This is a genomic window from Halodurantibacterium flavum (genome assembly GCF_042681825.1).
Taxonomy (GTDB): Bacteria; Pseudomonadota; Alphaproteobacteria; order Rhodobacterales; family Rhodobacteraceae; genus Halodurantibacterium; species Halodurantibacterium flavum.
The window spans coordinates 1-55,797 of record NZ_JBHUGH010000006.1 but is presented as its reverse complement, the minus strand read 5'-3'; the positions used below and the strand labels follow the sequence as shown (position 1 = coordinate 55,797).

The 55,797-nt window shown below is 65.1% G+C and carries 52 protein-coding genes and 1 tRNA gene (1 of these 53 only partly in view); 26 read left to right on the top strand and 27 right to left on the bottom strand.

Annotated features, from left to right (window positions below):
* Window positions 1-107, top strand: the 3' end of a protein-coding gene (locus tag ACFSGJ_RS08815) for a GNAT family N-acetyltransferase (protein WP_390260855.1). 439 nt of this gene lie to the left of the window's left edge; 107 of the gene's 546 nt are visible here — the last part of the coding sequence; the start codon falls outside the window, past its left edge; it ends in the stop codon at window positions 105-107.
* Here the strand turns inward: ACFSGJ_RS08815 and ACFSGJ_RS08810 are convergent.
* Window positions 70-909, bottom strand: a complete 840-nt coding sequence (locus tag ACFSGJ_RS08810; protein ID WP_390260854.1) for a hypothetical protein — start codon at window positions 907-909, stop codon at window positions 70-72. The two genes, ACFSGJ_RS08815 and ACFSGJ_RS08810, sit on opposite strands and share 38 nt — an antisense overlap.
* Window positions 910-1,043: 134 nt before the next feature.
* Here ACFSGJ_RS08810 and ACFSGJ_RS08805 point away from each other — a divergent pair, with 134 nt between their 5' ends.
* The 6 genes from ACFSGJ_RS08805 to lexA all read left to right on the top strand — a co-directional run bounded on the left by ACFSGJ_RS08805 (window position 1,044) and on the right by lexA (window position 5,861).
* Window positions 1,044-1,625 (top strand): anthranilate synthase component II, encoded by a 582-nt coding sequence (locus tag ACFSGJ_RS08805; RefSeq protein WP_390260852.1) that lies wholly within the window; start codon window positions 1,044-1,046, stop codon window positions 1,623-1,625.
* A complete protein-coding gene (gene trpD, locus ACFSGJ_RS08800) occupies window positions 1,622-2,647 on the top strand; it encodes an anthranilate phosphoribosyltransferase (RefSeq protein WP_390260851.1) in 1,026 nt (341 codons plus the stop codon). Before ACFSGJ_RS08805 ends, trpD begins: the two co-directional genes overlap by 4 nt.
* Window positions 2,644-3,453, top strand: a complete 810-nt coding sequence (trpC, locus tag ACFSGJ_RS08795) for an indole-3-glycerol phosphate synthase TrpC (protein WP_390260849.1) — start codon at window positions 2,644-2,646, stop codon at window positions 3,451-3,453. The genes trpD and trpC overlap by 4 nt, the downstream gene beginning before the upstream one ends.
* Entirely contained in the window at window positions 3,453-3,929 is a 477-nt protein-coding gene (moaC, locus tag ACFSGJ_RS08790) for a cyclic pyranopterin monophosphate synthase MoaC (protein ID WP_390260848.1), read from the top strand. Before trpC ends, moaC begins: the two co-directional genes overlap by 1 nt.
* Window positions 3,926-5,095 (top strand): molybdopterin molybdotransferase MoeA, encoded by a 1,170-nt coding sequence (locus ACFSGJ_RS08785; protein ID WP_390260846.1) that lies wholly within the window; start codon window positions 3,926-3,928, stop codon window positions 5,093-5,095. The genes moaC and ACFSGJ_RS08785 overlap by 4 nt, the downstream gene beginning before the upstream one ends.
* A 64-nt stretch (window positions 5,096-5,159) precedes the next feature.
* Complete coding sequence (gene lexA, locus ACFSGJ_RS08780; RefSeq protein WP_390260845.1) at window positions 5,160-5,861, top strand: transcriptional repressor LexA; 702 nt, start codon at window positions 5,160-5,162, stop codon at window positions 5,859-5,861.
* Here lexA and ACFSGJ_RS08775 read toward each other — a convergent pair.
* The gene (locus tag ACFSGJ_RS08775) at window positions 5,855-7,939 is read right to left on the bottom strand and encodes a ComEC/Rec2 family competence protein (protein WP_390260843.1); all 2,085 of its coding nucleotides are present in this window, start codon (window positions 7,937-7,939) and stop codon (window positions 5,855-5,857) included. The genes lexA and ACFSGJ_RS08775 overlap by 7 nt on opposite strands.
* A gap of 77 nt (window positions 7,940-8,016) precedes the next feature.
* Here ACFSGJ_RS08775 and gltX point away from each other — a divergent pair, with 77 nt between their 5' ends.
* From gltX to ACFSGJ_RS08760, 3 genes are all read left to right on the top strand, one after another.
* Entirely contained in the window at window positions 8,017-9,417 is a 1,401-nt protein-coding gene (gene gltX / locus ACFSGJ_RS08770; RefSeq protein ID WP_390260841.1) for a glutamate--tRNA ligase, read from the top strand.
* A gap of 62 nt (window positions 9,418-9,479) precedes the next feature.
* Window positions 9,480-10,772, top strand: coding sequence for a citrate synthase (gene gltA / locus ACFSGJ_RS08765; RefSeq protein WP_390260839.1), 1,293 nt, complete (start codon window positions 9,480-9,482; stop codon window positions 10,770-10,772).
* Window positions 10,773-11,681: a DUF817 domain-containing protein gene (locus ACFSGJ_RS08760; RefSeq protein WP_390260837.1), complete on the top strand. Its 909-nt coding sequence runs from the start codon at window positions 10,773-10,775 to the stop codon at window positions 11,679-11,681. It abuts the gene before it with no gap.
* Here the strand turns inward: ACFSGJ_RS08760 and ACFSGJ_RS08755 are convergent.
* The 10 genes from ACFSGJ_RS08755 to ACFSGJ_RS08710 form a co-directional block, all read right to left on the bottom strand.
* On the bottom strand, window positions 11,609-12,382 hold the full coding sequence (locus ACFSGJ_RS08755) for an enoyl-CoA hydratase-related protein (protein WP_390260835.1): 774 nt from the start codon (window positions 12,380-12,382) through the stop codon (window positions 11,609-11,611). The two genes, ACFSGJ_RS08760 and ACFSGJ_RS08755, sit on opposite strands and share 73 nt — an antisense overlap.
* Window positions 12,383-12,444: 62 nt before the next feature.
* The gene (locus tag ACFSGJ_RS08750; RefSeq protein ID WP_390261188.1) at window positions 12,445-12,891 is read right to left on the bottom strand and encodes a cytochrome c-type biogenesis protein; all 447 of its coding nucleotides are present in this window, start codon (window positions 12,889-12,891) and stop codon (window positions 12,445-12,447) included.
* Window positions 12,891-14,864, bottom strand: a complete 1,974-nt coding sequence (locus ACFSGJ_RS08745) for a heme lyase CcmF/NrfE family subunit (protein ID WP_390260833.1) — start codon at window positions 14,862-14,864, stop codon at window positions 12,891-12,893. The genes ACFSGJ_RS08750 and ACFSGJ_RS08745 overlap by 1 nt, the downstream gene beginning before the upstream one ends.
* Before the next feature lie 95 nt (window positions 14,865-14,959).
* Complete coding sequence (locus tag ACFSGJ_RS08740; protein ID WP_390260831.1) at window positions 14,960-15,469, bottom strand: holin family protein; 510 nt, start codon at window positions 15,467-15,469, stop codon at window positions 14,960-14,962.
* The gene (locus ACFSGJ_RS08735) at window positions 15,460-16,071 is read right to left on the bottom strand and encodes a holin-associated N-acetylmuramidase (protein ID WP_390260829.1); all 612 of its coding nucleotides are present in this window, start codon (window positions 16,069-16,071) and stop codon (window positions 15,460-15,462) included. Before ACFSGJ_RS08735 ends, ACFSGJ_RS08740 begins: the two co-directional genes overlap by 10 nt.
* A 90-nt stretch (window positions 16,072-16,161) precedes the next feature.
* Window positions 16,162-16,602: a cytochrome c maturation protein CcmE gene (gene ccmE / locus ACFSGJ_RS08730; RefSeq protein WP_390260828.1), complete on the bottom strand. Its 441-nt coding sequence runs from the start codon at window positions 16,600-16,602 to the stop codon at window positions 16,162-16,164.
* Between the two features lie 6 nt (window positions 16,603-16,608).
* On the bottom strand, window positions 16,609-17,637 hold the full coding sequence (gene argC, locus ACFSGJ_RS08725; RefSeq protein WP_390260826.1) for an N-acetyl-gamma-glutamyl-phosphate reductase: 1,029 nt from the start codon (window positions 17,635-17,637) through the stop codon (window positions 16,609-16,611).
* A gap of 42 nt (window positions 17,638-17,679) precedes the next feature.
* Window positions 17,680-18,492 carry a glutamate racemase gene (locus ACFSGJ_RS08720; RefSeq protein ID WP_390260824.1) on the bottom strand — a complete coding sequence of 271 codons (813 nt, stop codon included), beginning with the start codon at window positions 18,490-18,492 and terminating at the stop codon, window positions 17,680-17,682.
* Window positions 18,493-18,498: 6 nt separating this feature from the next.
* Window positions 18,499-19,371, bottom strand: a complete 873-nt coding sequence (locus ACFSGJ_RS08715) for a lysophospholipid acyltransferase family protein (RefSeq protein ID WP_390260822.1) — start codon at window positions 19,369-19,371, stop codon at window positions 18,499-18,501.
* Window positions 19,372-19,435: 64 nt separating this feature from the next.
* Entirely contained in the window at window positions 19,436-22,837 is a 3,402-nt protein-coding gene (locus tag ACFSGJ_RS08710; RefSeq protein ID WP_390260821.1) for an indolepyruvate ferredoxin oxidoreductase family protein, read from the bottom strand.
* A 161-nt stretch (window positions 22,838-22,998) separates the two neighbouring features.
* On the opposite strand from ACFSGJ_RS08710, the gene ACFSGJ_RS08705 reads away from it, so the two are divergent.
* The 4 genes from ACFSGJ_RS08705 to grxD all read left to right on the top strand — a co-directional run bounded on the left by ACFSGJ_RS08705 (window position 22,999) and on the right by grxD (window position 27,140).
* Window positions 22,999-23,904 (top strand): LysR family transcriptional regulator, encoded by a 906-nt coding sequence (locus ACFSGJ_RS08705; RefSeq protein ID WP_390260819.1) that lies wholly within the window; start codon window positions 22,999-23,001, stop codon window positions 23,902-23,904.
* Window positions 23,905-24,288: 384 nt separating this feature from the next.
* Window positions 24,289-26,451 (top strand): phosphoribosylformylglycinamidine synthase subunit PurL, encoded by a 2,163-nt coding sequence (purL, locus tag ACFSGJ_RS08700; protein WP_390260817.1) that lies wholly within the window; start codon window positions 24,289-24,291, stop codon window positions 26,449-26,451.
* Between the two features lie 79 nt (window positions 26,452-26,530).
* A complete protein-coding gene (locus ACFSGJ_RS08695) occupies window positions 26,531-26,773 on the top strand; it encodes a BolA family protein (RefSeq protein WP_390260815.1) in 243 nt (80 codons plus the stop codon).
* Window positions 26,774-26,777: 4 nt separating this feature from the next.
* Window positions 26,778-27,140, top strand: a complete 363-nt coding sequence (gene grxD, locus ACFSGJ_RS08690; protein ID WP_390260814.1) for a Grx4 family monothiol glutaredoxin — start codon at window positions 26,778-26,780, stop codon at window positions 27,138-27,140.
* Window positions 27,141-27,272: 132 nt separating this feature from the next.
* On the opposite strand, the gene ACFSGJ_RS08685 is transcribed toward grxD, so the two are convergent.
* Both ACFSGJ_RS08685 and ACFSGJ_RS08680 read right to left on the bottom strand, forming a co-directional pair.
* Window positions 27,273-27,677 carry a cell division protein ZapA gene (locus ACFSGJ_RS08685; RefSeq protein ID WP_390260812.1) on the bottom strand — a complete coding sequence of 135 codons (405 nt, stop codon included), beginning with the start codon at window positions 27,675-27,677 and terminating at the stop codon, window positions 27,273-27,275.
* A gap of 2 nt (window positions 27,678-27,679) precedes the next feature.
* Window positions 27,680-28,135: a hypothetical protein gene (locus ACFSGJ_RS08680; protein WP_390260810.1), complete on the bottom strand. Its 456-nt coding sequence runs from the start codon at window positions 28,133-28,135 to the stop codon at window positions 27,680-27,682.
* A gap of 203 nt (window positions 28,136-28,338) precedes the next feature.
* Between ACFSGJ_RS08680 and tkt the strand changes: the two genes are divergently transcribed.
* From tkt to ACFSGJ_RS08650, 6 genes are all read left to right on the top strand, one after another.
* Window positions 28,339-30,363 (top strand): transketolase, encoded by a 2,025-nt coding sequence (tkt, locus tag ACFSGJ_RS08675; protein WP_390260809.1) that lies wholly within the window; start codon window positions 28,339-28,341, stop codon window positions 30,361-30,363.
* 264 nt (window positions 30,364-30,627) lie between these two features.
* Window positions 30,628-31,632 carry a type I glyceraldehyde-3-phosphate dehydrogenase gene (gene gap / locus ACFSGJ_RS08670; protein WP_390260808.1) on the top strand — a complete coding sequence of 335 codons (1,005 nt, stop codon included), beginning with the start codon at window positions 30,628-30,630 and terminating at the stop codon, window positions 31,630-31,632.
* A gap of 32 nt (window positions 31,633-31,664) precedes the next feature.
* Complete coding sequence (locus ACFSGJ_RS08665; protein WP_390260806.1) at window positions 31,665-31,805, top strand: hypothetical protein; 141 nt, start codon at window positions 31,665-31,667, stop codon at window positions 31,803-31,805.
* A 104-nt stretch (window positions 31,806-31,909) separates the two neighbouring features.
* A complete protein-coding gene (gap, locus tag ACFSGJ_RS08660; RefSeq protein ID WP_390260804.1) occupies window positions 31,910-32,911 on the top strand; it encodes a type I glyceraldehyde-3-phosphate dehydrogenase in 1,002 nt (333 codons plus the stop codon).
* Window positions 32,912-33,060: 149 nt separating this feature from the next.
* Window positions 33,061-33,510: a Cu(I)-responsive transcriptional regulator gene (cueR, locus tag ACFSGJ_RS08655; protein ID WP_390260802.1), complete on the top strand. Its 450-nt coding sequence runs from the start codon at window positions 33,061-33,063 to the stop codon at window positions 33,508-33,510.
* A gap of 70 nt (window positions 33,511-33,580) precedes the next feature.
* Window positions 33,581-34,342 (top strand): MauE/DoxX family redox-associated membrane protein, encoded by a 762-nt coding sequence (locus tag ACFSGJ_RS08650; RefSeq protein WP_390260800.1) that lies wholly within the window; start codon window positions 33,581-33,583, stop codon window positions 34,340-34,342.
* Between the two features lie 217 nt (window positions 34,343-34,559).
* Here the strand turns inward: ACFSGJ_RS08650 and ACFSGJ_RS08645 are convergent, their stop codons facing one another.
* The gene (locus ACFSGJ_RS08645) at window positions 34,560-35,447 is read right to left on the bottom strand and encodes a LysR family transcriptional regulator (protein WP_390260798.1); all 888 of its coding nucleotides are present in this window, start codon (window positions 35,445-35,447) and stop codon (window positions 34,560-34,562) included.
* Between the two features lie 88 nt (window positions 35,448-35,535).
* On the opposite strand from ACFSGJ_RS08645, the gene ACFSGJ_RS08640 reads away from it, so the two are divergent.
* Together ACFSGJ_RS08640 and ACFSGJ_RS08635 are read left to right on the top strand one after the other, a co-directional pair.
* The gene (locus tag ACFSGJ_RS08640) at window positions 35,536-36,102 is read left to right on the top strand and encodes an NAD(P)H-dependent oxidoreductase (protein WP_390260797.1); all 567 of its coding nucleotides are present in this window, start codon (window positions 35,536-35,538) and stop codon (window positions 36,100-36,102) included.
* A 3-nt stretch (window positions 36,103-36,105) separates the two neighbouring features.
* Complete coding sequence (locus ACFSGJ_RS08635; RefSeq protein WP_390260795.1) at window positions 36,106-36,513, top strand: DUF6220 domain-containing protein; 408 nt, start codon at window positions 36,106-36,108, stop codon at window positions 36,511-36,513.
* Window positions 36,514-36,673: 160 nt separating this feature from the next.
* On the opposite strand, the gene ACFSGJ_RS08630 is transcribed toward ACFSGJ_RS08635, so the two are convergent.
* The 5 genes from ACFSGJ_RS08630 to ACFSGJ_RS08610 form a co-directional block, all read right to left on the bottom strand.
* Window positions 36,674-40,009, bottom strand: a complete 3,336-nt coding sequence (locus ACFSGJ_RS08630; protein WP_390260793.1) for an error-prone DNA polymerase — start codon at window positions 40,007-40,009, stop codon at window positions 36,674-36,676.
* Complete coding sequence (locus ACFSGJ_RS08625) at window positions 40,006-41,490, bottom strand: Y-family DNA polymerase (protein ID WP_390260791.1); 1,485 nt, start codon at window positions 41,488-41,490, stop codon at window positions 40,006-40,008. Before ACFSGJ_RS08625 ends, ACFSGJ_RS08630 begins: the two co-directional genes overlap by 4 nt.
* Window positions 41,417-41,911, bottom strand: coding sequence for a hypothetical protein (locus ACFSGJ_RS08620; protein ID WP_390260789.1), 495 nt, complete (start codon window positions 41,909-41,911; stop codon window positions 41,417-41,419). The genes ACFSGJ_RS08625 and ACFSGJ_RS08620 overlap by 74 nt, the downstream gene beginning before the upstream one ends.
* Before the next feature lie 863 nt (window positions 41,912-42,774).
* Window positions 42,775-43,050, bottom strand: coding sequence for a hypothetical protein (locus ACFSGJ_RS08615; protein WP_390260787.1), 276 nt, complete (start codon window positions 43,048-43,050; stop codon window positions 42,775-42,777).
* A 52-nt stretch (window positions 43,051-43,102) separates the two neighbouring features.
* Window positions 43,103-43,504 (bottom strand): XRE family transcriptional regulator, encoded by a 402-nt coding sequence (locus ACFSGJ_RS08610; RefSeq protein ID WP_390260785.1) that lies wholly within the window; start codon window positions 43,502-43,504, stop codon window positions 43,103-43,105.
* 866 nt (window positions 43,505-44,370) lie between these two features.
* Here ACFSGJ_RS08610 and ACFSGJ_RS08605 point away from each other — a divergent pair.
* Window positions 44,371-45,627, top strand: coding sequence for a hypothetical protein (locus ACFSGJ_RS08605; RefSeq protein WP_390260783.1), 1,257 nt, complete (start codon window positions 44,371-44,373; stop codon window positions 45,625-45,627).
* Window positions 45,628-45,973: 346 nt separating this feature from the next.
* On the opposite strand, the gene ACFSGJ_RS08600 is transcribed toward ACFSGJ_RS08605, so the two are convergent.
* The 3 genes from ACFSGJ_RS08600 to ACFSGJ_RS08590 form a co-directional block, all read right to left on the bottom strand.
* Entirely contained in the window at window positions 45,974-47,770 is a 1,797-nt protein-coding gene (locus tag ACFSGJ_RS08600) for a DUF927 domain-containing protein (protein ID WP_390260781.1), read from the bottom strand.
* Complete coding sequence (locus ACFSGJ_RS08595; protein WP_390260780.1) at window positions 47,767-48,072, bottom strand: helix-turn-helix transcriptional regulator; 306 nt, start codon at window positions 48,070-48,072, stop codon at window positions 47,767-47,769. Before ACFSGJ_RS08595 ends, ACFSGJ_RS08600 begins: the two co-directional genes overlap by 4 nt.
* Before the next feature lie 263 nt (window positions 48,073-48,335).
* A tRNA-Ser gene (locus tag ACFSGJ_RS08590) sits at window positions 48,336-48,425 on the bottom strand.
* Window positions 48,426-48,562: 137 nt separating this feature from the next.
* On the opposite strand from ACFSGJ_RS08590, the gene ACFSGJ_RS08585 reads away from it, so the two are divergent.
* The 3 genes from ACFSGJ_RS08585 (at window position 48,563) to ACFSGJ_RS08575 (ending at window position 51,791) form a co-directional block, all read left to right on the top strand.
* Window positions 48,563-48,841, top strand: coding sequence for a hypothetical protein (locus ACFSGJ_RS08585; RefSeq protein ID WP_390260778.1), 279 nt, complete (start codon window positions 48,563-48,565; stop codon window positions 48,839-48,841).
* An 89-nt stretch (window positions 48,842-48,930) separates the two neighbouring features.
* A complete protein-coding gene (trhA, locus tag ACFSGJ_RS08580) occupies window positions 48,931-49,551 on the top strand; it encodes a PAQR family membrane homeostasis protein TrhA (protein ID WP_390260776.1) in 621 nt (206 codons plus the stop codon).
* Window positions 49,552-49,616: 65 nt separating this feature from the next.
* Entirely contained in the window at window positions 49,617-51,791 is a 2,175-nt protein-coding gene (locus ACFSGJ_RS08575; protein WP_390260774.1) for a methyl-accepting chemotaxis protein, read from the top strand.
* 192 nt (window positions 51,792-51,983) lie between these two features.
* On the opposite strand, the gene ACFSGJ_RS08570 is transcribed toward ACFSGJ_RS08575, so the two are convergent.
* The 4 genes from ACFSGJ_RS08570 to ureE all read right to left on the bottom strand — a co-directional run bounded on the left by ACFSGJ_RS08570 (window position 51,984) and on the right by ureE (window position 55,432).
* Window positions 51,984-52,715 (bottom strand): lipopolysaccharide kinase InaA family protein, encoded by a 732-nt coding sequence (locus tag ACFSGJ_RS08570; RefSeq protein ID WP_390260772.1) that lies wholly within the window; start codon window positions 52,713-52,715, stop codon window positions 51,984-51,986.
* Window positions 52,716-53,586: 871 nt separating this feature from the next.
* A complete protein-coding gene (ureG, locus tag ACFSGJ_RS08565; protein ID WP_390260770.1) occupies window positions 53,587-54,201 on the bottom strand; it encodes an urease accessory protein UreG in 615 nt (204 codons plus the stop codon).
* Window positions 54,198-54,833 (bottom strand): urease accessory protein UreF, encoded by a 636-nt coding sequence (locus ACFSGJ_RS08560; protein WP_390260769.1) that lies wholly within the window; start codon window positions 54,831-54,833, stop codon window positions 54,198-54,200. Before ACFSGJ_RS08560 ends, ureG begins: the two co-directional genes overlap by 4 nt.
* Window positions 54,830-55,432 carry an urease accessory protein UreE gene (ureE, locus tag ACFSGJ_RS08555; protein ID WP_390260767.1) on the bottom strand — a complete coding sequence of 201 codons (603 nt, stop codon included), beginning with the start codon at window positions 55,430-55,432 and terminating at the stop codon, window positions 54,830-54,832. The genes ACFSGJ_RS08560 and ureE overlap by 4 nt, the downstream gene beginning before the upstream one ends.
* Window positions 55,433-55,797: the final 365 nt, after the last annotated feature.

Below are 55,797 nucleotides of genomic sequence, written 5' to 3'. Positions count from 1 at the left end.
GTGTCGTTCTGCGCCGCCGGACCAGGAGCGAGACGGGCGAACGGGTGGAGCTTGCCCTTGGCTGGCCCCTCAGCGATCCAGCAACGCCGAAAGCGGGGCAAAGCTGACACCCGCCTGCGCGCCAGGGCGCCCGGTCAGCGCCGCGAGGATATCCGCCCGGGCCGGCGCAAAAAGGATCGCGCCGTTTTCCTGCGCAGCGACCGGCGCGACACCCGCCAGCGCCGCGGCGGGCTCTCCCTCCAGACGGTGAAACGGGATGCCGGCGCCGGCCACCGTCAGCGCGTCGCCGTTCTCCGCCAGAAAACCCTCCGACAGGCGCTCGGCCGGCAGGCGCATCCAGCGCAGGCCCTGCGGCAGACCGGTCACGGGCGCCACGGCGGCGGTAGAGGCGGGCGCCAGCAGAACCACCTCTTGCCCCGCCGACTGCCAAGCGCCGACAGCCTCGGCAAGATCGGCGCGGCGCGCATCAAGCCCGATGGTGAACGGGATGGAGAACGCGCTCAAAAGGCCTCTCTCATCCGCATCCAGCCCTGTGTCGATCAGCACCACCGCAACCGGCGCGACCTCTGCCACGGCGGCGTCTTCCTCCGGCTCTCCGGCAATCCCCTGGGGCGAGGGTAGCTCTGTATCCGCGCCCGACGGATCACGGTCCGGGGCGGGTGCACGCGCAACCGCGCCGGGGGTTGCGGGAATCTGTGGCAGAACCGGGCGGGGCGCAGTGACGCGGCCGGGCTCTGCCGGGCCGGGGGCTGCGGGTGGCCCAGGTTCCGGTGCGGCGGCCTCACCCGGGCCGGTGCCGCCGGGGAGGACAAGCGGCGGCGAAAGGGGCAGCATCAGCGAGAGCGCGCCAAGCACCAGCGCCGACACGACAAGCCCGACCCCTGCCCCTGCGAGAAATCCCTTGCCCACGCGCGCCTCCCCCGGAATTGGCCGCTGCTTGCCCTTGACCCCGGGCGGCGGCTCTGACCATCTATAGCGCGACCCTTGGCGGGGATCGGCCGATATTGCAACCCCTGCCGCCAGCCATTCGCCGGACCATGCCCATGCTGCTGCTTATCGATAATTACGACAGTTTCACCTATAACCTCGTGCATTATCTGGGCGAGCTGGGCGCAGATGTCGTCGTTCGCCGCAACGACGCCCTGAACGTGCAAGAGGCGATGGCCCTGCGGCCCGAGGCGATCGTGCTGTCGCCCGGCCCCTGCGATCCGGATCAGGCGGGGATCTGCCTGCCGCTGACCCATGCGGCGGCGGAAACGGGAACGCCGCTGTTGGGGGTCTGTCTGGGCCATCAGACCATCGGGCAGGCCTTTGGCGGGAATGTCGTGCGGTGCCACGAGATCGTCCATGGCAAGATGGGAACGATGCATCACGGCGGCACGGGCGTCTTTGCGGGGCTTCCCTCGCCCTTTCAGGCGACGCGCTATCACAGCCTCGTGGTGGATCGCGACACCCTGCCCGCCTGCCTTGAGGTGACGGCCGAGCTTGAGGACGGCACGATCATGGGGCTGCGCCATCGCGACCTGCCGATCGAGGGGGTGCAGTTCCATCCCGAGAGCATCGCGTCAGAACATGGGCACGCGCTGCTGCGCAACTTTCTGTCGCTCGCGAAAGTCCCGGCATGAGCGAGGCGCTGAAGCCGCTGATCGCCGCCGCCGCCGAACGCCCGCTGACCCGGGCCGAGGCCGAGACCGCCTTTGCGCTGCTCTTTGAGGGCGAGGCCACGCCCGCGCAGATCGGGGGGTTCCTGATGGCGCTGCGCACCCGGGGCGAAACGGTGGACGAATACGCCGCCGCTGCAGCAACCATGCGCGCCCGCTGCGCCGCCGTCCGCGCGCCCGTCGGCGCGATCGACATCGTGGGGACCGGCGGAGACGGCAAGGGAACGCTCAACATCTCGACCGCTACGGCCTTTGTGGTCGCGGGCGCAGGCGTGCCGGTGGCCAAGCACGGGAACCGGAACCTGTCCTCCAAGTCTGGCGCGGCGGATGCGCTGACCGAGCTTGGGATCAACGTCATGTCCGGGGTGCGGGTGGTCGAAACCGCACTGAACCGGGTGGGGATCGGCTTCATGATGGCGCCGGTGCATCACCCCGCGATGCGGCATGTGATGCCCGCGCGGTCGGAGCTGGGGACCCGGACGATCTTCAACATTCTCGGGCCGCTCACCAACCCGGCGGGTGTCAAGCGGCAGCTGACCGGCGCCTTTGCGGCGCGGCTGCTGCGCCCGATGGCCGAAACCCTGCGCGCCCTTGGAAGCGAGGTCGCTTGGCTGGTCCATGGCGGCGACGGCACCGATGAGCTTGCGATTTCAGCCACCAGTCAGGTCGTGGCCCTGTCGGGGGGTGAGATCACCGAATTCACCGTTCACCCGGAAGAGGCCGGACTGCCGCTGCATCCGTTCGAGGATATTCTGGGCGGCACACCTGCCGAGAACGCCGCAGCGCTCCGCGCGCTGCTGGACGGGCAGCCGGGCGCCTATCGCGACGCCGTGCTTTTCAACGCGGCGGCGGCACTGGTGGTTGCCGGGGCTGCGGCAGACCTGCCGGACGGCGTGGAACAGGCGCGGCTCAGCATCGATTCCGGTGCGGCGCGCGGCAAGGTGGCGGCGCTGGCCGCCGTCACCTCGGAAGGACAAAAGTCATGAACAGCATTCTCGACCGTATCAAGGCCTACAAGCTGCAAGAGATCGCCGAGGCCAAGGCCCGGCTGCCGCTGGCCGATCTGGAGGCGCAGGCGCGCGAAGCCAGTGCCCCGCGCGGCTTTGCCGATGCGCTGGTACGGGCGGCACGCAGCGGCTATGGCCTGATCGCCGAGATCAAGAAGGCGAGCCCGTCCAAGGGCCTGATCCGCCCCGATTTCGACCCGCCCGCGCTGGCCCGCGCCTATGAGGAAGGCGGCGCGACCTGTCTTTCCGTCCTGACCGACGGCCCGTCTTTCCAGGGCGCGCCGGAATACCTGACGGCGGCACGCGGCGCCACATCCCTCCCTGCGCTGCGCAAGGATTTCCTTTATGACCCTTATCAGGTCGTCGAGGCGCGCGCCTGGCAGGCCGATTGCATCCTGATCATCATGGCCAGCGTTTCCGACACGCAGGCGGCAGAGCTGGAAGCCGCAGCCTTCGACTGGGGGATGGACGTCCTGATCGAGGTGCATGACGCCGCCGAACTGGAACGGGCCGCCGCGCTCCGGTCGCCGTTGATCGGGATAAACAACCGCAATCTCAATACGTTCCAGGTCGATCTTGCCACGTCGCGCGATCTCGCGCGCCGGGTGCCGCAGGACCGGGTGATCGTATCGGAAAGCGGGTTGAACACCCCCGGGGATCTCGCGGATCTGGCACGCTACGGGGCGCGCTGTTTCCTGATCGGCGAGAGCCTGATGCGCCAGGACGATGTGGCAGGCGCGACCCGCGCGCTCCTCTCCGAACCATCACTGCCCGAGGCGTTCTGATGGCGACACTCACGCATTTCGATGCCGAGGGGCACGCGCATATGGTCGATGTGTCCGACAAGGAGGTCACGGCGCGGCTGGCGGTGGCCGAGGCCTTGGTCGTGATGCAGCCCGAAACGCTCGCGCTCGTGACCGAGGGCCGGGCGAAAAAGGGCGATGTGCTGGGGGTTGCGCGGCTGGCGGGGATCATGGGCGCCAAGAAGACCGCCGATCTGATACCGCTCTGCCATCCCCTGCCGGTGACCAAGGTCGCCGTGGATCTGGTGCCCGATGCGGCGCTGCCCGGCATTCGCATCACGGCGACCGTGCGCACCACCGGCCAGACGGGCGTGGAGATGGAGGCGCTGACCGCCGCCAGCACAGCCGCGCTTACGGTCTATGACATGCTCAAGGCCGCGGAAAAGGGCATGGTGATTACCGGCATCCGCCTTCTGATGAAGGATGGAGGCAAATCCGGCCGGTTCGAGGCGCCATGATCCCGGTCGCAGAGGCGCTGGCCCGCGTTCTGGACCTGATCCGGCCGGTGGATACCGAAACGGTGCCGCTGCGTCAGGCATCGGGGCGGATGCTGCGCACTGCGGCCCGTGCCACGCGGGCACAACCGCCCTTTGCGGCGTCGAGCATGGATGGCTATGCCGTGGCCGAACCGCCCCGGCCGGGCCAGTCCCTGCAGGTGGTCGGTGAGGCCGCCGCCGGTCACGCCTTTGACGGGAGGGTCGCGCCCGGCGAGGCCGTGCGCATCTTTACCGGCGCGCCTGTGCCCGAAGGCGCCATCGCCGTCGTCCTGCAAGAGGATGTGACCCGCACGGGCGACCGGATCACCTTGGGCGAGGGCGTGCGGGATGAGACGAACATCCGCCCCGCCGGCGGTGATTTCGGGGCTGGCTTCACGCTCGATCCAACGCGGCTCTTGCGCACGGTCGATCTCGCGTTGCTCGCGGCGATGAACGTGGCCGAGGTGACGGTGAGCCGCCGCCCCTCGGTCGCGCTGATCGCAACGGGTGATGAACTGATCGTCCCCGGCGAAGTCCCGCGCCCGGACCAGATCGTCGCCTCGAACATCTATGCGCTGGCCGCGATGATCGAGGCCGCCGGCGGCGTGGCGCGTATCCTGCCCATCGCGCGTGACAATCAGGATGCGTTGCGTGCCGTGCTCGACCTCGCGAAAGGCGCGGATCTCGTGGTGACCATCGGGGGCGCCTCGGTCGGGGATCATGACCTGGTGGCGCAGGTGGCGGGCACGATGGGGCTGGAACGCTCGTTCTACAAGATCGCGATGCGCCCCGGAAAACCGCTGATGGCGGGCCGGATCTTTGGCGTGCCAATGCTGGGGCTGCCGGGCAACCCGGTCTCGGCCATCGTCTGCGGCCATCTGTTCGTCCTTCCCGCGCTGCGGGCGCTGACGGGCGATCCGGCACCAGAACCGAAACTGTCCGAGGGGCGGCTTGCCGTCGATGTCGGGCAAAACGGCCCCCGCGCGCATTACATGCGCGCGAGCCTCGACGGGGGCGGGATCACACCGTTCCCGGAGCAGGACTCCTCGCTGCTTACGGTGCTGGCGCGGGCCGATGTGCTGCTGCTGCGCCCGCCCCATGACGGGCCGCAATCCGCCGGGTCTGTGGCGCAGTATCTCGCGCTTTGACCCCATGTGGGTTGACACAGAACGGGAACGTCCGTAGAACATATTGAAAATACAGGAGGACGGAATGCTCACCCGCAAGCAGTCGGAATTGCTTGAATTCATCCATACCCGGCTGCAGGCGGACGGTGTCCCCCCGTCTTTCGACGAGATGAAAGAGGCGCTGGAACTGCGTTCCAAATCCGGCATCCACCGGCTGATCACCGCGCTGGAGGAGCGGGGTTTCATCCGCCGTCTGGCGCATCGCGCCCGCGCCATCGAAATTCTCCGCCTGCCAGAGGCGATGGGACGCGGCGCCAAGGGCTTTGCCCCCCGCGTGATCGAGGGCGACCGCCCCGCTCCCGCGTCACAGCCCCGGGGCGCCATGCCGGTCGAGGGCGTTCACGCGCAGGAACTGCCGGTGATGGGGCGGATCGCCGCCGGCACCCCGATCGAGGCGATATCCGAGGTCTCGCATCACGTCGCCGTGCCGGGGTCCATGCTCTCGGGTCGGTCCCAGCATTATGCGCTGGAGGTGCGGGGTGATTCCATGATCGACGCCGGGATCAATGACGGCGATATCGTCGTGATCCGGGAACAGACGACCGCCGAGAACGGCGATATCGTGGTCGCACTGGTCGAGGGGCAGGAGGCGACCTTGAAGCGCTTTCGCCGCAAGTCCGGCATGATCGCGCTGGAGGCCGCGAACCCCGCCTATGAAACCCGGGTTCTGCCGGATCACAAGGTTCAGGTGCAGGGGCGGCTGGTCGGGTTGATCCGCAACTACTGAACGATCAGCCCCGCCTGCCGCAAGACCGGTTCCGGGACGAACAACTCGGGCACCGGCGGAATGTGGCGGTTCCAGATCCGTTCCCCCACCTCGCGCCGCGCCAGCCGCAGCCGCAGTCTGTCGCCCTGCAGGTGAAAGGCCACCGCGCCCGTCCGGCCAAGGGTTGGCGCGTCGAGCAGCAGGCAGTCGCGCGGCGCCTCTGGCGCAGGTTGCGAGAGGATGACGATGCGCCCGGTGGTGCAGGTCTCATCCAGCCGGGCGACAGCGCCGCGTCCCGTCAGATGCCGGATTTCCACCCCCTCACCCCGGCCGATCCGCAACTCGGCGGGCCAGCGGGCATGGGCCTCGGCGGGCAGCGCGAGATCGCCATCGCTTTCCAGCCAGCTTCGCGCGACAAAGCCCTCGCCGCTCGCCTTGCTCAGCGCGCGGCCCTCGTCCGTGATCAGCCCCAGCAAACCGCCCGAGGATGCGACCAGAAGCGCGGGCCGGTCGGGCTGAGTCCAGATCGCCAGTGCCGCGATCATCGCGGGCACCCCCAACCAGCGCAACCGCCCCGGCCAGACGATGAGCCACAGCGCCCCCAGCGCCAGCACCGGCAGCACGAGGGCCGAAGGCGCGACGACTCCACGCACCGCGCCGTCAAGCCCCGCGACCCAGGCGGCCACGCCCAGCACCCAGGATGTGCCGAGCTCCATCATCCGTAGCGGCAAGTGCCATAGTCCGACGGGCACCAGAAGCGCCGAGAGAACCGCGCCGGGGATGATGACCGAGCCCATCAGCGGAACGCTGAGCAGGTTCGCGAGCAGCCCGTAATCCGCCATCCGCCCGAAATGCGCCGCCGCGACCGGCGCCGTGGCAGCACCCGCCACCGCAGAGGCAAGGCAGAGTGAGACCGCCGGGCGCAGCACCCTTGGAACCCGCCGCATCATCGGCCAGGCGTTCGAGAAGGCGGCGACCAGCGCCACGGTCGCCGCGAAGGACATCTGGAACCCCGCGCTGAGCAACGCCTCGGGTCGCAGGACAAGGATCAGCATGGCCGCCATCGCGACCGAGCGGAGCGAGATCGCCCGCTGGTCCAGCAGAACGGCCCCCAGAAACACCGCCACCATGACAAAGGCCCGCTGCGTCGCGACATTCCCGCCCGACAGCATCAGGTAAAAGGCCCCGGCGCCCAAGGCCACCAGGGCGGCGAGCTTTTTCGCATTGAGCCGCAGGGCCAGCGGCGGGATCAGCGCCAGCCCGTAGCGCATCGCGCCAAAGACCAGCCCGGTCAGAAGCCCCATATGGAGCCCCGAGATCGCCAGAAGATGGGCGAGGTTGGACGCCCGCAGATCATCGAGAACCCGGCGCGGGATGCCGGAACGATCCCCGGTCAGGACGGCCGCCGCAAAGGCGCCCGCGTCTCCAGGCATCTGCGCCCGGACCGCCTGCGATATCCGCATCCGCAAGGCAAAGACCGAAAACCTTGGCTCGGGCGGGGAAAGTGCCAGCACCGGGCTGCGCGTATAGCCCACCGCGCCCAGACGGTCGAACCACGCGAGGCGCTGAAAGTCGAAGCCGCCCGGTTCGGCCGGAAGCTCGGGCGGGGAAAGATGCCCGGTCAGAATGACCGTCAGCCCCGGCTCTGGCGTCACGAACCCCTGTTCCCCATGCAGCGCCACCCGCACCCGATGGGGCGTGCGCTGCGGCGACATGTTTTCCAGCACCACCCGGTCGAGCGTCAGGCGGATCTGGTCCGAGAGCGACCGGTCGATGCCGACGATGCGCCCCTCGATCGGGCCGTAATAGCGAAAGCCGAGAACCGGCGCCGCCACATGATGCGACCGGGCCGCCGCCGCAAGGAACCCGGCCGCCAGCAGCAAGCCGATCAGGGCGAGCGGCTGCCACCGCTCGGGTCCGCGCCGCCAGAGTATGGCACCCAGGAGGGCGACCGCCGCCGCCGATATCAGCCCGGCCTGCCCCGGTTCCCGTGCGACCCAGAAATAGAGGCCGATCCCGCAGGCAAAGAACACCGGCACCAGCGGGAAAAGCCTTGGCCGGGCCTCTGCCAGCGCCACAAGCGGGTCGGTCAGGCGCACTTGTCTCCCCCCCTCCCATTGCCTAGACAGAGGCGCGCCAGCCTACTGCCCACATGGTTTCCGAAAGGTTAATGCCGATGTCCGCCACCCCCGTCGTCACGCGCTTTGCGCCCTCGCCCACCGGGTATCTGCATATCGGGGGCGCGCGCACGGCGCTCTTCAACTGGCTTTACGCGCGGGGTCGGGGCGGCAAGTTCCTGCTTCGGATCGAGGATACCGATCGCGAGCGTTCGACCCCCGAGGCAACCGATGCGATCCTGCGCGGCCTGACATGGCTGGGGCTCGACTGGGATGGCGAGGCCGTCAGCCAGTTCGCCCGGCGCGACCGGCACGCCGAGGTTGCGCAAGAGATGCTGGCGCGCCGCCACGCCTACAAGTGCTTTTCCACCCAGGAGGAGATCGAGGCCGCGCGCGAGGCCGCGCGGGCCGAGGGGCGCTCGACGCTCTTTCAAAGCCCCTGGCGCGATGCAGACCCCGCGACCCATCCGGATGCGCCCTTTGTCATCCGGCTGCGCGCCCCGCGCGAAGGCGAGACGGTGATCGAGGACGCGGTGCAAGGCACGGTCCGGTTCCGCAACGATCAGCTCGACGACATGGTTTGTTTACGTTCCGATGGCACCCCTACCTACATGCTGGCCGTGGTGGTGGACGATCATGACATGGGGGTGACGCATGTGATCCGGGGCGATGACCATCTGAACAATGCCGCGCGGCAGACACTCGTCTATCAGGCGATGGGCTGGGACGTGCCGGTTTTCGCCCATATTCCGCTGATCCACGGGCCGGATGGCAAGAAGCTGTCCAAACGTCACGGGGCGCTGGGGGTCGAGGAATATCAGGCGATGGGCTACCCGGCGGCGGGGATGCGCAACTACCTCGCGCGGCTCGGCTGGAGCCACGGCGATGCGGAGTTCTTCACCGACGCGCAGGCGCAGGAATGGTTCGATCTGGGGGGAATCGGGCGGGCGCCGGCACGGCTCGACTTCAAGAAGCTGGAAAACCTGTGCGGGCAACATATCGCCGTTGCCGACGATGCTGCACTGCTGCACGAGATCGAGGGTTATCTGGCCGCGCGAGGCGATGAACCTCTGACCGGGGATCAGCGGGACGGGCTGCTGAGGGGCATGTACAGCCTGAAGGAGCGTGCCAAGACATTCCCGGAACTCCTTGAAAAGGCGCATTTCGTTCTGACCTCGCGGCCCCTTTCATATGAGCCGAAAGCGGAGGCGGCGCTCGACCCGGTATCCCAAGGTATACTGCGCGAATTGACGCCGCAGTTGCAAAGTGCTAGCTGGGACCGGCAGGCGCTGGAGGAGGCGGTGGCGAAGGTTGCCGAAGGTCACGGGGTGGGACTTGGCAAGCTGGCAGGCCCCTTGCGCGCCGCACTGGCAGGGCGCACAGTGACGCCGAGCGTATTTGACATGATGCTGGTTCTGGGACGCGAAGAGACGATCGCGCGGCTCAGGGACGCGACCTGACGACAGGTCCGGATATCACCCGGCGGGCAGCGGCCCGCCCGGTTCGCAGGAGAGGAACCCAGATGGCTGAAACCAAGACGGCGACGCTGACATACGACAACAAGACCATCGAACTGCCGGTCTACTCGCCCACCGCCGGCCCTGATGTGATCGACATCCGCAAGCTCTACGCCCAGGGCGACGTTTTCACGTACGATCCAGGCTTCACCTCGACCGCCGCCTGCGAAAGCACGATCACCTTTATCGACGGCGACAAGGGTGAGCTGCTCCATCGCGGCTACCCGATCGAGCAACTGGCCGAGAAATCCCACTTCCTCGAAGTCTGCTATCTGCTTCTTTACGGAGAACTGCCGACCGCGGCGCAGATGGACGATTTCGAGATGCGCGTGACCCGTCACACGATGGTGCACGAGCAGATGCACAACTTCTTCCGTGGCTTCCGCCGCGATGCGCATCCGATGGCGACCATGGTGGGCGTGGTCGGCGCCATGTCGGCCTTCTATCACGACTCGACCGATATCGCCGATCCCTGGCAGCGCGAGGTGGCGGCGATCCGCATGATCGCCAAGCTGCCGACGATCGCCGCGATGGCCTATAAATACTCGATCGGTCAGCCCTTCGTCTATCCGCGTAACGATCTCGACTATGCGTCGAACTTCCTGCGCATGTGCTTTGCCGTCCCGGCCGAGGAATATGAGGTCGACCCGATCCTGAGCCGCGCGATGGACCGGATCATGATGCTTCATGCCGACCACGAACAGAACGCCTCGACCTCGACGGTGCGTCTGGCCGGGTCGTCGGGCGCGAACCCGTTCGCCTGCATCGCGGCCGGCATCGCCTGTCTCTGGGGCCCCGCGCATGGCGGCGCCAACCAGGCCTGCCTTGAGATGCTGCGCGAGATCGGGACGGTGGACCGCATCCCGGAATTCATCGCCCGCGCCAAGGACAAGGACGATCCGTTCCGCCTGATGGGCTTCGGCCACCGCGTCTACAAGAACTTCGACCCGCGCGCCAAGGTGATGAAGCAGTCCGCAGATGAGGTTCTCGGCCTCATGGGGATCGAGGACAACCCGACGCTGCAGGTCGCCAAGGAGCTGGAGCGGATCGCGCTGGAGGATGACTATTTCATCTCGAAAAAGCTCTATCCCAACGTCGATTTCTATTCGGGCATCATCCTTGATGCGATGGGCTTCCCCACCTCGATGTTCACGCCGATCTTCGCGCTGAGCCGGACGGTCGGCTGGATTTCCCAGTGGAAAGAGATGATCAGCGACCCGGCGCAGAAGATCGGCCGCCCGCGCCAGCTTTACATCGGTGAAACCCGCCGCGACTATACCGAGGTCGAAGAGCGCTGATTGCGCCTCTCGACCCGAAACACCGGGCTTGAGCATCGTCTTGCGGCCCGCATTCGCCCCCGGCTTCACGGCTTCGGGGGCGATTTCATTGCCTTCACGCTGAAACAGGCCTGGGCGTCGCTGTTCGGCGCCGCGTTGCTGGCGGCGATCATCCTCAGCCGGCTGGTCTGGGATGCCGACTGGCCCCTCGCCCGCTATGACGCGCTGGTGCTTTATGCGCTGGGGTTGCAGGCGCTGTTCCTTCTGACGGGTCTGGAAAGTCTATCCGAGGCGCGGGTAATCCTGCTTTTCCACCTGACCGGCACCGCGATGGAGATCTTCAAGGTCGCCGCCGGGTCATGGGCCTACCCCGGGGACGGGGTTCTGCAGATCGCGGGCGTCCCGCTCTTTTCCGGTTTCATGTATGCCGCGATCGGGTCCTACATGGTGCGGGTGATCCGGCTGTTCCGGATGACCTTTGCCCGCTACCCGCCCTTTGCCGCGACGGTGGTGCTTGCCGTCGCGATCTATGTGAACTTTTTCAGCCATCACTTCCTGCCCGACCTGCGCTGGCCGCTGGTCGCCGCGACGCCGTTGATGTTCGGCCCGACGCGCATCCATTTTTCGGCAGGGCAGCGGCGCTACTGGATGCCGCTGCCGCTGGCGGCGCTGCTGACCGCCGCATTCGTGTTCCTGGCCGAGAATATCGGGACGATCACCGGCACATGGCTTTATGCCGGGCAGACGGTCGGTCAGGTGGTTCCGTGGGGCAAGTTCAGTTCCTGGTATCTGCTGCTCTATGTGGCCTTCGTCACGGTGACGCTTGTGGTTCGGGGGCCGCTGCGGCGCGGCGCGCTCTATCTCCCTTCGAACCGGGCGGGGCGTTTTTCGACAAAGGCCGCGATGCCCTCGCGGAAGTCGCGGGTCTGACCGCATTTCGCCTGCCAGTCCGCCTCGATCCGCAGCTGTTCGTCATAGCTGCCGCTGACGCCCGCGCGCATTGCCTGACGGATCGCGCGATAGGCGACCGTCGGACCGGCGGCGAGTTGCGCGGCGCGGGCACGCCAATGGGCCTCGAACCCGTCATCCGGCACGGCTTCCCAGATGAGGCCCATCGCCAGCGCCTCTTCTGCCGTGATCGGCTCGCCAAAGAGCGCCGCGCCCATCGCCCGGGCCAGGCCGATCCGGCGCGGCAACTGCCATGTCGCCCCGGCATCAGGCATCAGCCCGATCCGCGTGAAGGCCTGAATGAAGCTGGCCGACTGCGCCGCGATCACAACATCTGCGGCCAGCGCGAGGCTCGCCCCCGCGCCGGCCGCCGTGCCGTTGACGGCGGCGATGACCGGAACCGGGCAATCCGACAGGGCCTTCAGCATCGGTTCATATTCGTCGCGCAGAACCTGCCCCAGATCGCCGATGGCCTGCGCCGCATCCCCCAGATCCTGCCCGGAACAAAAGGCCCGCCCGGCCCCGGTCAGCACGACCGCCCGCGCCATCTCGCCACCGGCCAGCACGGCCCGCCGGATCTCGTCGCGCATCCGGCTGTTCAGGGCGTTCATCACCGCCGGACGTGCAAGCGTGATGATCGCGACGCCATCGGCCACCGTGAATTCTATCGTGTCGTAATCCATGTCATCCCCCTCTTTCCGCGCAGCTTAGCCGCTGACGAAGAAGGGAGAAGCGGAACGGCGCGTCACTCTTTCAGGATTTCACGCAAGCGCTGCATCTCGTCTTCCGACAGATCCTCGCCGCTGCCTTCGGGCCGTCGCCCGCGCAGATAGACGACCGCTATCCCAAGCCCCAGCACAAGCATCGCCGGCCCCGCGAGCCAGAGCGCGATATTCGTGCCCCCGGTCGTAGGCCGCAGCAGGACGTACTCGCCGTAGCGTTCGACGATATAGGTCAGAACCTCGGGATCGCTGTCGCCCTCGACCAACCGTTCCCGCACCAGAAGCCGCATGTCCCGCGCCAGATCGGCATTGGATTCGTCGATGGATTCGTTCCGGCAGACAAGGCAGCGCAGCTCGCGCGAAATCTCGCGGGCGCGGGCCTCAAGCGCCGGGTCGTCCAGAACCTCATCGGGCTGCACCGCAAAGGCAGGCGCGGCCAGAAAGCAGAGGATGATCAGAAGCCGCCGCATCATTCTGCCGCCACCGGTGCGCGGGAGCTGCGGGTCGCACCTGCCGCAACGCGATAGCGCCGGTCGCTGAGGCTGAGGAACCCGCCGAGCGCCATGATGATGCACCCGCCCCAGAGCCAGTTGGCGAACGGTTTGACATAGGTGCGCACAGCCCATCCGCCGCCTTCCTGGGGATCGCCGAGAACGAGGTAGAGATCGCGCAGGAACCCATAATCAATGGCCGCCTCGGTCGTGGGCATCCCTGCGACGGGGTAGACGCGCTTTTCCGGGTAAAGGGTCGTCACCTCGCGCCCGTCGCGCGTCACCCGCATTTCCCCCATGGTCGAGATGTAATTCGGCCCCTCGACCCGGCGCACATCCATCAGCGTGATCTCATAGCCGCCATGGACAAAGGGCTCGCCGACCCGCGCGACGCGGATATCCTCGGTCTCCCACGCAACGAGCGCCGAGACGGCGAAGATCGTGATGCCAAGCCCCGCATGGGCCACCGCCTTGCCCCAGTCGGCGCGCGGCAGCCGCGAGACGCGGCCCAGACGTTCGGCCAGCGCGCCGCGCCCGGTGCGCAGCCACAGATCCGCCAGCGCGCCGCCCACGACCCAGATGCCGAGGATCACGCCCACCGGCCCCAGCGCCGACCGCCCGGTCTGCATCGCCCAGACCAGCGCGCCGAGCGACAGCGACAGAAGCGCCACGGGCCAGAGCGGCTGCATTGCGCGGGTCAGGTTGCCGCGCTTCCACGGCAGCATCGACCCGATCGGCAGGATCATCGCGAGCGCCACCACAAAGGGCGAGAACGCCAGGTTGAAAAACGGCGGCCCGACGGTGAGCGTCCGGCCAAAGAACATGTCGGCGATCAGGGGCCAGATCGTGCCGATAAAGACCACGAAGCTCGAAACCGCCAGCAGGACGTTGTTCATCACCAGCGCGGATTCCCGGCTGACGGTGGAAAAGACGCCCTTGGCCTCCATCGCGCCGGCACGCGCGGCAAAGAGGGTCAGCGCGCCGCCCATGAAGAAGCCGAGGATCAGGAGGATCATCACCCCCCGGTCGGGGTCGTTCGCAAAGGCGTGGACCGAGGTCAGAACCCCCGACCGCACAATGAACGTCCCGATCAGGGAAAAGCCGAAGGCGAGGATCGCGAGAAGGATCGTCCAGCTTTTGAGCGCCTCACGCTTTTCCACGACGATGGCCGAATGAAGCAGGGCCGCCGCGATCAGCCAGGGCATGAACGAGGCGTTTTCGACCGGGTCCCAGAACCAGAAGCCGCCCCAGCCGAGTTCATAATAGGCCCACCACGACCCAAGCGCGATCCCGATGGTCAGGAAGACCCAGGCGGCCAGCGTCCAGGGTCGCACCCAGCGGCCCCATGCGGCGTCCACCCGCCCTTCGATCAGGGCCGCGACGGCGAAAGAGAATGCCATCGAGAGCCCGACATAGCCGAGATAGAGAAACGGCGGGTGAAAGGCGAGCCCCGGGTCCTGCAACAGCGGGTTCAGGTCCTGCCCGTCAAAGGGGGGCGTCGCCAGACGCTCGAACGGGTTGGAGGTGAAGAGGATGAAGGCAAAGAACGCCACCGAAATCGCCGACTGAACGGCCAGCACCCGCGCCCGCAACCCCGGCGGAAGGTTCGCCCCGAACCAGGCCGCACAGGCCCCGAACAGCGTCAGGATGAGCACCCAGAGAAGCATCGAGCCCTCATGGTTGCCCCATACGCCCGAGATCTTGTAGATCATCGGCTTGGCGGTGTGTGAGTTCGAGACGACCAGCCGGACCGAGAAATCCGATACCACAAAGGCATAGGTCAGCGCGGCAAAGGAAAAGGCCGTCAGCAGGAACTGCGTCGTCGCTGCAGGCTCGGCCATGGCCATCCAGCCGCGCCATCCCTTGTGGGCGCCGATCAGCGGAACGATCGCCTGGACGATGGCGACCATGAAGGCGAGGATAAGGGCGAAGTGGCCGAGTTCGGTAATCATGATGCGCCATCATAGGCGCGTTCCGTCCCAAGGCCAATGGAAGACGCGCGCAGCAATGCGCGCGCAGTTGTCGCGGATACCGGGCGGACGGACCTTCAGCGTGCCGACAGCCACTCGGCCAAGGCCGGATTGTCATGGCCCGGCAAGGGCTGGCCGGGGCTCGCCGGGGGCGCATCAGTCGCGGGCTCGGCGCTGCGGTGGCTCGCCGGACGTCGCATCCGCAGATAATGCGCCTCGCGCGCGCCGAAATAGAACGAGACGATTGCCCCCAGCAGCCACCAGAGCGGTTCGGGGATGTGGCCAAGCCCGTCCATACGCAGCGCAAAGCCCTCGGGCTCGGCCATCGCATAGGCAAAAAGCACCATGGTCCCCAGCGCAAGGGCGGGACGCGGCAGGCGGTTCAGTCCGTTGACGAACCGGTCGAAAGCCGTGGCCTCCGCCTGCACGAATTCGGCCATATGCGCGTCGAGCGCACGGCCGATCCCTTCATGCCCCAGTTCCAGCCGGCGGGTCGCGTTCGGCTGGATCGCGTCGGTCACGCCCCGCACCACACCACCGATCGCGCGCGGTCCGCCGACCGCATTGATGACGCCCATCAGCCCCATGCCTTTGTCCTTTCCCGATGTTCTGCCGCCGTCAGGTGAAACCGGGGCGAGATGAATTCCTCGGCCCGCACGATCCATCCGCCCTTGCCGCCATCATTCCGGCGGGCGTATTTGCGGCTGGCCGGGCGCGCATCCGCCAGCCGGTAGTAGTAGTTCCGCCGCGCGATCCCATAGGCATCGGCCAGATGGCGGGGCGCTGCCTGATAGGCCTCGTGCGAGACGCGGATCGTCTGCGGCCCGACCGCCCCGTCGACGGCGATCTCGAACCCCATGTCGGCGAAAAGCTGTTGCAAAAGGCGGAAGGCGTTTGTCCCTGCGTTGACATGCATGTCGAAAACAGTCGCATGAAGCGCCGGTGCAAGGTCCGCGATACGCGGCCGGCGAAAGTAATGCTCCATGTAAATCTCAACGGCCTGATCCCGCGACAAAAGCCGCACATCCGCCGCATCGACCTTGCCGTCGCGGTTCAGGTCGATCCCCAACCGCCGCATCGTATGGACGGTCACGCCCCAGTTTGTCGCGCCGCCCGGGTCGTCGGGGTCGTTCACGAACCCGCCCTCCCGCGCGACGATCGCCGTCGCAAGTTGCCGCACATCGGTCATTGCTGCCCCCTTCCGTGATCCCGGGGCAGAATGCTTAATATCGGTTAATTATCGGCTTGATCAGCGAACGGTGCCCTGCAACACGCCGCGTCAGGCGTCGGGTTTGTAGACGCCCTGTTCCTTCAGCGCATCGATGACTTCTTTGGGCATGTAGGTCTCGTCATGCCGCGCCAGAATCTCGCGCGCCTGGAACACCCCGTCGACCAGCCGGCCCGTGCCGACCATGCCTTCGCCCTCGTTGAACAGGTCGGGCAGCACCCCAGAGTAGGTCACCGGGATCGAGGCGCCGCCATCGGTCACGTTGAAGCGGATGGTTTCACCCTGCCCCCGGATCAATGTGCCCGGCTCCACCAGGCCACCGATCCGAAAGACCTGATCGGGCGCCGGCGGGTTTTCGGCAAGCTGGCTCGGGGCGATGAAAAAGTTGATGCCGTCGCGCATCGCATAGCCGATCAGCGCGGTCGAGAGCGTCAGCGCCACGACCGCCAAAGCGATGATCTGGATCCGGCGTTTCTTTTTCAGCCCCTTCATTCGTCCTTACGGAAAGACCGGCGCCAGCATCAGCCCCGCGGTTTCTTCCGCCCCCAGCATGAGATTTGCGTTCTGGATCGCCTGGCCCGATGACCCTTTGGTCAGGTTGTCGAGCACCGCCACGACCACAGCACGGCCGGGGATACGGTCCCCGACGACACCGATATGCACGAAATTGGACCCGCGCACATCCCTTGTCGAGGGGAGTGCGCCAAAAGGCAGCACCTCGAGGAACGTCTCGGGCGCATAACGCTCGGCAAGGGCCCGGTGAACCGCGCGCGGGTCGCCCTTGACGTAGACGGTCGCAAGAATGCCGCGGTTCATCGGCAGAAGATGCGGCGTGAACTGGACCATTACGGGGCGGCCCGCTGCCTTGGTGAATTCCTGATCGAATTCGCCCAGATGACGGTGGGTGCCGCCCGCGGAATAACTGTGCGTGCCCTCGGACAGCTCTGCATGAAGCAGGCTTTCCTTGAGCGAGCGTCCCGCCCCGGACACCCCGGCCTTGAGGTCGATGACAATCGTGTCGAGGTCGATCACCCCGGCCTCGATCAGCGGGCGTATCGCGTATTGGCCCGTCGCCGCGTTGCAGCCGGTGCCGGCGACCAGACGGGCGCTGCGGATCTCATCGCGGTAGAACTCTGTCAGGCCGTAAACGGCCTCGGCCTGAATTTCCGGTGCGGCATGGGGTTTGCCATACCATTTCTGATAGGCGGCGGCCTCTCGCAGACGGAAATCGGCGGAGAGATCGACGATCCGCAGGTCGCGCGGCAGCGCCGCGATCACCTCTTGCGAGGTGGCATGAGGCAAAGCGCAAAACGCGAGGTCGATGGTGTCAAAGTCGATCTCTTCGATCTTTTGCAGCCGCGGCAGGCGCAGGTGGCGAAGGAAGGGAAAGACCTCTGACATTTCCATCCCGGCCTTGCGGTCGGCCGAAAGCGCCGCGATCTCGAACTCGGGATGGGTCGCGATCAGGCGGACAAGCTCCGCCCCGGTATAACCGCTTGCGCCCAGAACTGCGATCTTGTGGGTCATGTCTATGTCTTCCAGTGCGAAAAGGTCAGGCAGTGCGATAAGTCAGGCGGGTTCGAACGCGATCCGTCGCCGCAGGAACTGGGTGGCCTTGTCCGACACCCGGCCGGGATCGCCCGTCGTCAGGCAGCGAGAGATATCGCCACTCCCCAGAAACTCCGGTCGTCGCTGCAGATAGTCGGCAAGGCTTTCGGCCACCAGGTTCGCCTGCGAATAGACGTTCACATCCGGCCCCAGCGCCTGACGAAACACGTCTTCGAGCAGCGGGTAATGCGTGCAGCCAAGGATCGCCGCCTCGGGCCGGGGCATCCGCCGCTTCAGCGCCTCGACATGGCTGCGCACCAGTGCCTCCGCAAGGATCATGTCACCCTGCTCGATGGCATCGACCACACCGCCACAGGGCTGCGCCTCGACATCCACGCCGATAGCGCGGAACGCGAGTTCGCGCTGGAACGCGCGGCTCGAAACCGTCGCCGGCGTGGCGAACAGCGCCACATGCTTGACCGCGACCTCACGCGGGGGGGAGTTGTCGCCCCACTGACGTTCCGTCAGCGCCTCGATCAGCGGCACGAACACACCCAGGACGCGCTTGTCGGCGGGCAGCCAGGTCTCCTGCATCCGGCGAAGCGCGGCGGCCGAGGCCGTGTTGCAGGCAAGGATCACCAGGTCGCAGCCCTCCTCCCACAGGCGTTCGACGCCCCGGCAGGTCAGCGCAAAGATATCGTCGGCATCGCGCACCCCGTAAGGGGCGTTGGCGTTGTCGCCGTAATACACAAAGGGAACATCCGGCAGTCGGCGGGCCACCGCATCAAGCACGGTCAGGCCACCCAGCCCGCTGTCGAATACCCCCACCGCCATAGGCCGTTACCCTTTGTATTTCGTGTCGAACTCGAACCCGTAATCGTGGCCGAAGGGTTCTGGCGACAGGTCATACGTTGCGCGGCGCAGAAAATCCATCATTCCTTTCGGATCGCTCCGGAACCGCTGCAGATCATCCCCGGCGATCGGCTCCCCTATCGCGACGCGAACCGGACCGCCAATGCGGGCGCGGAACTCCTTGATCAGCAGCGCAAGGCGGAGGGTCTGGTGCAGATGGCTCGCCAACTGGAACAGCCTGCTGTTATGCCCGTCAAAGAAGACCGGCACCACGGCCGCCCCGGATTTCGCGACCATCTTTGCGGTGAAATTGCGCCAGCCGGGGTCCATCGGGCGCGTAAAGGGCCGCAGCGCCGTCGATACCGTGCCGCCCGGAAAGACGCCCATGGCCCCCCCGGCCCGCAGATGCGCAAGCGCCGCCTCTCTCGTTTCAAGATTCAGGCGCACGGCCTCGCGCGTTTCATCGAAGGAAATCGGCAGGATCACGCGGTTCAGCGCCTCGGCACGGCGAAAGACGCTGTTGGCGAGGATGCGGAAATCGCTCCGCCGGCTGGACAGGATGCGCCCCATCATCAACCCGTCGAGGATGCCGTAGGGATGATTGGCGACGACGATCACCGCCCCTTCGCGCGGGATATTTTCCAGGCTGCCGCCGATCACATCGAGGCTGAGCCGGTAGCGATCCGCGAGAACCTCCCAGAAGCAGCCGCCATTCGCGACCTCATGTTCATACCCTTCGGCACGGCGGATTACCGCAAGCCGACCGGTCGCATTTTCCAGCATCCGGATCATGGCCCGACCCCCGCGGGTACGGGCCGAACCGGCATAGCTTATGTCACGTGCGATGCGCGTTCCGGCCATCACCTTTCCCCCGAGCTGACCTCGGCGCGCAATAGCGCATGATGACGAGTCGGGCCAGAAGAACCTATTCCGCCGCGTGGCGCAGCGGGGCGCCGCCCGCCCGGAACGCCGACAAAAGTTCTTCACGTCGCTTGGCGGCACGCACCTCTGCCGCTGCCTTGACGGGGCCGAACCCGCGGATCTGCAAAGGCAGTTCCGCCAGCGCGATGACGATCTCCCGCGTCTCGGGGGTCATCTTGGGCAGGATCTCGGCCATATCGGCCTCATACTGGGCGATCAGCGCGCGTTCCATCCGCCGCTCGGACGTATAGCCGAACGGATCGAACGGCGTGCCCCGCAGACGCTTCATCCTGGCGAGGACCCGGAAAAGCCGCAGGACCCACGGACCAAAGGCGCGTTTTCGCGGCCGCCCGTCGCTGCCCGTCCCGCCCAGCAAGGGGGGTGCGAGGTGAAAGACCGGGCGAAAAGCGCCCTCGAACGCCTCGGACGCCCGGGCAACGGTATCGAGGTGAAGCCGCGCGACCTCATACTCATCCTTGTAGGCGAGGAGCTTGTGGTAGCCCTTGGCCAGCGCTGCCTGCAATTCCGTGTCATCCCCGGCCCGCGCAACCAGCGCACGGAAACGGTCTGCAAGCGCCGGCCCCTGATAGTCCACCAGATGACGCACCCGGAACGCGACCGGATCTTCGGGCAGGTTCACGACCTGCGGGCGCAGGCGATCAGCGGCCTGTTGCGGATAAAGCGCCGCCCAGCGCCCGATTTCAAAGGCCCGGGTGTTCCCCTGCACCGCCGCCTGGTTGAGCTCGATCGCCCGCAGGATCGCGCCACGGCTCAGCGGCACAAGACCCTGCTGCCAGGCCGCCCCAAGGATCATCATGTTCGAATAGATGGAATCCCCCAGCATCCGTTCCGCAAGCGCCGTTGCATCGAACAGGGTCACACGCTCCCGCAGCCGCGAGCGCAGGCTGATGGCGAGATCCTCGCCCGGGATGCGGAACTCGGTGTTGCGCGTGAACTCTCCGGTGATGATCTCATGGCTGTTGACGACCGCGCCGGTCCGGCCGGCCCGCATGAGGCCGAGCGTCCGCGCCCCCGCCGTCACCACCAGATCGCCGCCGATCACCGCATCGGCCTCACCGGTCGAGACGCGGATCGCGTTGATATCCTCGGGGCGGTTCGCGATGCGGCAATGGATGTGCACCGCCCCGCCCTTCTGCGCGAGACCCGCCATCTCCATCATGCCGACACCCCTGGTATCAAGATGCGCGGCCATGGCAAGGATGGCGCCGACCGTCACGACACCGGTTCCCCCGACACCCGTCAGGACGAGGTTATGCGTGCCGGTGATCGTGGGCAGCGCCGGTTCCGGCAGGTCGGGCAGGACGAAATCGTCCGCCTTGGCCGCCCTTGGCCGCGCGCCCTCAAGCGTCACGAAGGAGGGACAGAACCCCTTGAGACAGCTGAAATCCTTATTGCAGCTCGACTGGTCGATGGCGCGCTTGCGGCCCAGCTCCGTCTCGACCGGAACGATGGAGACGCAATTCGACTGCACGCCGCAATCGCCGCAGCCCTCGCAGACATCGGTGTTGATGAACACGCGGCGGTCGATGTCGGCAAGGCTCCCCTTCTTGCGCCGGCGCCGCTTTTCGGCGGCACAGGTCTGGACATAGAGGATGACCGACACGCCCTTGATCTGGCTGAACCTTTGCTGCACCGCCATGAGGTCGGCGCGGGAGTGAATTTCCAGCCCCTTCGGATAAAGGGCAGGATCGGGCGTTTCCTTCTCGTCATGGACCAGCGCCACGTGACGCACGCCCATGGCCTGAACCTCGCGCGCGATCTGCTGCGGGGTCAGGCCGCCCTCGTTCTTCTGGCCGCCGGTCATGGCCACGGCATCGTTGAACAGGATCTTGTAGGTGATGTTGGTCCCCGCAGCGAGCGCCGCCCGGATCGCGAGGATGCCCGAATGGTTGTAGGTCCCGTCCCCAAGGTTCTGGAACACATGATCGCGTTTGGAAAACGGCGCCTCACCGACCCAGTTGACGCCCTCGCCGCCCATCTGGGTAAAGCCGACCGTTTCCCGGTCCATCCACTGCACCATGTAGTGACAGCCGATGCCGGCATAGGCGCGGGCGCCATCCGGCAGCCGGGTCGATGTATTGTGCGGACAGCCCGAACAGAAGAACGGCAGACGCGCCGCCAGATCGGGCGCATTGTCGGCCTGCCGTGCCTCTTGCAACAGGCGCAGCGCCGCTTGCAGCCGTTCCGTCCCGCGGCCTTCCTCGACAAGGATATCGCCGATCCGCTCCGCGATCATCACCGGGTCGAGGGCGTATCGCGTCGGGAAAAGCTCCGGCCCGTGGCTGCCCTTGCGCCAGCCATAGACGCGCCGGCCCCGCCGGTCGTCAAAGATCGCCTCCTTGACCTGCACCTCGATCAGCTTGCGCTTTTCCTCGACCACGACGATCAGATCGAGCCCCTCGGCCCAGTCGTGAAAGCCCCGCATGTCCAGCGGCCATGTCTGCCCCACCTTGTAGGTGGTCAGGCCCAGTCGATCGGCCTCGGCCGCGTCGATGCCCAGAAGGTTCAGCGCATGAACCAGATCGAGCCAGTTCTTGCCCGCGGCGACAAAGCCGATCCGGGCACCGGAACGCCCCCAGACCCGGCGGTCCATCCGGTTGGCATGGGAAAACGCCTCGGCCGCGAAGCGCTTGTAATCGATCATCCGCGCTTCCTGCGCGACGGGCGTATCGGCAAGCCGGATGTTAAGCCCCCCGTCCGGCATCCGGAACTCGGGGCGGACGAAGGACATGCGGAACGGATCGCCATCGACCACCGCCGTCGCCTCGACCGTGTCCTTCATGGTCTTCAGCCCGACCCAGACACCGGCAAAACGGCTGAGCGCCCAGCCGTAAAGACCGTAATCGAGGATCTCTTGCACCCCGGCCGGGGAAACGACGGGGATGTAGGCATCGACCATCGCCCAGTCGGACTGATGCAGCACGGTCGAGCTTTCGCCCGTGTGATCGTCGCCCATCGCCATCAGGACACCGCCATAGGGCGAGGTCCCGGCCATATTCCCGTGGCGCATGACATCGCCGGACCGGTCCACCCCGGGCCCCTTGCCATACCAGAGCGCAAAGACCCCGTCATGGCGCCCCTCGCCCCGCAATTCGGCCTGCTGGCTGCCCCAGATGGCTGTCGCCGCGAGATCCTCGTTCAGCCCTTCCTGAAACACGACCTGCGATGACCGCAACAGATCACGCGCCCGCCCCATCTGCAGATCTACCCCGCCCAGAGGCGAGCCGCGATAGCCGGTGACAAAGCCGGCCGTATCGCGCCCGGCCGCGCGATCACGGACCGCCTGCATCAGCATAAGGCGCACCAGCGCCTGCGTCCCGTTGAGAAGAACCGGAGATTTCGACAAGTCGAACCGGTCGTTCAGGGTCACGTCATGCCTGCTCATTGCGCACCTCCCCTGCGAGACGAGCCGTCAGACAGCATTATCGGTCATATCTGCTGACCTACAAAGGCAAAACTTTCGCAATCCGTTCTTTTCCCGTAAAGCTATGCAGCTTATTACAAAGCTAAAGCGGCAGCGCATGACTTACCACCAAAGGTTGCGGGATGGATTGGGATAAACTCAGAATATTTCACGCGGTTGCCGACGCGGGCAGTCTGACCCATGCCGGCGACGCGCTGCACCTGTCCCAATCTGCCGTGTCCCGCCAGATCCGCGCGCTGGAAGAGATGCTGGATACCACCCTTTTCCACCGCCACGCCCGGGGGCTGATTCTCACCGAGCAGGGGGAGCTTCTGTTCGACGCGACCCGCGCCATGGCCCAGCGGCTGGAAACCGCGACCGCCCGCATCCGCGACAGCGAGGACGAGGTATTCGGCGAGCTTCGCGTGACGACGACGACCGGTTTCGGCACGCTCTGGCTCGCCCCGCGTCTGCCCGCGCTTTATGCGAAATACCCCGATCTCAAGATCGACCTGATGCTGGAAGAACGGGTTCTCGACCTCCCCATGCGCGAGGCCGACCTTGCCATCCGCATGAAGGAGCCAAGCCAGGCCGACCTGATCCGCAAACGCCTGATGAGCGTGAACATGCGTCTCTATGCGACGCCGGAATACCTCAAGGCGCGTGGCACCCCGCAAAAACTGGAGGATCTGAGCCAGCACCGCCTTGTCTGCCAACATTCCGGCGTGCCGCAGGCGGCGGCCGGCGCAACCCTTGTGCAGATGCTGATGAGCTACAACATCCCCTCGACCCTGACGGTGAACAACTATTTCGGGGTGCTGCAGGCGGTTCTGAACCATCTCGGCATCGGCGTCCTGCCGGATTACGTGACCGAGGATTTTGCGAATCTGGTGCGGGTGCTTCCGGAAGTTGAATCGCATGAGATTCCGGTCTTCCTCGCCTATCCCGAGGAACTGCGCCACTCCAAGCGGGTTTCGGCCTTCCGCGACTTTGTTCTTGAAGAGATTTTCGCGAACCGGCGCAAGCTGCGCGACGACCGCCCGGTGTAAGCTCTGCCTTCAACGTGAAAGAAGCCATGCGCCAAGCGCATGACAGCCATGCCGCAGCTGCGGCATGATTATTCTTGAAATGGCATGGCCCCACCCCTAAATCGCTTTCAGACGGTGACGGGGCGACCCGTTTCGTCTTTACCTCCCTGTTGGACTTGGGCCGAGCGTTTGCTCGGCCTTTTTTTTCCTGTTGAGCGCGCTGCCGCTTTTTTCCGCAGTGCAGAAGGGCTGTGCCGCCAAGCCGGGCGGCCTGAGTTTAGCGATACGTTTGCGCCGCGCGCATGACCGGCTGGAATCGCCCCAACACGCGCGATTCCCGCTTTTCCCATGCAGACCCATCCCGTATGACCGGCGCAACCGGAACGCCTACCCGTGAGGACGTCGATGCAAGAGCCGAAGATCACCGAAGACCTGATTGCCGCGCATGGGCTCAAGCCCGACGAATACGCGCGTATCCTCGAGATCATCGGGCGAGAGCCGACCTTTACCGAGCTTGGCATCTTTTCGGCGATGTGGAACGAGCATTGTTCCTACAAATCCTCCAAGAAGTGGCTGCGGACCCTGCCGACGAGCGGCCCGCAGGTGATCTGCGGCCCGGGGGAAAATGCGGGCGTGGTCGATATCGGCGACGGGCAGGCAGTGGTCTTCAAGATGGAAAGCCACAACCACCCCTCCTACATCGAGCCCTATCAGGGGGCCGCGACCGGCGTGGGCGGCATTCTTCGCGACGTCTTCACCATGGGCGCGCGGCCGATTGCAGCTATGAATGCGCTCAGCTTCGGGGAACCGTCGCACCCCAAGACCCGGCAGCTTGTGAACGGCGTGGTCGAGGGGATCGGCGGCTATGGCAACGCGTTCGGCGTGCCGACGGTCGGCGGCGAGGTCCGGTTCCACCGCGCCTATAACGGCAACTGTCTGGTCAATGCCTTTGCCGCCGGTCTCGCGGATGCTGACAAGATCTTCTATTCGGCGGCTTCGGGCGTCGGGATGCCCGTCGTCTATCTGGGCGCCAAGACGGGCCGCGACGGCGTGGGCGGCGCCACGATGGCCAGCGCGGAATTCGATGACACGATCGAGGAAAAGCGCCCCACCGTTCAGGTCGGCGACCCCTTCACCGAAAAACGCCTGCTGGAGGCCTGCCTGGAACTGATGGCCTCGGGCGCGGTGATCTCCATTCAGGATATGGGCGCCGCCGGCCTGACCTGCTCGGCCGTCGAGATGGGCGACAAGGGCGATCTGGGCATCCGCCTTGATCTTGACCGTGTGCCCTGCCGTGAAACCGGCATGACCGCCTATGAAATGATGCTGTCGGAAAGCCAGGAGCGGATGCTGATGGTCCTGCGCCCCGAGAAGGAGGCCGAGGCCAAGGCGATCTTCGACAAATGGGATCTCGATTTCGCCATCGTCGGCGAGACGATCCCCGAGGACCGTTTCCTCATCCTTCATGGCAATGAGGTCAAGGCGGACCTGCCGCTCAAGGCCCTGTCGGGGAACGCGCCGGAATACGACCGCCCCTTTGTCGAGACGCCAGAGCCTGCGCCGATGGCCGAAGTGCCGGCGGTCGACCCGATCGAGGGGCTGCGGTCGATCATTTCCAGCCCGAGCTATGCGCATAAGGGCTGGGTCTGGGAACAGTATGATCACATGGTCATGGCCGATACGGTGGTTGCGCCCGGTCTGGGCGCGGGCGTGATCCGCGTGCACGGGACGCAAAAGGCGCTGGCGTTCACCAGCGATGTGACCCCCCGCTACGTCAAGGCCAACCCCTTTGAGGGCGGCAAACAGGCCGTGGCCGAGGCCTATCGCAACCTGACGGCCAAGGGCGCCCTGCCCCTTGCCACGACCGATAACCTCAATTTCGGCAACCCCGAAAAGCCCGAGATCATGGGCCAGTTCGTCGGCGCGATCCAAGGCATCGGCGCGGCCTGTGCCGCGCTCGACATGCCGATCGTGTCCGGCAACGTCTCGCTTTACAATGAGACGGACGGCCAACCGATCCTGCCGACGCCGACCATCGGCGCCGTGGGACTATTGCAGTCGCTGGACGAACTGATCGCCGGTCAACCGGCCGAGGGGATGGTTGCGCTGGTTCTTGGCGAAACGCGCGGTCATCTTGGCCAGTCGGCGCTGCTGGCCGAACATTTCGGGCGCGAGGATGGCGACGCCCCCCATGTCGACCTGATCGCAGAGCGGCAAAACGGAGAATTCCTGCGCCGGCATCGCAAGCTGATTACCGCCTGCAGCGACCTCTCCGATGGCGGGCTTGCCCTTGCCGCGTTCGAAATGGCGGCAACGGCGGGCACCGGCGTGACGCTGGAAAACGACGACACGGCAACCCTGTTCGGAGAGGATCAGGGCCGTTATCTGCTGGCCTGCACCCCTGCGCAGGCGGAAGCGTTGCTGGCGGCCGCGGCCGAAGAGGGTGAGGTTATCCTCGCCGCAGTCGGAAACTTCGGTGGCGACAGCATCCGGTTTGGGAAATCAGAGGCATCGCTCGCCGATCTTTCGACGCTCTGGCGCGGTGCGTTTGCGGCTGCAATAGCCTGACGGACGGCGCGCTCTGCCTTGCATGGCAGCGGTGCGACCGCTACATCTTGGGGGACGCGACCGAAGAGGACAAAGACCCATGCCGATGCAGGCGCAAGACATCGAAGACCTGATCCGGGCGCAGTTTCCGAACGCACGGATCACAATCACCGACCTTGCCGGCGACGGAAACCATTGGGCAGCTGAAGTTATTGACGAAAGTTTCCGCGGAAAGAACCGCGTTCAGCAACAACGCGCGGTCTATGCCGCGCTCAAGGACAAGATGGCCGGCAGCAATGGCGAGCTTCACGCGCTGGCGCTGACCACCAAAGCACCGGAGTAACAGCATGAGCAACGCAGAGAACACGATCCGCGAGACCGTCACCAGCAATGACGTCGTTCTCTTCATGAAGGGCACCAAGGCGATGCCGCAATGCGGGTTTTCGAGCCGCGTTGCCGGTGTGCTCAATTTCATGGGCGTGGATTACAAGGACGTCAACGTGCTGGCGGATGAGGCGATCCGTCAGGGCATCAAGGATTTTTCGGACTGGCCGACCATTCCGCAGCTTTACGTCAAGGGCGAATTCGTCGGCGGCTGCGATATCGTCACCGAGATGACCCTCTCCGGTGAGCTTGACCAGATGCTGGAGGCCAAAGGCATCGCCTTTGACAAGGAAGCGGCTGAAAAGATTCGCGAAGCGAACGCCTGATCGAGAGGTCCGGGATTTTTGCCTGACCGCTGAGCGCATCGGTCTTGAATGCTGCGTCGGGCAACCGGCGCAGCTTTTTCATGCGTCCCGGATATTCGCCAGGCCGGCGGGAAAACCGCGCCCTCGGGACGGTCAGTCTTTGTTCGCGCTGCTGCGATCCTCCACCGCCTGGGCGAGCGCCTCGGCACGCGCGGCGAGTTCCGCAAGAGTCTCGGCAACGGAAGGCGGCACAACCGGAACCTCGATACGTTCGGGCGCGGGTCGCGGCTGCGACCGCAGCGCCTCGTATTCTTCGCGCGCCTGATCGAGATCCGACTGAAGGCGAGCGACCTGATCCTGAACCGCCACCATCCGGTCCGCCAGCATCAGCCCGGCCATAAGCAGCATCCGCGCCTCGGGCAGACGCCCGATCTGGCTGCGCAGCACCTCTGCCTCGGCATCGAGAAGCGCCGCCGCGCCGTGGAGCGAGGCTTCCTCTCCATCCTGGCAGGCCACGGTAAACGCCTTGCCGCCGATCTGGATTTCGATTTCTGGCATCGTTACGCTCCGTCGGAATGGGCTGTCAGCAGCGGGTCGAGTTCTGACAGGATCTCGTCAAGCTCCGCCGCCTCGGCCGAGCGCGCGACCCGAAGCGCCTCAAGCTCAACCTCCAGCGCCTGATTGACCAGCGACGGATCGGAAAGCCCCGCCTGCGCGGCTTCGCGCAGGGCCGTGACGGTCTTGCGCAACTCGGCGTTGGACCGGCGCAGGCGCTGCATTTCCTGTGCCTGAACGTCGATCCAACCTATCAACCCGGCGATCTGTTCGTCCTCGGTGCGGGTCGCGCGCGCATGATGCAAGGCCTCGGTCAATTGCGACGAGCGCGCACGTTCCTGCGCCAGCGCCTCTGTCACCGCAGCATCGGCGGAATGGCCGCGTGGCAGCCCCTCCAGCCCCTGCGCGATCCGGTCGAGAGCTTGGGCAAGGCGCCCTTCGAGTTCCGCAAGTTCTTTCATACTGCTTGCTTCATCCTCTTTCACAGGCCGCGAAAGACGCGACGCGAATCGGAAATTTCCGTTTATTAACCTTCTATAGACCACAGAACCACCCTCCGCGCAGCCCCGCTACGCCATCCCGGCGGACAGGCGCATATGCTTGAAGTTTGCCGGAAGGCTGGTATCAACCGCAAAGCCCGACCCCTAGCCGAAGGATCTGAGCCTTGGATATTGCCACCCTGCGCGAAAAGCACCCCGACCACTGGATGAAGGCCTGTGCCATCCGCGCGCTTGCCATGGATGCCGTGCAGGCGGCCAATTCCGGCCATCCGGGTATGCCGATGGGCATGGCCGATGTGGCGACGGTGCTTTTTGAAAAACACCTGCGCTTCGACGCCAGGAACCCCGACTGGCCGGATCGCGACCGGTTCATCCTGTCGGCCGGCCATGGCTCGATGCTGCTTTATGCGCTGCTCTATCTCACCGGCTCGCCCGACATGCCGCTGGAAGAGATCCGCAATTTCCGCCAATGGCATTCCAAGACCGCCGGACACCCCGAATACGGCTATGCCAAGGGGATCGAGACAACGACCGGCCCGCTGGGTCAGGGCCTTGCCGCCTCGGTCGGCTTTGCCATGGCCGAGGAGTCGCTGCGCGCCCGCTTTGGCAAGAAGGTCATCGACCACTACACATGGGTCATCGCCGGCGACGGCTGCCTGATGGAGGGCATCAGCCATGAGGCGGTCGGCCTCGCGGGCAAGCAGAAACTGTCGCGGCTGATCGTCCTTTGGGACAACAACAACATCTCCATCGACGGCGAGATCTCCAAGTCGAGCGTCACCGATCAACGCGCCCGCTTTGCCGCCGAGGGCTGGACGGTTCTGCATTGCGACGGCCACGATCCGGCGGATATCGACCGCGCCATGACCGAGGCCAAGAAATCCGACCGCCCCGTGCTGATCGACTGCAAGACCCATATCGGTTTCGGCAGCCCGAAAAAGCAGGACAGCGCCTCCGCCCACGGATCGCCCCTTGGCCCCGATGAAATCAAGGTCGTGCGGGAAATCTATGGCTGGCCGCACGAGGCCTTTGTCATTCCGTCCGACCTCAAGCAGGCATGGGAGGCCATCGGCAGCCGTGGCGCCAGCGAGCGCGAGGCATGGGAAGCCCGTGTCGCGCAGCTTTCGGACGCGCGTCAGGCAGAGTTCAAGCGCCAGTTGACCCTTGAGCCGCCCAAACGGCTGGCTGCAGCGATCCGCGCGCTGAAAAAGAAGGTGAGCGAGGAACAACCCAAGGTCGCGACCCGGAAGTCGAGCGAAATGGTGCTGGAGGTCGTCAACAGCGTCGTGCCGGAAACCATCGGCGGTTCGGCGGACCTGACGGGCTCCAACAACACCAAGACGCCGGACCTCGGGATCTTTGACGCCGACAACCGCAAGGGGCGCTACGTCCATTACGGTATCCGCGAACACGGAATGGCCGCGGCGATGAACGGCATGGTGCAGCATGGCGGCGTGCGCCCCTATGGTGGCACCTTCCTTTGCTTTGCCGATTATGCGCGTGGCTCAATGCGGCTTTCGGCGCTGATGGGCGTGCCGGTCGTCTATGTGATGACGCATGACTCCATCGGTCTCGGAGAAGACGGCCCGACCCACCAGCCGGTCGAGCATCTTGCGATCTGCCGTGCGACGCCGAACACCTGGCTGTTCCGTCCTGCCGACACTGTCGAAACGGCGGAGGCATGGGAAATGGCGCTGACGACCAAGGGCACGCCCTCGGTCATGGCGCTGAGCCGGCAGAACCTGCCGACCGTGCGCACGACCCACAGCACCCGCAACCTGACGGCCCAGGGCGCCTATATCCTGCGCGAGGCCACGGCCCGGCGTCAGGCGATCCTGATGGCGACGGGTTCCGAGGTCGAGATCGCCCTGAAGGCGCGCGAGATGCTGGAGGCCGAAGGCATCGGCACTCGCGTCGTCTCGATGCCCTGCTGGGAGCTGTTCGACTGCCAGCCCGAAAGCTATCGCCGCAAGGTCCTGCCCGCGGGTCCGGTTCGGGTCGCCATCGAGGCCTCGCAACGCTTCGGCTGGGACCGCTGGCTGCTGGGCGAACGCGGCCGCGAGAACAAGGCCGCGTTCATCGGGATGGAGCGGTTCGGGGCATCGGGCCCGGCCGAGCTTCTTTACAAGGAGTTCGGCATCACCGCCGAGGCGACCGTCGCAAAGGTCAAGGAACTCCTGGGGCAGTAAGCCACCGCGCAAAGTTCAGGAAAGGCCCGCGCCCGTCGCGGGCCTTTCTTCATGGGGCGCAGTCAATGGCCGCGTTTGCATTCCGCCCGCTTGCGCGCCATCCCGCTGGCACATCACCACCCGTTAGCGCCAACACCGAAAGTTTGCGCTAACATATTGCCTGAGTTACATTTTTTGCTTTTCCTGTCACATCCTCCCCTTATATGTCGCCCGTATCGGCGCGGGAACGCGACAATCTGGCGGGACACCGGAACGGAGAGCGACATGACCATCACGATCGGTATCAACGGCTTTGGGCGGATCGGACGCTGCACCCTGGCCCATATCGCGGAAAGCGCGCGCAACGATGTTCAGGTCGTCAAGATCAACGCCACCGGCCCGATCGAAACGAACGCGCATCTGCTGAAATACGACAGCGTTCATGGCCGCTTTGCCGGAGAGATCCGGGTCAAGGGCGACACGATGGACCTCGGCCGCGGGCCGATGCAGGTGATGTCGACCTATGACCCGGAAGAACTTGACTGGTCCGGCTGCGACGTGGTGCTGGAATGCACCGGCAAGTTCAACGACCGCGAAAAGGCCGCCGTCCACCTGTCCCGGGGCGCCAAGCGGGTGCTCGTCTCGGCGCCGGCAAAGAACGCGGATCGCACGGTCGTCTATGGCGTCAATCACCGCAGCCTGACGGTCAGCGATCTGGTCGTCTCGAACGGGTCCTGTACCACGAACTGTCTCGCGCCGCTTGCCAAGGTTCTGAACGACGCCATCGGGATCGAGCGCGGGATCATGACCACGATCCACAGCTATACCGGGGACCAGCCGACGCTCGACCGGCGCCACAAGGATCTCTATCGCGCCCGCGCGGCCGCCATGGCGATGATCCCGACCTCGACCGGGGCGGCCAAGGCCATTGGCGAGGTTCTTCCGGAACTAGCCGGAAGGCTCGATGGCACGGCGATGCGCGTCCCCACCCCGAACGTGAGCGCGGTCGACCTGACGTTTGAGGCCGCGCGGTCTGTCACGGTCGAGGATGTGAACGAAGCGGTGCGCGAGGCCGCCGCCGGCCATATGGGGGCGGTTCTTGCCTATGACCCGGAACCCAAGGTGTCGATTGACTTCAATCACACGCCGTTCTCGTCTATCTTTGCCCCTGACCAGACCAAGGTGGTCGGCGGCCGCACCGTCCGGGTGCTGGCATGGTATGACAACGAATGGGGCTTTTCCTGCCGGATGGCCGATGTGGCTGCGGCGATGGGGCGGCTTCTGAACTAGGGGCCAAGCGCGCGGCCCCGCAAGGAGGTGGCATGTCGGACCGCATCGCATTGGGCGTCGGGAGCCTTGCCATCGTTGCAATCGCGGCCGATCTGATCCTTGGAACCGGCGGAGTGATGTTTGCACTCCGCTGGATCGACTCATTCGTGGAATATCTCGCTTTCTGGCGCTGAGCCAGCCGCGCGCTGTTGACCTTTTCGGAGGAATGGCGATGTTAGCGATAACGTCGTCGCCACACCCGGCGACGGTCCCGCATGGTTGCGAAGGGGGAAGTTCCATGACCGTAAAAGTAGCGATCAACGGCTTTGGCCGCATCGGGCGCAACGTGCTGCGCGCGATCATCGAAAGCGGGCGGCGCGACATCGAGGTGGTCGCAATCAACGACCTCGGCCCGGTGGAGACCAACGCCCATCTGCTGCGCTTCGACAGCGTGCATGGCCGTTTTCCGGCCGAGGTGATCACCGGCCCGTCCTCGATCGACGTGGGTCGCGGCCCGATCGAGGTGACGGCAATGCGCAACCCGGCCGAACTGCCCTGGGGCGGCGTCGATGTGGTGCTGGAATGCACCGGCATCTTTACCGACCGCGAAAAGGCAGCCATTCACCTGCAAAACGGCGCCAAGGGCGTCGTCGTTTCAGCCCCGTCGCAGGGCGCGGACAAGACCATCGTCTATGGCGTCAACCATGACAGCCTGACGGCGGATGACAGGGTGATCTCCAACGCTTCCTGCACAACGAACTGTCTTGCCCCCGTCGCCAAGGTTCTGAACGATGCCATCGGCATCCGGCGCGGGTTCATGACCACGATCCACAGCTATACCGGCGACCAGCCGACGCTGGACACGATGCACAAGGATCTTTATCGCGCCCGGGCGGCGGCGCTCAGCATGATCCCGACCTCAACGGGCGCGGCCAAGGCCGTCGGTCTCGTGCTGCCGGAACTGAACGGCAAACTGGACGGCGTGGCGATCCGTGTGCCCACACCTAACGTCTCGGTCGTCGATCTGACATTCGAGGCTTCCCGGGACACAACGGCGCAGGAAATCAACGATGCCATCCGTGCCGCCGCGGCCGGCCCGCTCAAGGGCATCCTTGGCTATACAGACCAGCCAAATGTCAGTGCCGACTTCAACCACGATCCCCATTCATCGGTCTTTCACATGGACCAGACCAAGGTGATGGAGGGCAGCATGTGCCGCATCCTGTCCTGGTATGACAACGAATGGGGTTTCTCGAACCGCATGGCCGATACGGCGGTGGCATTCGGTAAACTTCTCTGACGATTGCAATGCGCCGCCCCTTGTGGCGGCGCATTTCTGCGGGCCGTTTTATGCGGGCACCGGAATTTTCCCCCCCGTCGGTTCAAGGCCCTTGACCTTCCCATGATGGGAAGCCCCATATCCGCTCTGTCTGACTGATGGAGCCGCCCATGAATATCGGAGGTGCTGCGACCCGCTCTGGCGTCTCGGCCAAGATGATCCGCTATTATGAGCAGATCGGCCTCATTCCCCCTGCCACAAGAACCGCTTCTGGCTATCGGGACTATCGCGAAAGCGATGTCCATATGCTGCGCTTCATCGCGCGCGCCCGCGATCTCGGCTTTCCGACCACCGAGATCGCCGATCTTCTGGACCTCTGGCGCAATGAGGACCGGCGCAGCGCCGACGTGAAGGCCCTGGCCCAGGCGCGGGTCCGCGACCTTCGCCACAAGATCGCGCATCTTCAGGACATGGCCGACACGCTGGAAGACCTCGCCAATTCCTGCGCCGGGAATGAACGCCCCTCCTGCCCCATTCTTAAATCTCTCGAAACCTCTGCCCCACCGGACAAAGGGGGCGCGAGGCCCGGCAGGGGCATGTTCCGACAGGGCACAGGCTGATGATCAGGCCGCGCGGCATTCTCAGGCACCGGTCGGACATCCGGGCCCTTTCCAGCTACCGAGGTTAATCATGACGGAAACAGCGACCAGATCGGCGGTTCTCTACCGAATGGTGATGCCGAAACACATGTGCCCCTATGGGCTAAAGTCCCTCGACCTGCTGCGGCGGCAGGGCTACACGGTCGAGGATCATCACCTGACCACCCGGGCCGAGGTCGATGCGTTCAAGGAACGCCACGGCGTCAAGACGACGCCCCAGACCTTTATCGAAGGTGAACGGGTCGGCGGATACGACGATCTGCGCCGTCATTTCGGCAAGCCCGTGCGCGACAAGTCCGCAAAGACTTACCGGCCCGTGATCGCCCTTTTCGCGATGGCCGCCGCCATGGCCGCCGCGACCAGTTGGGCGGCATTGGGTCAGGTCGTGACGATTGCCGCCGCCGAATGGTTCGTGGCCTTTGCCATGTGCCTTCTTGCGCTGCAGAAGCTGAAGGATATCGAGAGCTTTGCGACGATGTTCCTGAACTACGATCTGCTGGCGCAAAGATGGATGCGCTACGGCTATGTCTATCCCTTTGCCGAAGGGGTGGCTGGCGTCCTGATGGTTGCGGGCGCCTTGATGTGGCTTTCCATCCCGCTTGCGCTTTTCATCGGGACGGTCGGGGCGGTGTCGGTCTTCAAGGCTGTCTATATCGACCGGCGAGAGCTGAAATGCGCCTGTGTCGGCGGCGACAGTAACGTGCCCTTGGGCTTTGTCTCGCTGCTCGAAAACCTGATGATGATCGCCATGGCGGTCTGGATGTTGTCAAAGCCCGCCCTGCTTGGGCACTGAACGGGACCAAAACCATCCCCTCCTCCGGCGCTTGGGCACATGCAGAACGGCATGACATGACCGAGCTGTTGAAGGAGTTGAACCGGATCTTCAACGAGGCCATCCGGACGCAGGCGCCAGGAAACGACCCAGCCGAGGGGCTGACTTTCGACCTGAGTCATTCGTCCTAGCCGCAGCAAGCCCCAGGTGTTCAATTTCGCGCAGTTGCCACCAAGGCTCACCTCAGCGCCGCGGACAACGCCGCCGCGACATGTCGCAGCGCGCGGTCCTTGGTGCGGCGTCGATGCCAAGCCAGGTGCAGAGGAAAGCCGCCTACCGGAATCGGGGTAGGGAGGGTCACCAAGTCACCTGCGGTGGCCCCAACGCGCGATGGCAGCATCGCGATCATATCTGAGCCACGCAACAGGTCTGGCACCATGCCGAAGTTCGGCACCACCAACCCGACGCGGCGGGTCCGGCCAAGCCTCGACAGCTCCGCGTCCAGCTGGCTGCGGGCCTCCCCTCGTCCCGACACGAGGATATGCGGCCAGGCCAGCCAGCTATCGAGGTCGAAGGCCGCAACCGCGGGATGATCCTGACGTAGCGCGACGACATAGTGCTCCCAAAGCAGTTCATCACAGTGGATCTCATCATCGTTTTCAGGAAAGACCGAGATGGCGAGGTCCGTGCTTCCGTCCACCAGCGCCGCCTTCGCGGCCGTCGCGCCATGCCAAGGCTGGATCACGAGGTCTATGCCCGGTGCAGTATCGCGCAAGGCGCGCTGGAGCGGGCCAACGACGAAGAGCGCCGGATAGTCCGCCATTACGATCCGCAGGCTTTGGTTGATTTCGGACAACGGCGCTTCGGGCGGGTCGACCAGATCGGTGACGCCTGCCAGCAGCGTTTTCAGTGGCGCGCGCAGCGATTCGGCCTTGGCGGTTAGTCGCATGGTGCCGCGTCCGCGTTCGAGCAGCTCATCGCGGAACAGGTGCCTGCAGCGTTGCAATGCGGCCGAGGCGGCAGGTTGCGACATGTTCAACCGGTCAGCCGCCCGGCTGACATGCGCCTCGTCCAGCAGCGCATCGAGAACAACCAGGAGGTTCAGATCGAGCCCACGCAAATTCATGAGGCTGATAATAGACTAGATGATCAAGCGATTGGAGTGATTTCTGGGGCTGCGGCATCGTCCGATCATCCCAATGATGGAGACGACGATGACAAAGACCCTGATCCTGCTGTTTCACCCCGATCTGACCCGCTCCAAAGCCAATCTCGCGCTGGCCCGTGCCGTCGAGTCGCTGCCGGGCGTCGAGGTGGTGGACATGACCGCTGCCGCCCCGGTCGGGTTCGACCTGTTTCGCGATGGCGAGGCGGAAGCCGCCCGGCTGTTGGCCGCTGACCGGATCGTGCTGCAATTCCCGGTGCAGTGGTATTCCACTCCGCCGCTGCTAAAGGCTTGGCAGGACGCCGTGCTGACGCGGATGTTCTATCTGGCCTATGAAGCAGAGGGCCGCCGCTTGGAGGGCACGCCTCTGATGATTGCGGCCACTGCGGGCAACACGCCGGAGGCCTATAGCCACGGGGGGTGCAACCTGATGCCGATGATCGATCTGCTCGCGCCGCTGCGCGCTACAGCACACCGCTGCAAACTGGTCTGGGCCGAGCCGTTCCTCCTCTATCGCGCGGACAAGCTGACGTCGGACGAACTTTCTGTCGCCGCCGCCGACTATTGCGCGGCGCTGACCCAGTGGATTGAGACCTCCGAGCCGAAGGCAGCGTGAACCATGCAAAAGACGCACGACACATTCACTGATCTCGGTGCAGGCACGCCCGCTTGGTTCGCACTTGCGGCCCGTGCTCTGCCCATTGGCATCTTCAGTCAGTTTCTCAGCGCCGGAACCGCGCTTTTCCGTGACGCGGAACTGTGGATCTTGCACACCGCCATAGGTGGGACGCTGGTCATCCCCGTACTGGCGCTTGCTGGTGGAGCACTCGCCGTTCCACGGCTGCGTGGTTTTGGCTGGTGGGTGGGCCTGGTGCTTGTGCTTTATCTACTCCAGGTCGCGCTGGCCGCAGGAGGAGAGCCGCTGCCGTTGTCTCTTCACCCGCTCAACGCGGCATTTCTGCTGACCGCCAGCTTGGTCCTTCTGGCAAAAGTCGAACGGCGCCGCGCTCGAAGCAAGTTGCACTAGCTTTTACTTGCTGGGTCTTTCTGGCAAGAACATCCGCCATCGCACTCCGATCTACAGGTGATGCGGCCCTGAGGGTTAGCTCCATCCCGCATGGCAGACGGTCAAGCATGCGGGGTCCGTCCCAACTCCGTGGATCTGTCCGCCCCCGCCCCCTGTCCTCTCAATGAAAATCCCTGCTGGGAAAGAGGAGCTTTGCCTGTTCGCGGGGGTGCCGGGCGCTTCGGACGCTGCCTTGCATGGGGCGGATGGTCTCGTCGGCGCGGCCGCGGGGGTCGATGGGGTCTGTCCGCGCCTCGCCCAGGCGCGAGAGCTGCGGCGAGAGATCCTCGATCCGCGTGGCGATGATGTGGATGACCGGGTCGTCGCGCTCGATCCGGCCGGTGACGCGCAGCAGGCGGCCGGCGACGACGGCGCTGCGGAACATCTCGTAGGTGCGTTTCCAGACGACGATGTTGGAGACGCCGGTCTCATCCTCCAGCGTCAGGAAGATCACGCCCGAGGCCGTGCCCGGACGCTGGCGGGTGATGACCAGCCCGGCGACCGTCACCTGCCCGGAAGCCTGCGGCAGATCGCCATGGGCGAGGATGCGCCCCCGCCCCCGCCCCAGTCTCGGGCGCAGCAGTTCCATGGGATGGGCGCGCAGGGACAGGCGCAGCGAGAGGTAATCCTCGACCGTTTCCTCGCCCAGCGTCATGGCCGGCAGGGTGACGGGGGCTTCCTGCCCGCCCTCGCCGTCCGGACCAAAGAGCGGCAGCGGCGCGGGCCCCTTCAGCGCCGTCACCTGCCAGAGCGCATCGCGCCGCGAAAGCCCGGTGGCGGCAAAGGCATCGCCTTCGGCCAGACGCTCCAGCACCGCCGGGACGACGCCCGCGCGGCGCCAGAGGCTTTCGACATCGGGATAGCCATTGCCGCGGGCCGCGGCGATCCAGTCGGCATCCTCCTGCCGCAGCCCCTTGATCTGGCGGAAGCCGAGCCGCAGGGCGAGGTTGCCATCCGCGCGCGGCTCCAGCGTGCAGTCCCAGGCGGAATGGTTGACCGAGACCGGCCGCACCTCGACCCCGCAGTCGCGCGCGTCGCGGACCAGCTGGGCGGGGGCGTAGAACCCCATCGGCTGGCTGTTGAGCAGCGCGCAGGTAAAGACCGCCTGATGATGCCGCTTGAGCCAGGCGGAGATATAGACCAGCCGCGCGAAGCTCGCCGCATGGCTTTCGGGAAAACCATAGCTTCCGAAGCCCTCGATCTGGGCAAAGCAGCGGGCGGCAAAGCCCGCGTCATAGCCCCGCGCCAGCATGCCCGAGACGAAGCGGTCGCGGAAGCCGCCGATCGTGCCCATCCGCTTGAAGGTGGCGAGGCTGCGGCGCAGCCGGTCGGCCTCGGCCGGGGTGAAGCCTGCGGCGACCACGGCGATCTGCATCGCCTGTTCCTGAAACAGCGGCACGCCATGGGTGCGGTCCAGCACCTCCATCATCGCGGGACCGAGATCCTCGACCGGTTCGCGTCCCCTGCGGCGGTTGAGAAAGGGATGCACCATGCCGCCCTGGATCGGGCCGGGCCGGACGATGGCGACCTCGCAGACCAGATCGTAGAAATTGCGCGGGCGCATCCGCGGCAGGAAGTTCAGCTGCGCCCGGCTTTCGACCTGAAACACCCCCACCGCATCGGCCCGGCAGAGCATGTCATAGACGCGCGGGTCCTCGGGCGGGACGGTTGCCAGCGTCAGCCGTTCGCCCCTGTGCTGCGCCAGCAGGTCAAAGGCCTTGCGGATGCAGGTCAGCATCCCCAGCGCGAGGATATCGACCTTGAGAAGCCCCAGCGCGTCGATATCGTCCTTGTCCCATTCGATGACGGTGCGATCCTCCATCGCGGCGTTCTCGATCGGGCAAAGCTCGTCCAGCCGGCCCCTGGTGATGACAAACCCGCCCACATGCTGCGACAGATGCCGGGGAAAGCCGATGATCTCGCCGATCAGCCGCAGGGTCAGCGCCATGCGCGGCTCGGCGGGGTCAAGCCCGGCCGCGCGCACCCTGTCCCCGACCGGCGCTGTGGCGGACCAGCCCCAGATCTGGCCCGCAAGCCGCGCGACCACATCCTGTGAAAGGCCCATGACCTTGCCCACCTCGCGGATCGCGGCCCGGGCGCGGAAATGGATCACGGTGGCGGTCAATCCGGCATGGTCGCGGCCATAGCGGTCATAGATCCACTGGATCACCTCCTCGCGGCGCTCATGCTCGAAATCCACGTCGATATCGGGCGGCTCGCCGCGTTCCTTGCTGATGAAGCGTTCGAAGATCAGGGTGATCGATTCAGGCGGCACCTCGGTGATGCCCAGAAGATAGCAGACCACGGAATTGGCCGCCGAGCCGCGCCCCTGGCAGAGGATCCCGCGCGAGCGGGCAAAGGCCACGATGTCATGCACGGTCAGGAAATAGGGCGCATAATCGACCTCGCGGATCAGGGTCAGTTCCTTTTCCACCCGGTGGATGATCTTCGGCGGCGCACCCTCCGGATAGCGCCAGTGCAGCCCCTCGCGCGTCAGCCGCTCCAGCCGTGCCTGCGCGGGTTCGCCATTACGGTTCTCGTCGGGATACTGGTAGCGGAGCTGGTCGAGCGAAAAGCCGCAGCGCGCGGCGATCGCCATCGTGCGCCGGATCGCCGCCGGGTGGCGGTGAAACATCCGCGCCATCTCCTCCCCCGCCTTGAGCCGGCGTTCGCCATTGGGCAGGCGCCGCAGACCCAGCGTGTCGATCGTGCAGCCCTCGCGCAGGCAGGTGAGCACATCGGCCAGCGGGCGCCGCGCAGCCCGGTGCATCAGCACGTCGCCCACCGCCACCAGCGGGGTATTCGCCGCCTGCGCCAGCGCCGCCAGCCGGTCGATGCGCGGCTGATCGCGCCCGTCATAGCGCGGTGCAGCCCCCAGACAGACATTCCCCGGAAACCGCCGGGCCATCTCGCCCAAGGACCTGCGGTCGGGGGTTTCCGACAGCGGATCGGGCGGCAGCGCGATCAGGATCATGCCCTCTGCGCGTTCCATCAGATCGGCGCGGGTGATCCGGCAATCGCCCTTGACCGCCCGCCGCTTGCCAAGCGTCAGAAGGCGCGTCAGCCGCGACCAGGCCGCCAGATCGGTGGGCAGCGCCACCCACTCGATCGCGCAATCGGTCAGCACGAGCCGCGCGCCGGGAATGAGGCGCGGCAGCCTGACCCCGGGCAAGTGCGGTGCCGCGTCATCCGGTGATCTGCTCTGGCGGCTGGAATGGTCGGTCACGGTCTGCGACCGGATCCCGGGCCCGGTGGCCGCCGCATCCTCCTCCTGCATGCGCTTCAGTTCCTTCAGGGCGGACCAGGCCCGCACCACGCCCGCGACCGAGTTGCGGTCGGTGATGGCGATGGCCTCGAGCCCCAGCTCGGCCGCACGCGTCATCAGCTCCTCGGGATGGGAGGCGCCGCGCAGGAAGGTGAAGTTCGAGGTGACGCAAAGCTCGGCATAGGGGGTCATGCGAATTCCCCCTGCACATACCAGCCCGGATCCTGCGGCGTATGGAACAGCCAGAGCCGCAGCCCCTCCATGGTTTCGACCCGCCAATAGTCGCGCAGGCCGCTGCGCCAGGCGGGATCGTCCAGCCACCATTCCGGCGTGATCCGTTCCGGCCCCAGCGCCCGCAGGCTCGTCAGCATCATCCGCCGCCAGCGGAACCGGGCCGGCGGACGTGGACCCTGGGCCATGATCGGTTCGGGAGGAAAGATCGTGATCGGGCGCAGCAACCCTTCCGGCACGATCGGGAGCGGCTGCGAACAGTCGGACGGCACCAGCAGGAAACTCCGCTCGGGCACAAGGCTCCCGGCCGGCTGGAAGCGCAGGATGCGGTCGAACCCGATCCGGTTTCCGAGCCGGCTGAGAAGATCGGCCAGCGCCTCCTCTCCGTCTGTCGCATTGGTCGCCCGCTGCGCCATGCCGGTCTGTCGCGCGGCCATCGGTTCGACCAGCGGCGCGTCAAGCCGCATTGCATCGATGCCAAAGCCCGCATCGACCTCTTCGATCCCGCGGGCAAAGAGCGCCGCCATCCGCACCGGATCCCGCATCGCACGCGCGAGCCCGATTTCCACCTGCACCGCCGCGCCATCCACCCGCCGCAGGTCCAGCCGCAACCGGCGCGCGCCGGCGCCGTGGCGGGCGAGACGCTCGCAGAGCCGTTCGAGCAGGCGTGCGAGCCCCGCCATGACATCCGCCTGCAAGCCGATGGGTTCCGGCAGGGTCAGGCGCACGCCGTAATGCGGGGCTTCCGGTTCGGCGCCGACCGGCTCGGGCTGATGCCCCAGCGCCTGATCGAGCCGGAGCACAAGGCCCTGCCCGAAGCGCCGGGCCAGCGGCGCGCGCGGCAAGGGGATCAGATCGCCGATGCGCCCCAGCCCCAGCCGGCGCAGCCGTTCCGCCGTCTCGTGATCGATCCGGAGCGCCGTGACCGGAAGCGGCGCGAGCCCCCGGGCCAGATCCCCCTCCGGCAGGATGCCCCCGCCACCATGGCGGGCAAGGGCAAAGGCCGCGCCACGGGTGGGGGCAATGGCGCTGACCGCCGTCATGCCGGCCCGCGACAGCCGGCCCTGCAGATCGTCCCGCAGCGCCGCCTCGCCGCCAAAGAGATGCCCCACCCCGGTGATATCGGCGATCAGCCCGTCGCTGCCGTCCCGCGCCACCATCGGCGCATAGCGCCCAGCCCAGCGGCAGAGCATGGCCAGCGCCACCCCCTCGGCCGCAGGATCGGCGGGGCGGGTCGACAGATCGGGACAAATCGCGCGCGCATCCGCAAGCGGCATTCCACGGAAAAGGCCCCGCGCCTCGGCCAGAGCGTTCAGGCAGTGCAGATGCTCGCTGTTCCCGGCCCGGAGGCTGAGCGCGAAAGGCCCGTCAACCGGACGTTTCCGCAGGGCCCGGTCGCTGGCCAGCCGCGGAAACCATATCGAAAGCAGGCGACGAGCCATCCCAGCGCAGATCCCACTCCCCCAATGTTCCGCTTTTGTTCTTGATAAGCGCCCAGCGATGCAGAGTCGAGTCGCCGGCCCGTGCGACTTGCGGGGATGTGATCTCTTTCCTGGTGCAATGGTTCTCCGCGAGGCGCTCGGTCATCGGGCGGGCGAGAGGCGCGCAGTGCCAGCGGGTCTCGACTGCCGCACTCCCCCCCGCCGACCCGGTCAGCAGGAGACCCAGCGTCTTCCCCGCCTCTGCCGCCAGCTGCAACCGCCGCCCCGCCTTCAGCGACAGCGGCTTCTGCGGCTCGGCAATCATCGCGGCCACGCCGGGCTCGCGCAGGATCTCCTCCGCCGCGCGCAGAAGCTCGGTCTCGGACGGTGCCCGCACGATCTGCAGCCGCGCCGCCAATCCCTCAGGCAGCGCCTGCGGCATCAGCTGCTCCGCCACATGATCCGGCTGAACCCAGAACACCGGCCCCGCAAGCCGCGCGACCTGCAACAGCGCAAAAAGCCGCCGGCCAGGCCCGGACGCCTCATGCACACGGTGAGGCAACAGCGAGAGAGGGGCGTGCAAACTCAACGGCGTCGATCCTGATGCATAGCTCTCGAGCCCCTCTCATCATTTGCTAGACGGGCGATCCGAACCGTCGTGCGAAAGGGGTTATAGTTCCAGAGAAGATCCTGAACGGTTCTGTGGATACCCGTTGTCTCGTCGCGAAACGCATCCCGCCACGCGGCGATATGTTGGTTATATTGCTCCATGATTGTCTAAGCCTGAGCGCCGATCTCCCCTGATCATACCGGCAGATGCCGACACCGGCGACGGCCATTTACCTCTGATTCTATCTCCGAGCGGGCTCTTTTATCGTTCCCGCGAATAAGCACGCATCTTGCGGATGGCCTGAAGATGGAAGCGGCCACTCCCGTGCGAGCCATTCCCAGGCATCGGCGCGCCATTCTGACGCTCGCAATACTGACCCTGACGCACGCGCGATCGGATCCGCCAGACAGGATTCCTCGACACATATGTGGCAGACCTCCCGCAAGCTTCGCCTCGCACCTGTCGATCATTTGCCGTCACAATGTCACCGCCTTACGCCCGCGAGCGCCCGCTATAGGTGCGGCAGCGGACCCATGACGAATTTGCAGGGCCCAACGCCAACGCGCTCGTAACGCTTCGGCTCCTAGTTCGAGAGTCAGAGTGGAGAATAAGACGCGCAGTCCGCAACCTTCCGCAACGCATGGTTCTTCGATGCAACCATGGTGCCTTGGCCGATCGCCTTGGAACTGCTGCTCTCACCCCGCTGCCGAGATCCCCATCAGCACGATCAGCAGCGCGAAGCCAGCACCATAGATTGCCATGAACCAATACCACATCTTGCCGAGGTCACGGATCACCCGCTGTTCGAGTTCATACAGCTCGCGCCGGGACACGAGGTCGCTCTGACGCGCCTCATCGGCGGTGATCTGAAACTCAACATCGACAAGCGCCTCCGCCAACGCCTCGGCCTGCTTTCGCTCCATACCCGCCTCGATCATCCGGCGAGAAAATCCGAGGGTATCCATCCGCATTACCTGTCCTCCTGCTCGTCGGGATCTTCTCGCAAACGTTTGCATATACGGATCATCTTTGAAAGATTGCCCGAACAGCAGAGCGGGCGCGGGACGTCACGCCCGGATCGCTGTTACCCGAAGCCTCGCGGATCTCCTTGAGCCAAGCCAGTTCATTCCGCGTGACTATCGCGCCAAAGATTTCCTCGATCGCCAATCGATGCGTCGCGCCCATGTCCTGTTCGAGGGCGAGCAGAAAGAGATATCGCGGATCGCAGTCGAGGGCCTGCGCCAGGGCGGGCACACGGTCGAGCGGCAGTTTGTTCGCGCCGGACTTCAGCATCGCGAGCACGTTCGCGTTGATAAACCCCGCCTCGACCGCGATTGCGCGCTGCGTCTTGGGCCGAAGTTCGAGAATTCGCTTTTGAAGATAGGCGGCGAGCCTCGTCTCGCTATAGGGCCGTCCTTTGGTCATCACTTATCGCCTTTCGCTATGATTACGCACGTTTCGTGCTTCTTTCTATTTTATAGCAATGGCTTGGACGGGAATGATTGTGGGAAAGACGATCAGGTAGAGGGTGTCGTCTCATCGGCCCTGGGTTCAAATTGGGAGACCGAGACCCCGCCGCAACGGTGCGCCGCCGATCTGACGCTGGAAGCAGTGACCGCGGAGGTCACCATGCGACTGCATCACTCTGGGGCGGAGACAGTCCGGTTTCGAAGCAAACACCTGCCCGTCGAGAACCCCAGTGACAGCCATCAGGCGACGCCCCTTTACATCGTGCCCGCAACCGAAGGCTCGCGTCGACCATGAGGGCGCTTCCGATCCCCTGGCCGTGCCGCATGGGCAGGATTGCGACCGGGCCGATCAGGCCCCAGCAGGCCACGTCCCCGATCCGGTCATCCGAGCCGGCCAGATAACCATTACGCGGGTCGAGCAGATGCGCCAGATTCTCAAGCAGTTATCGGCGCATGTTTAGCCAGTTATGGCTGCCGCGTCATTGATGGGGCTGAATACGATCCGGAACCGGGCAGATTTGGGCGCTTCGGTCGTTGCCGCGATCCGGAGGTTCCAGTGCCGGAGTGTCTCGGCCACCCGAGGCATCCCCTTGCACTCTGTCTACCCCAGCTAGGACTTCGAACTTGCGGTGGCTCCCGGACGAGCCATTCCTCCTCCGTGGTGCGAACGCTACACCCCCCGTCGATGACCGGCAGCAAATGCGTCCGCCTGGTCATGGATGGAGGCGATCCTCTTTGTCGCGACGATGATCCAGAGCCGTTGCTTTACCGCGAAATAGCTCCACGCGACCTTCCATCCGTCGTCGCAGAATGCGATGACAAATGCACCTCTACTTCCACGGGCATCGCGTGACGCAATCTTTATCTATCAAGGTTCCGCTTGAAGGCACCGGCTCGCAACCGGTTTTGCTCTCGCTGAAAGTGGTGCCGCTCAAAAAGGTGCAGGCTAGGTTCAAGGATCGCTACGCGCTGCAACCGGACATCGACTTAGCTCAGTATCGCGTGAAAGCAGTGGTCGACTGGGTCGAACTTCACTTTCAGTTTCACAAGCAGACTCAGTTCCAGCACGTTCAGGCGGCGCTGGCGCGAACTCTCTCGGCGACGCCCTATATCAAGGCGCTTGACAAGGGACCGGGAGGGGTGTCCTCGCGGTTCAGCGCGAGATTTCAGGATCCGCCATCACTGGCAGCGATTTCGAGCGCCTGCGCAATGCTCGGTAAAAAGATCGGGTTCATGATGCCGCCTGCGATAGTCGGGCTGGAAGTGAGCATTGATGCCTACCCGCGTTCCGGGAAGGATGTGGATCGAACGCGGATGACCGCTGTCTTTCAGCGGACGTTCTTCACGGAACGCGACTACTGGACCGATGCAAGAGACCGGCTGCGCTTTGTGACTTCGGTGAATGGCGCGACAACTGCGCATCGGGTTTTGCCTGAAGACAAGGCCGGACGTCTTTCTGATCGGCTGCTCGATCCCACGCACATCACAAAGCCATTCGGGAACACGACGGTGTATCTCGGCGCCAATGACAACGACGTAAGCTTTCGCATCCAGAACAAGATAGCTGACAGACGCAACGCATCTACTGGAACCATGGTGCCTCTTCCGCAGGACAAGAAGCGCGCACGCATTGAGGTGACCTTGAGAGGCAACGAACTCGCAGGTCTGAAGCTCGACCATCTGCAGAACTTCCGGACATTCAGGTTCGCTCGGCTGCAGGGGCGTTACTTCCGGTTCTTGTTGCCGAGCTTTCGTAGCTCTGAGCACCCATCCAAGGCGGTTGGAGCTGCAATGGAGCGTCTTGAGCAAATCCGGGCATCTGTTTTCGCGATGGGAGGAATGCTAGCCTTGGGGTTGATGGACGTGAAGCGGCAAACCTACCGGAAGAGCCTGCTGCACGACCTGAAACGTCTCTTGCGGCAGCGCGGCCGCACCTACCGAACTCCACGGACGGGGGTGGGCGGAACTTCGGACTACGTGGCTTACGAAGAACTGAACAGAGCCGTCAGTGAGGCGCTTCGCAAGCTCGACGAGCGAGAACAAATGGCCTGGGAACGCCTAGATAAGGGAGGGGTGTAGGGGTAAGCTGAAGGACAAAGATAAGCTGTTGCTTAGCTATTAGGCCGGTCACACCACCCGGGAGAACCGGATAGCTGCAGATCCTGGCCCACAGCGTAGCTCAGAACGCCCGAGAGGCGCGCGAAACTGACGGAAAAAGTTGCAAATCGGCTTCAGGCGCCGTCGCGTGTCCCTTCGGAGGTGGTCGCCGCAGTTTGCAGGGGTCCAGCTTGGACCACTTGGACCAGCTGGACCACCTTACCGATGAGTTTGTCGTGCAGGCTATTGTGGTCCGATCGGACCTGATGGACCACCGGAAGCTGTCGTGCCTGGATTGCTCGCAGCGCGACAGCGACTGGTCCGCGCTTCACGCTGCCTTCGAACCGGCTACAACCGCGAAAGGTCCGGCGGCCACCCCTACCTCGTCCAGAATCCGAACACTCACCGCATATACCCAAGGACGTCTCGGGATGCTGCGAGGCATCCGGAACTGCAGTCCTCCGCCCCCGTTCGTCTTGAGCAGACCGTGCGCGTCGAGGCGCCGTGCGGCCTCTTCCGGCTTGGTATGGTGCCGTTGCCAGACTTCACGCGTGACGTAAAAGTAGTCGTCGTCCAACCAGCCGAACGAGCAAGGAACAGGCGCAGCCACGCCGACTTGAGCTTCCTCCAAGCCGGCAGTCGCCGCTTCGACGAAGCTTCGCGTGATGGCCATCCAGTCGGGCTCGGATCTGGAAGGCTGCTGCTTGTGCCGTTCATGCCAGGCGCCGAACGTTTCGAGGGCTGCGCGGAGCGCACAGGCAGGAGTCCAGCCGGTGATCCCGGCACCGGTGGCAAGATAGCCCGCAAGGGCCACGAGCGCGAAGCGCCGCAATGCGCGCTGCGCCTGGCCATCTCCGGCGGCAACGGAATAGCTGTCTGCACCGGCTACGCTGATCCGCTCGATCATACTGCGATACTTCGCAACGTTGTGCCGGTTCTCGATCAGAAAGCGAACAAATGCCGGACCTGCGGTTCCGTAAGAGCTGCTGTATCCGCGCTGCAGCCGGTCGACGAACTCGGCGGGTGCGCCTGAGCCATGCAGATCGTCAAAGGCCCGATAGAGACGATCATCTGCCACGACGTCCAGAAGCCGCATTTCGTGACCGGCCTTCGCATGCCTGCCTGCGATGCGCATATGCTCCGCGACAGACACCTCTCCAGCTGAAAGGATCCCAAGGCGCCAGCTTGCACTCGTGGCGCGCGAGCCGGAAACCTCCATACGCATCTTTCCACGGCCATTCCCGAGCAGATAAAGCAGATCGCCCAGCTCATTCGTGGGTGCTTCGGCGATCTCGTCGATCACGAGAACGGTTCCGCTGGCCGCAGCCGCAGCAGCTTCCAACCCATTCTTGGTGGCGTTCCAACCACCAGTTCCCGCCGGAGGTCCCCAGACCGATGCGCCTGCGCGAATGAGCGTCGTCTTGCCGCTGGATGACACCCCACGGAAGTGCAGGCCGACGCTTTCTTCTCCCAGCATCTCGATGAGCGGGCCTGCGAGAGCAACAGAAACAGCAGTTACGAGAAGCCGGTTTCCGACGCCGAGCGCGCCGACATTGTTCCTCCAGTCGTCGATGCTGCCAGCCGAAGATGCCGCTGGTGCAGTTACGTCTTTGGTGAAGATCACGTCCTGGGTGCCGATCGGCGTGCCATCGGGCAGCACGAAGGTCGTGAACTCGCGATCGGACCACCCCGGCTTGTCGACGAGCAGCAGGAGTGTCTCATTCCGCCAGATCTGCAGAAGGGCGGCGAGGTGTTTCCTGGCGCTGCTTCCCGGTGCGAGGTCCAAGCCGGCACCAAGAAGCGGAGCGATAAACTTTGACGCCGGGCCCCCGAACAACTCTTTCGGGATCACATGCAGCTTCCAACGGCGGTCGCGGTCCAGAAGCTGGAGGATCAAGCTCCACTTGCTGCCCTCCGGCGTGCGGGCATCCCCCACGAGCCGAAGCGGCGAGCAAAGCCAAACCGCATCTTCGTCAGCGTTGTCGCTGATGTAGATGCCGTCCTTGCGCATATAATAGCCGGCGGGCAGATGATCGTTGGGATCATCGACCGCCGTTGAGGACGACAGCTCACAGAGAGCACGCGCGGAAGCTGCGGGAACAGATGGCGCAACGTGATGTGTCATTGCGCGGACCCTGCGTGTATCTGACGGGACGACGCAATGACGTTGCCGGGACAAGGGACGGAGGCCATGAACACGGCAGGAGACGTCTCCAGCAGCATGCTGAAGCAGAAGTTCGTCTGCAGAGAGCCCTCCCAGTCCAGAATATCGGCGAGGCGCCACCGGGTGGTGCGACCGCTCAGCTTGACGGGCTTGGGGAAGTTCTGCTCGCGCACCCAGCGCCAGATGCTGTCTTTCGACACACACAAACGCTCGGCAACCTGTTCAACGGACAAGTAAAGCTGGGGGCTCTGGAATACGGCCATCATGGGCTCCTATAAACACGGTGAGGAGCAGACGGGTGCGAGACCGTCTACTCTCCAGTCTATAGCGACTTTGACTCCGGATGCGCGCCGATCTGAGAAATAATTCTCAACATGCCTGAGCGAAGGCGTGTTCGCTGCGCCTTGTGACCCGGCAGTCGAGCTTCTGCTCGCAACATAGCGTTTTGAGGTTGGCGGGACAGATGGCGGGTAGCCTCGCGATGTCGTCAACCAAATCTTAAAAATCAGTTCCTTATGGGAGATGATGGCGGAGAGACAGGGATTCGAACCCTGGGTGGGGTCACCCCCACAACGGTTTTCGAGACCGCCCCGTTCGACCACTCCGGCACCTCTCCGCGCTGGGGGTCAGTGGGGGCGATTTAGTCGTAAGCCCGGACGGGCGCAAGGGGTTTTTCATGCCCGCGCCGTCAAACGGAACATTGCTCTTCGATGCGGGTTGCGACAGAACCGGACAGTCAAAGCAGGAGCAGCGATGCAGGATCTTCCGCCCGCCACCCTTGAAGGCAAGATGATCGCGCAGCGCCGGATGATCGCCCAGATCCTTGCGGTGCTGATCGAAAATGCCGCAGACGATCGCCTTGCCGACCTGCTTCTCGATGTGCGAGATTTGCCGCTGGATCAGCAGGAAGACCCGGGCGCCGTCCCCGACCCCGCTATGGCGGTACAGGGCGCGGTCATCGAGGAGCTTCGGCTCATCGCGGACGAAGCCAGACGCCTGATGGCGGAACGAAAGGCAGACGGAACCGCCTGATCCTTCGAAACGACGGTGTTTTCTTCCGTGAGAGGAGCAGTAATCACGTGCCGCTGAATACCACCCGAGAGGAGACTCGCGCAGAATACGTGAGTGATTCTGCCGTCCATGTCGCGGGGCTGGTTGCGGTGCTGGTCGCAGCTCCTGCGCTATTGGCATATGCGGCGACGCAGGCGGGGGATGTCCGGACGATCACCGCCGTTTCCGTCTACTGCGCAACGCTGGTGGCGATGATCCTCTTCTCGGCGCTTTACAACATGCTGCGCCATACCCGCTTTACGCCCGTGCTTCGGCGGCTGGACCACGCGGCGATCTACTTCAAGATCGCCGGGACCTATACGCCTTTCGCACTGTTGTCCGGGGCGCCGGCCGCCTTCCTGCTGGGCATGCTGTGGTTCGGCGCGGCGCTTGGCACCGTGCTGCGGGTTCTGGTGCCGCACCGGTTCCGGTGGGTGGCCTTCGGGCTTTATCTGGGCATGGGCTGGGCCGGGGTGGTGGCGGGTTGGCCGGTTCTCACGGCGCTCTCGGCGCCCGTGCTGGCGCTGATCGTGATCGGCGGATGCCTCTATACCTTCGGGACGGTCTTTTACCTTGCAAAGAACATGCCGTTCCAGCGTACCGTTTGGCATGTGTTCGTCCTTCTGGCGAGCGTCATGTTCTACCTTGCCGTCGTCATGCAGGTGGGTCAGACGGCTGTTTCGGGCAACTGAAAACGGTTTCTTATCTTTTGGTCCCTAAAAGGGTGGTGTCGCTGTCGCGGCTGGGGATCATCAGAATGCATAATAACCTTCGTATTTCGACGCGCATTCTTGGGGGGTTCGGGGTTATTCTTGCCCTGCTCCTCGGGCTCGCAATGTTTGCGTATAACGAGTCTCGGTCTCTCGGGGACCTTTTTGCCGACTATCGCGGCGAGACGGCCAGTGCCGCCGCGATGGATGATATCCGCTATGCGGCCCGGCGCGCAGAGCTCGCCGCAACCGCCTATGTCGCAGCGCCGGGCGAACAGACCGCCGCGACGCTCAGTGCGGAACTCTCCCGACTGGAGGGCGGGGTTGATCTGCTCCTGACCACGGTTGCGGCGGATCAGTCCGTCACGGCCAACCGGTTGCATGACATTGCGGATATCTTTGTTGCGCAGGCGCGGGCGATGCAGACCGCTGTCGACATGCGCAACCATCGGGTCGAGGCCATGCAGGCACTGGGGATCGAGCATCGCCGCCAGATCGGCGCGATCCAGCGCAACCTCGCGCAGCGCGGCGCGGAAGAGCCTGCCTATGCCGCCCTTGGGGCGAGCGAGGCGTTTCTCGTTGCCCGGATGCGGGTGGACCGTTTCCTTGCCGGTGGCACCGAGGCCGATTTCCAGGAGGCTTTCGCGCCACTGGACGAAACGCTGGTCCGGCTGGATCAGGCGAGCACCGAGGCGACGATGGCCGAACGTGCCGATCTCGGTCGCGCGCGCGATGGGGTGATGGCGTTCCGGGACGCCGCCGAGGCCGCGCAGGCCGCCGAATACGCCCGCCGCGAGGCGATAGACGCGCTCTCCGCCGCGGCCGCGCCGCTGATCGAGGCGGTCGAAGCGTCCCGGACGGACGCCGCCGCCCGGCAGGGGGCGATGGGCCGGAGCGGTGACAACCTGGTCACGCAAATCCTCCGCACTGTTCTTCTTGTCGCAGGCGGTGCCTTGGCGGCGGGTATTTTCCTGGCCTTTGTGGTCGGGCGCTGGATCGGCCGCGCGATCAGCGACATGGCGGGGACGATGAAGCATCTGGCCGAGGGCGATCTGGACGTCCGGATCGACGGGGCAGAGCGCAAGACGGAACTGGGAGAGATGGCGCGATCGCTCAAGGTCTTCCAGTCAAACGGGCGGGCGCAACGCGAGGCAGAGGCCCAGGCCGAGCGTCGCCGTGCGGAGCAGGAGCGTGTTGTGCGGGATCTGACCTCGGGGCTCGGGCGTCTGTCCCGGGGCGATCTGACCGGCGGGATCGAGAGCCCGGCCGATGACCCCTTCCCGGCCGAGTACGAGACGCTGCGCCTCACCTTCAACGAGCTTGTGTCGAGCCTCAACACCATGGTCCTGACCATCACCGAAAGCGCCCAGGGCGTGCGCAGCGGCGCCGACGAGATCGCGCAGGTCTCGCAGGATCTCTCCTCCCGCGCCGAGACCCAGGCCGCGACGCTCGAACAGTCCGCCGCGGCGCTCAACCAGCTCACCGAGAGCGTGCGCGCCACCGCCGAAAAGGCCGCCCAGGCCGACCGCGCCACGATCGAGAACCGGCGCGAGGCCGAGGCCGGCGGCGCCGTCGTGCGCGAGGCCGTGACCGCGATGCGCCAGATCGAGAAATCGAGCGAGCAGATCACCCGCATCATCGGCGTGATCGACGATATCAGCTTCCAGACCAACCTTCTGGCGCTGAACGCGGGCGTCGAGGCCGCGCGGGCGGGCGAGGCCGGGCGCGGCTTTGCCGTCGTGGCCTCCGAGGTGCGGGCGCTGGCGCAGCGTGCCTCGGGATCGGCCAAGGAGATCAAGGACCTGATCTCGCAAAGCTCGCAGCAGGTCGAGGAAGGCAGCGCCCTGGTCAGCCGCACCGGCAGCAGCCTCGAGGATATCCTGCGCCGTGTCTCCGAGGTTTCGGCGCTGGTCTCCGAGATCGCGGCGGCGGCGACCGAGCAGGCCAAGGGGCTGGCCGAGGTCAATACCGGCGTCACCCAGATCGACGTGGTGACCCAGCAGAACGCCGCGGTGGCCGAGGAATCGACCGCGGCCGCAAGCTCGCTCCTGAGCGAGGCGCAGCAACTGGCCCAGGCGCTCTCGGGCTTCCGCACCAGCGGCGGAAAACCCGCAACCCCCGCCCGCGCCGCCCCCGTCACCCAACTCCGCCACGCACCCCAACCCCAACCCCATCCCCAGCGCGCCGCAGCCGCAGGTGGGGGCGGTTGGGAGGAGTTCTGAAAGCAAAAAGGCGGCTCAACAGAGCCGCCTTTTCCCTTGCGTAGCGAGCAGGCGACGCAATCCCCACCACAGCAAACCCGCCGGAGGGTGATCAACACACACGCTCCGCATCCGGATTTTATACCGATCTATCGGCCAGAGTCTTTCGGATGGTAACAAAGAGCCTCTGGACGAGGCTTGCGAAGAAGGACTTTATCTTGAGAAACTCTGCAGGGTCAGCGGAATAGCGCGGAATTCGCGCCCCGAAGGCCGCTGCTGCAACGATCGCGTCAGAAGATCGAGAGGTCGTAGAAGAGCACAAAGCCGCTGCGCCCCACGCCAGACCCCTAGATCGCCGGAAGCACGATAGGCATCGGCAGCCGCAAGCGCGAGTCCTGGCATCTGAGGGGCATAGACATGGATCGAAAAGACCAGCGCGATCAAGTCGACCACATGACGCCGCCGCACGCCGCGCCGCGGGCTGAAGCGTTCCAGATCGATAAAGGTGACCTGTTCACCATCCCAGCAGATATCCTTGATGCTCGGTCGGCCGTGGGCGAACCCCCGCATATGCATCTGAGCGAGCGCAGTGCCCGCCGCCGCCATGGCAGGCAAAAGCCCTGCCTCGGATGCATCCGGCTCCCGCACAAGCCTGTCAAGCGTCGGCCCGCTGTCTTGTGTCACCAGAAGGGACGGCCCCTCGGCCACGATAGGCGGCACCGGAAGCCCCGCATCGCGCAGCACATGCAGTCCCCTGCGCTCTTTCTCGAAGGCGCGCCGGGGGTTTCCCTTTTGCAACCGCCAGCGCAGGGAGAGATCTTCAACCTGCTTGACCCAATAGGCCCGTCCCGCAGCCTCGATGCGTTGAACTCGCCGGCGCGGCGCGTTTCGGAGTTCAGCAAGAAGCGCCTCGCCAAGCGTGTTGGGCGGAAAAATGTCGGGCATTGGAAAAACGTCTGTATCTATGATTTGTCGAACATGTATCACATATGTCATCTTCATGTAATGAAATAGTGCCTCTCGAGAACGAGGGTCACCGCCCGAATCGGGCCAGAGATATTGCGCGGAAGGCGGAAAGTTAGGCTAATCAGCGCCTACGACATCGAAGCGGCCATGCCCGTCAGAGCCCAAGCAGCTGATAATCCGCGTTTGACGAAGCGTGCAGAGTACGCCGTGAAGTGCCGGCAGGGCGGTTTGATCCTGTTGCAGCCGTTTCTTGCTCTGCGGATGATCCCTATGAAGCGCCCCTATTCCGGACCGTTTGGCCCGGGGCTTCAGGTCTGCCGAGGTTCAATGCTGCGATATGCAACCAACTGTGGAACCACCCTGGCGATCGCATGCCGCTCCGAAGCGGGGGCGCTCTGCTCGGCGGCCTGCCTTCGCCGCGACATTTTTTAAATGGAGGTGGGGACGTTGGCGCACCTCCGCCGCGCCCGCGGAGCACAGCCCTGCCCCCGTCCATCTCGCGGTGCGCCGCTGGTTATGAGCTATAAAGACTTCGCAAAGCGAGGTAATGCGGTCGACCTTTCGGGCTCTTGGGTTAAATTCCAGTTCGCAACGAAAAGCGATTGGGCGGCAGCTGCTCGGAATCGAGCAGCGATCGTCGCCCGGCGCATCAAGTTTCAACGCCGAACGCTAATGCTGGGGGATCCATTTCTATCACGCGACGGGATGTGCCGCCGTCGCGCCGAGGAAACCAATCTCGGGCGCGTGGAACCCGCTGTGCGCATGGAACTAATCCTATAAAGAATTAGGACTCGGTCCCGCATAGCTGCATTCTCACACACGATATCCAGCAGCGTTTTTTGCCCGAGGCTCAATCCAGCCCGCCTTCGCGGCGAATGAACGCCGCGACATCCTCCACCCCGCGCCCCTGCCGCAGGCTCGCCATGACGAAGGGGCGCGCGCCCCGCGCGGCGGTGGCGTCCTGTTCCAGCAGCGCCACATCCACGCCGACATGTGGCGCCAGATCGACCTTGTTGATCACCAGAAGGTCCGACCGGGTGAGTCCCGGCCCTTTCTTCCGCGGGATATCCTGCCCCGCCGCGGTATCGATCACATAGATCGTGAGATCGGCGAGTTCCGGGCTGAAGGTGGCCGCAAGGTTATCCCCCCCGGATTCGATCAGGATCACGTCCAGATCGGGGAAGGCAACCCGCAGGTCGGCGACGGCGGCAAGGTTGATGCTCGCATCCTCCCGGATCGCGGTATGGGGGCAGCCGCCGGTTTCCACACCACGGATACGTTCCAGCGGCAGCGCCTGCGCGCGCATCAGGTATTCCGCATCCTCGCGCGTGTAGATGTCGTTCGTGATCACCGCGACCGAGTAGGTGTCGCGCAACGCGAGGCACAGCTTTTCCGTCAAGGTCGTCTTGCCTGCGCCCACCGGGCCGCCGATGCCCACCCGCAGCGGGCCGTTCATGCTTGTCATGTCCTGAAGATCCTTACGTCCATCGTTTCATGTTGCATCGCCGCCAGATCTGCCCGCAAGACCCCGGCCCCGAGGGCAGAGAGCGGCGCGTCCACGGCCTCGGCGGCGACCTCGGCAATTGCGCCGTGCAACCCCTGCAGCACGGCCTGCCCGTCAGTCTGCCCCATCGGCACAAAGCGCACCGCCCCCTGCACGAGGTTCGATGCAAAAGCGTGAAGATAGAGGCGGAGCACCTGTTCGCTTGCAACCCCCAGCCCCGCGGCCGCCGCACCCACCGCCACCGGATAGGGCATCGGCGGCCACTTCTGCCCCGTCAGCGCGTTGGTGGTCGCCAGAAAGGCGCGCCCCTGCTCCATGGTTTCCAAAAGACGCTCTTGCGAGGGGGCGAGAGCCTTTGCCGTCTCGGCCAGGGCCATGATGTCCTGCCCGGGCGCAAGCGCATGGGCCAGCAGGATCGCGTCCGTCCGCGCCGCTCCCCAGCGCAGGATTGCCGAGAGCCAGTCCGAAAGCCCGGCCGCCGTCCGGATCTCCTGCCGCGCGATGACGGTCTCCAACCCGTGCGAATAGGCATAGCCCCCGACCGGAAAGGCCGGCGAGAGCCATTGAACGAGCGTCAGAAGCGGATCGGTCACTCGGTCTCGGCCACGGAATGTTGTTCATCCCCCGCCCGGTCGCGGGGGGTCGCATGATGATGCACCGACCGATGTGCGTGATCGTGATGGTGATGGTCGTGACCGCCGGAATGGCTGTGGGAATGTGCGTGGGCATGGCTGTGGCCATGATCGTGGCCCATGGTCCGCCCGTGGCCATAGGCGCCCCCTTCGGGCCGGAACGGGGCCGTCACCTCGGTCAGCGAGGCACCCAGCCGTCGCAGCATATCCGCCAGAACATGATCCTGCCGGATCAGCAGGCGGTCGCCTTCGATCTGGCAGGGCGTGTGCCGGTTGCCGATATGCCAGGCAAGACGCGGCAGCGCGGGGCCGCGCACCTCCAGCAGGGGTTCTTCGGCGGCCAGAACCTCGATCAGGCGCCCGTCCGAAAGCTCCAACGCGTCGCCGTCATTCAGGCTCGTGGTTTCCGGCAGGTCCACGAGGACCGAGTCGCCCAGCGCGGTCGTCAGCCGTTTGCGCCGCAGGAAACGTTCCTCATAGCCCAGAACCACACGGTCGGCGGCATCGGCCCAGCTGCCGGCGGGACGGACGGAATGGGCGGGGGGCAGCGTGTTGGGCATCGGGTTCTCCTTGGATGTGGGGTCGAGTTTACGGGGCCCACGCGCCAAGGCAAGCGATGGCGTGAGACCCGCGCGAACATTAGCCGAACATTAACCCTTGGCTGCGAAGGTCGGGGACAAGAGGGATTCGATGACAGGAGCGACGACATGGACCTTCGGCAGGCGGTGGAGGAACTGGCGAACGTGCAGGCGGAAATCACGCGCCTCCGCCAGCGGGAAACGGAGTTGAGGGCGCTGTTTGCGTGTTCCACGGGATGATGGGCGCCCATTCCAGCTGATCATGGGCAGCGATTCCACGCGATGATGGGCAGCCGTTCCACGCGATCGTGGGCGGATTGGGCGACAGTCTGAAGCTACGGTGAGCC

Bases quoted from the DNA above. Each gene is read 5' to 3' on its own strand.
- ACFSGJ_RS08805 (WP_390260852.1), top strand. From the start codon at position 1,044: ATGCTGCTGCTTATCGATAATTACGACAGTTTCACCTATAACCTCGTG.
- trpD (WP_390260851.1), top strand. From the start codon at position 1,622: ATGAGCGAGGCGCTGAAGCCGCTGATCGCCGCCGCCGCCGAACGCCCG.
- trpC (WP_390260849.1), top strand. From the start codon at position 2,644: ATGAACAGCATTCTCGACCGTATCAAGGCCTACAAGCTGCAAGAGATC.
- moaC (WP_390260848.1), top strand. From the start codon at position 3,453: ATGGCGACACTCACGCATTTCGATGCCGAGGGGCACGCGCATATGGTC.
- ACFSGJ_RS08785 (WP_390260846.1), top strand. From the start codon at position 3,926: ATGATCCCGGTCGCAGAGGCGCTGGCCCGCGTTCTGGACCTGATCCGG.
- lexA (WP_390260845.1), top strand. From the start codon at position 5,160: ATGCTCACCCGCAAGCAGTCGGAATTGCTTGAATTCATCCATACCCGG.
- gltX (WP_390260841.1), top strand. From the start codon at position 8,017: ATGTCCGCCACCCCCGTCGTCACGCGCTTTGCGCCCTCGCCCACCGGG.
- gltA (WP_390260839.1), top strand. From the start codon at position 9,480: ATGGCTGAAACCAAGACGGCGACGCTGACATACGACAACAAGACCATC.
- ACFSGJ_RS08755 (WP_390260835.1), bottom strand. From the start codon at position 12,382: ATGGATTACGACACGATAGAATTCACGGTGGCCGATGGCGTCGCGATC.
- ACFSGJ_RS08750 (WP_390261188.1), bottom strand. From the start codon at position 12,891: ATGCGGCGGCTTCTGATCATCCTCTGCTTTCTGGCCGCGCCTGCCTTT.
- ACFSGJ_RS08745 (WP_390260833.1), bottom strand. From the start codon at position 14,864: ATGATTACCGAACTCGGCCACTTCGCCCTTATCCTCGCCTTCATGGTC.
- ACFSGJ_RS08740 (WP_390260831.1), bottom strand. From the start codon at position 15,469: ATGGGGCTGATGGGCGTCATCAATGCGGTCGGCGGACCGCGCGCGATC.
- ACFSGJ_RS08735 (WP_390260829.1), bottom strand. From the start codon at position 16,071: ATGACCGATGTGCGGCAACTTGCGACGGCGATCGTCGCGCGGGAGGGC.
- ccmE (WP_390260828.1), bottom strand. From the start codon at position 16,602: ATGAAGGGGCTGAAAAAGAAACGCCGGATCCAGATCATCGCTTTGGCG.
- argC (WP_390260826.1), bottom strand. From the start codon at position 17,637: ATGACCCACAAGATCGCAGTTCTGGGCGCAAGCGGTTATACCGGGGCG.
- ACFSGJ_RS08720 (WP_390260824.1), bottom strand. From the start codon at position 18,492: ATGGCGGTGGGGGTATTCGACAGCGGGCTGGGTGGCCTGACCGTGCTT.
- ACFSGJ_RS08715 (WP_390260822.1), bottom strand. From the start codon at position 19,371: ATGGCCGGAACGCGCATCGCACGTGACATAAGCTATGCCGGTTCGGCC.
- ACFSGJ_RS08710 (WP_390260821.1), bottom strand. From the start codon at position 22,837: ATGAGCAGGCATGACGTGACCCTGAACGACCGGTTCGACTTGTCGAAA.
- ACFSGJ_RS08705 (WP_390260819.1), top strand. From the start codon at position 22,999: ATGGATTGGGATAAACTCAGAATATTTCACGCGGTTGCCGACGCGGGC.
- purL (WP_390260817.1), top strand. From the start codon at position 24,289: ATGCAAGAGCCGAAGATCACCGAAGACCTGATTGCCGCGCATGGGCTC.
- ACFSGJ_RS08695 (WP_390260815.1), top strand. From the start codon at position 26,531: ATGCCGATGCAGGCGCAAGACATCGAAGACCTGATCCGGGCGCAGTTT.
- grxD (WP_390260814.1), top strand. From the start codon at position 26,778: ATGAGCAACGCAGAGAACACGATCCGCGAGACCGTCACCAGCAATGAC.
- ACFSGJ_RS08685 (WP_390260812.1), bottom strand. From the start codon at position 27,677: ATGCCAGAAATCGAAATCCAGATCGGCGGCAAGGCGTTTACCGTGGCC.
- ACFSGJ_RS08680 (WP_390260810.1), bottom strand. From the start codon at position 28,135: ATGAAAGAACTTGCGGAACTCGAAGGGCGCCTTGCCCAAGCTCTCGAC.
- gap (WP_390260808.1), top strand. From the start codon at position 30,628: ATGACCATCACGATCGGTATCAACGGCTTTGGGCGGATCGGACGCTGC.
- ACFSGJ_RS08665 (WP_390260806.1), top strand. From the start codon at position 31,665: ATGTCGGACCGCATCGCATTGGGCGTCGGGAGCCTTGCCATCGTTGCA.
- gap (WP_390260804.1), top strand. From the start codon at position 31,910: ATGACCGTAAAAGTAGCGATCAACGGCTTTGGCCGCATCGGGCGCAAC.
- cueR (WP_390260802.1), top strand. From the start codon at position 33,061: ATGAATATCGGAGGTGCTGCGACCCGCTCTGGCGTCTCGGCCAAGATG.
- ACFSGJ_RS08650 (WP_390260800.1), top strand. From the start codon at position 33,581: ATGACGGAAACAGCGACCAGATCGGCGGTTCTCTACCGAATGGTGATG.
- ACFSGJ_RS08645 (WP_390260798.1), bottom strand. From the start codon at position 35,447: ATGAATTTGCGTGGGCTCGATCTGAACCTCCTGGTTGTTCTCGATGCG.
- ACFSGJ_RS08640 (WP_390260797.1), top strand. From the start codon at position 35,536: ATGACAAAGACCCTGATCCTGCTGTTTCACCCCGATCTGACCCGCTCC.
- ACFSGJ_RS08635 (WP_390260795.1), top strand. From the start codon at position 36,106: ATGCAAAAGACGCACGACACATTCACTGATCTCGGTGCAGGCACGCCC.
- ACFSGJ_RS08630 (WP_390260793.1), bottom strand. From the start codon at position 40,009: ATGACCCCCTATGCCGAGCTTTGCGTCACCTCGAACTTCACCTTCCTG.
- ACFSGJ_RS08625 (WP_390260791.1), bottom strand. From the start codon at position 41,490: ATGGCTCGTCGCCTGCTTTCGATATGGTTTCCGCGGCTGGCCAGCGAC.
- ACFSGJ_RS08620 (WP_390260789.1), bottom strand. From the start codon at position 41,911: ATGCCGCAGGCGCTGCCTGAGGGATTGGCGGCGCGGCTGCAGATCGTG.
- ACFSGJ_RS08615 (WP_390260787.1), bottom strand. From the start codon at position 43,050: ATGCGGATGGATACCCTCGGATTTTCTCGCCGGATGATCGAGGCGGGT.
- ACFSGJ_RS08610 (WP_390260785.1), bottom strand. From the start codon at position 43,504: ATGACCAAAGGACGGCCCTATAGCGAGACGAGGCTCGCCGCCTATCTT.
- ACFSGJ_RS08605 (WP_390260783.1), top strand. From the start codon at position 44,371: ATGCACCTCTACTTCCACGGGCATCGCGTGACGCAATCTTTATCTATC.
- ACFSGJ_RS08600 (WP_390260781.1), bottom strand. From the start codon at position 47,770: ATGACACATCACGTTGCGCCATCTGTTCCCGCAGCTTCCGCGCGTGCT.
- ACFSGJ_RS08595 (WP_390260780.1), bottom strand. From the start codon at position 48,072: ATGGCCGTATTCCAGAGCCCCCAGCTTTACTTGTCCGTTGAACAGGTT.
- ACFSGJ_RS08585 (WP_390260778.1), top strand. From the start codon at position 48,563: ATGCAGGATCTTCCGCCCGCCACCCTTGAAGGCAAGATGATCGCGCAG.
- ACFSGJ_RS08575 (WP_390260774.1), top strand. From the start codon at position 49,617: ATGCATAATAACCTTCGTATTTCGACGCGCATTCTTGGGGGGTTCGGG.
- ACFSGJ_RS08570 (WP_390260772.1), bottom strand. From the start codon at position 52,715: ATGCCCGACATTTTTCCGCCCAACACGCTTGGCGAGGCGCTTCTTGCT.
- ureG (WP_390260770.1), bottom strand. From the start codon at position 54,201: ATGACAAGCATGAACGGCCCGCTGCGGGTGGGCATCGGCGGCCCGGTG.
- ureE (WP_390260767.1), bottom strand. From the start codon at position 55,432: ATGCCCAACACGCTGCCCCCCGCCCATTCCGTCCGTCCCGCCGGCAGC.